Annotated in this window: 34 protein-coding genes (1 of these 34 running past the window's edge); 23 read left to right on the plus strand and 11 right to left on the minus strand. The window is 64.4% G+C overall.

The features are described 5' to 3' along the window. From LJ737_RS24195 to LJ737_RS24240, 10 genes are all read right to left on the minus strand, one after another. A partial coding sequence (locus tag LJ737_RS24195; protein WP_227769346.1) for an Arm DNA-binding domain-containing protein occupies window positions 1–263 on the minus strand: 263 nt, incomplete at its 3' end. A gap of 395 nt (window positions 264–658) precedes the next feature. Further along, window positions 659–3,157: a cation-translocating P-type ATPase gene (locus tag LJ737_RS24200; protein WP_227769347.1), complete on the minus strand. Its 2,499-nt coding sequence runs from the start codon at window positions 3,155–3,157 to the stop codon at window positions 659–661. A gap of 460 nt (window positions 3,158–3,617) precedes the next feature. Further along, on the minus strand, window positions 3,618–4,649 hold the full coding sequence (locus tag LJ737_RS24205; RefSeq protein WP_227769348.1) for a sulfite exporter TauE/SafE family protein: 1,032 nt from the start codon (window positions 4,647–4,649) through the stop codon (window positions 3,618–3,620). Window positions 4,650–4,833: 184 nt separating this feature from the next. Continuing rightward, window positions 4,834–5,301 carry a hypothetical protein gene (locus tag LJ737_RS24210; RefSeq protein ID WP_227769349.1) on the minus strand — a complete coding sequence of 156 codons (468 nt, stop codon included), beginning with the start codon at window positions 5,299–5,301 and terminating at the stop codon, window positions 4,834–4,836. Window positions 5,302–5,350: 49 nt separating this feature from the next. Next, window positions 5,351–6,040 (minus strand): VIT1/CCC1 transporter family protein, encoded by a 690-nt coding sequence (locus LJ737_RS24215; protein ID WP_227769350.1) that lies wholly within the window; start codon window positions 6,038–6,040, stop codon window positions 5,351–5,353. Between the two features lie 34 nt (window positions 6,041–6,074). After that, window positions 6,075–7,349, minus strand: coding sequence for a DUF3570 domain-containing protein (locus tag LJ737_RS24220; RefSeq protein WP_227769351.1), 1,275 nt, complete (start codon window positions 7,347–7,349; stop codon window positions 6,075–6,077). Window positions 7,350–7,371: 22 nt separating this feature from the next. Further along, a complete protein-coding gene (locus LJ737_RS24225) occupies window positions 7,372–7,611 on the minus strand; it encodes a DUF4266 domain-containing protein (RefSeq protein WP_227769352.1) in 240 nt (79 codons plus the stop codon). Between the two features lie 4 nt (window positions 7,612–7,615). Further along, window positions 7,616–8,695, minus strand: a complete 1,080-nt coding sequence (locus LJ737_RS24230; protein ID WP_227769353.1) for an FAD:protein FMN transferase — start codon at window positions 8,693–8,695, stop codon at window positions 7,616–7,618. 4 nt (window positions 8,696–8,699) lie between these two features. After that, the gene (locus LJ737_RS24235; protein WP_227769354.1) at window positions 8,700–9,158 is read right to left on the minus strand and encodes a thioredoxin family protein; all 459 of its coding nucleotides are present in this window, start codon (window positions 9,156–9,158) and stop codon (window positions 8,700–8,702) included. Between the two features lie 110 nt (window positions 9,159–9,268). Then, window positions 9,269–9,694, minus strand: a complete 426-nt coding sequence (locus tag LJ737_RS24240) for a QcrA and Rieske domain-containing protein (RefSeq protein ID WP_227769355.1) — start codon at window positions 9,692–9,694, stop codon at window positions 9,269–9,271. 395 nt (window positions 9,695–10,089) lie between these two features. Between LJ737_RS24240 and LJ737_RS24245 the strand changes: the two genes are divergently transcribed. The 9 genes from LJ737_RS24245 (at window position 10,090) to LJ737_RS24285 (ending at window position 28,786) form a co-directional block, all read left to right on the plus strand. Then, complete coding sequence (locus LJ737_RS24245) at window positions 10,090–10,761, plus strand: response regulator transcription factor (RefSeq protein WP_227769356.1); 672 nt, start codon at window positions 10,090–10,092, stop codon at window positions 10,759–10,761. 1 nt (window position 10,762) lies between these two features. Then, entirely contained in the window at window positions 10,763–12,142 is a 1,380-nt protein-coding gene (locus LJ737_RS24250) for a sensor histidine kinase (protein WP_227769357.1), read from the plus strand. Window positions 12,143–13,129: 987 nt separating this feature from the next. Continuing rightward, a complete protein-coding gene (locus tag LJ737_RS24255) occupies window positions 13,130–15,910 on the plus strand; it encodes an alpha-d-galacturonidase (protein WP_227769358.1) in 2,781 nt (926 codons plus the stop codon). A 106-nt stretch (window positions 15,911–16,016) separates the two neighbouring features. After that, window positions 16,017–17,576 carry an MGH1-like glycoside hydrolase domain-containing protein gene (locus tag LJ737_RS24260; RefSeq protein WP_227769359.1) on the plus strand — a complete coding sequence of 520 codons (1,560 nt, stop codon included), beginning with the start codon at window positions 16,017–16,019 and terminating at the stop codon, window positions 17,574–17,576. A gap of 236 nt (window positions 17,577–17,812) precedes the next feature. Beyond that, window positions 17,813–19,423 carry a glycoside hydrolase family 28 protein gene (locus tag LJ737_RS24265; RefSeq protein ID WP_227769360.1) on the plus strand — a complete coding sequence of 537 codons (1,611 nt, stop codon included), beginning with the start codon at window positions 17,813–17,815 and terminating at the stop codon, window positions 19,421–19,423. A gap of 44 nt (window positions 19,424–19,467) precedes the next feature. Then, complete coding sequence (locus LJ737_RS24270) at window positions 19,468–22,272, plus strand: glycoside hydrolase family 95 protein (protein WP_227769361.1); 2,805 nt, start codon at window positions 19,468–19,470, stop codon at window positions 22,270–22,272. Between the two features lie 30 nt (window positions 22,273–22,302). Next, window positions 22,303–25,866 (plus strand): malectin domain-containing carbohydrate-binding protein, encoded by a 3,564-nt coding sequence (locus tag LJ737_RS24275; protein ID WP_227769362.1) that lies wholly within the window; start codon window positions 22,303–22,305, stop codon window positions 25,864–25,866. 319 nt (window positions 25,867–26,185) lie between these two features. Further along, complete coding sequence (locus LJ737_RS24280) at window positions 26,186–27,781, plus strand: sodium:solute symporter family protein (protein WP_227769363.1); 1,596 nt, start codon at window positions 26,186–26,188, stop codon at window positions 27,779–27,781. A gap of 78 nt (window positions 27,782–27,859) precedes the next feature. Then, on the plus strand, window positions 27,860–28,786 hold the full coding sequence (locus LJ737_RS24285; protein ID WP_227769364.1) for a dihydrodipicolinate synthase family protein: 927 nt from the start codon (window positions 27,860–27,862) through the stop codon (window positions 28,784–28,786). 388 nt (window positions 28,787–29,174) lie between these two features. Here LJ737_RS24285 and LJ737_RS24290 read toward each other — a convergent pair whose 3' ends face one another. Further along, entirely contained in the window at window positions 29,175–30,068 is an 894-nt protein-coding gene (locus LJ737_RS24290; protein ID WP_227769365.1) for an AraC family transcriptional regulator, read from the minus strand. Window positions 30,069–30,731: 663 nt separating this feature from the next. Here LJ737_RS24290 and LJ737_RS24295 point away from each other — a divergent pair. The 14 genes from LJ737_RS24295 to LJ737_RS24360 all read left to right on the plus strand — a co-directional run. Continuing rightward, entirely contained in the window at window positions 30,732–32,402 is a 1,671-nt protein-coding gene (locus tag LJ737_RS24295; RefSeq protein ID WP_227769366.1) for a fucose isomerase, read from the plus strand. 67 nt (window positions 32,403–32,469) lie between these two features. Then, window positions 32,470–35,466: a SusC/RagA family TonB-linked outer membrane protein gene (locus LJ737_RS24300; RefSeq protein ID WP_227769367.1), complete on the plus strand. Its 2,997-nt coding sequence runs from the start codon at window positions 32,470–32,472 to the stop codon at window positions 35,464–35,466. Window positions 35,467–35,483: 17 nt separating this feature from the next. Further along, window positions 35,484–37,223, plus strand: a complete 1,740-nt coding sequence (locus tag LJ737_RS24305) for a RagB/SusD family nutrient uptake outer membrane protein (RefSeq protein WP_227769368.1) — start codon at window positions 35,484–35,486, stop codon at window positions 37,221–37,223. Window positions 37,224–37,420: 197 nt separating this feature from the next. After that, entirely contained in the window at window positions 37,421–39,085 is a 1,665-nt protein-coding gene (locus LJ737_RS24310) for a pectate lyase family protein (protein ID WP_227769369.1), read from the plus strand. Between the two features lie 175 nt (window positions 39,086–39,260). Then, a complete protein-coding gene (locus LJ737_RS24315) occupies window positions 39,261–42,422 on the plus strand; it encodes a DUF6298 domain-containing protein (protein ID WP_227769370.1) in 3,162 nt (1,053 codons plus the stop codon). A 14-nt stretch (window positions 42,423–42,436) separates the two neighbouring features. After that, window positions 42,437–43,843 (plus strand): glycoside hydrolase family 140 protein, encoded by a 1,407-nt coding sequence (locus tag LJ737_RS24320; RefSeq protein WP_227769371.1) that lies wholly within the window; start codon window positions 42,437–42,439, stop codon window positions 43,841–43,843. A gap of 144 nt (window positions 43,844–43,987) precedes the next feature. Next, complete coding sequence (locus LJ737_RS24325) at window positions 43,988–44,956, plus strand: glycoside hydrolase family 43 protein (protein WP_227769372.1); 969 nt, start codon at window positions 43,988–43,990, stop codon at window positions 44,954–44,956. Continuing rightward, entirely contained in the window at window positions 44,953–46,824 is a 1,872-nt protein-coding gene (locus LJ737_RS24330) for a sialidase/neuraminidase family protein (protein WP_227769373.1), read from the plus strand. Before LJ737_RS24325 ends, LJ737_RS24330 begins: the two co-directional genes overlap by 4 nt. A gap of 113 nt (window positions 46,825–46,937) precedes the next feature. Further along, window positions 46,938–47,345, plus strand: a complete 408-nt coding sequence (locus LJ737_RS24335; RefSeq protein WP_227769374.1) for an endonuclease domain-containing protein — start codon at window positions 46,938–46,940, stop codon at window positions 47,343–47,345. Between the two features lie 110 nt (window positions 47,346–47,455). After that, on the plus strand, window positions 47,456–50,269 hold the full coding sequence (locus tag LJ737_RS24340) for a glycoside hydrolase family 2 protein (protein WP_227769375.1): 2,814 nt from the start codon (window positions 47,456–47,458) through the stop codon (window positions 50,267–50,269). 151 nt (window positions 50,270–50,420) lie between these two features. Beyond that, a complete protein-coding gene (locus tag LJ737_RS24345) occupies window positions 50,421–52,151 on the plus strand; it encodes a hypothetical protein (RefSeq protein ID WP_227769376.1) in 1,731 nt (576 codons plus the stop codon). A 265-nt stretch (window positions 52,152–52,416) separates the two neighbouring features. Next, a complete protein-coding gene (locus LJ737_RS24350) occupies window positions 52,417–55,203 on the plus strand; it encodes an alpha-L-rhamnosidase (RefSeq protein WP_227769377.1) in 2,787 nt (928 codons plus the stop codon). A gap of 275 nt (window positions 55,204–55,478) precedes the next feature. After that, complete coding sequence (locus LJ737_RS24355; RefSeq protein ID WP_227769378.1) at window positions 55,479–56,633, plus strand: sialidase family protein; 1,155 nt, start codon at window positions 55,479–55,481, stop codon at window positions 56,631–56,633. Window positions 56,634–56,828: 195 nt separating this feature from the next. After that, window positions 56,829–57,671, plus strand: the 5' portion of a protein-coding gene (locus LJ737_RS24360; protein ID WP_227769379.1) for an alpha/beta hydrolase family protein. The gene runs 570 nt beyond the window's last position; the window shows 843 of its 1,413 coding nt (coding positions 1–843); it begins with the start codon at window positions 56,829–56,831; its stop codon lies beyond the right edge, outside the window.

Genomic DNA, 57,671 nt, shown 5'->3' on the forward strand with positions numbered 1-57,671 from the left:
AACGTGGGTTCTTCGCCGTTCAGGATGGCTTGCCGGACAATGCCGTCGATACGGGCCTTGGATTCCTGCAGCGACAGGTTCAGGGCTTTCACCTCTTTGGTAGAGCCCATGATGTGTTGCCCCACCGCATCCCACCGGTCAGGCTCGACACTGTACTTCGTGCTGAACTTCTTCTTGACGCTTTTATGCGTGTACTGGACGTAGATGGTGGTCTTGCCAAAGGTTTTCCGGTCGCTGCGGATGACCAGCTTGGTGGAGGCCATAAGTAGTAGGATAGCATGAGCCAGTTGGATTGCCGGCGCCATATCAAAAGTAGGTAAAGTTTTGAGTGGGTCCGTAAGTGGGACCGTAAATCCGTAAAAGAGCAAGTGAATTAGAGCTAATTCGATTTATAAAATTCCGTTTAAAGGCCATTTTGGAGGTATTTTAGATAAAGTGTAGTTAATAATCAGTGATTCCAGAGGAATCACTCAAACCCCTGCTTGCGGCTTGCAAGTAGGGGTTTTTCTTTGTTGCGGCGACTCGCACCGAAGGAACGGCGCCCCATCGATCCAGAAGCAGAAACCTGCTGCTGTTGACGCCGCGGCCCGGCTTGTGGAACGCTTATAGCTAGGACGTTTGCGGCTAAGTTTCGAAGTCGGGGGCGCTGCGCAATACGCTACTTTTTCGCCTTGGTACCCCGCCGCAAGGCCTTGTACGCTTCTATCCAACCGGCACCCAGCAACGCCGCCCCGGCGCACCAGCCCAAGGCGGCCACCGGCACCGGGGCAAAGCCAAACAGCCGCTGCGCGGCCGGCACCAGCAGCGTAGCCAGCAGCAGGCACAGAGTCAGGCCCAGCATCAGCCACAGAATGCGGTTAGGCACACCTAGGGTCTGCCAGACGGACTGCGTAAAGGAGCGGTTCACCAGCGTGAGTCCCAGGTTGCTGAGTACCAGCGTCGCGAAGGTGAGCGTGCGCACTTCCGGCAAAGGAGCGCCCTGTTGCATGAACCCGTAGTACACGCCTAGCACCGCCGCCGCAATGCCCACACCCTGCACCAAGCTGCGGCCCAACTCGGCCCGGCCCAGGAAGGTGGTGCTGAGCGGCCGCGGTGGCTCTTGCATCTGCCCGGCCTCGGCGGGCTCGTTTTCGAAGGCAATGGAGCACGTCGGCCCCATCACCAGCTCCAGAAAAATGATGTGCACGGGCGAAAACAGGTTGGCAAACTTCCAGCCCGCCAGCAGCGGCACGGCTACAGTCAGCACAATGGGAATGTGGATGGAGACAACGTAGAACACCGCCTTCTTGAAGTTCTGGTAGATGCGCCGGCCCTGGGCAATGGCCGTGACCATGCCCGCCAAATCGTCGTCGACGAGCACCAGCGACGCCGCCTGCCGGGCTACTTCCGTGCCGCGCCGGCCCATGGCCACCCCGATGTGGGCGGCCTTAAGGGCGGGGCCGTCGTTGACGCCGTCGCCGGTCATGGCTACCACTTCGCCGCGGGCCTTCAGCGCTTCCACCACCTTGAGCTTGGCCTCCGGAAACATGCGGGCAAACACAGCCGTGCCGGGCGCCTGCTGCTGGAGCGCGGCCGCCGGCAAGTCCATCACTTGCTGCCCGGTGAGCAGGGTATCGGCCCCGGGCAGGCCCACCTGCCGCGCAATGGCCTGAGCCGTTTCGGGAAAGTCACCCGTAATCATCTTCACCTGCATGCCGGCCGTGAGGAAGGCCTGAATTACGGCTGCCGCATTGGCTTTGGGCGGATTTTCCAAGGCTACCAATCCCAAAAACTCCCAGGCAAAATCGTCCTGCGCGGCTGGGAAGTCGGGCCCCGCCGGCCGGGCCCGCGCCACGCCCAGCACCCGGTAGCCCTGGCCCGACAGCTCCCGCGTCACACCCCGGACGTCATCGGCTTGTGTCGGCGCCAGACGGCAGATGGCCAGGATGTGCTCCACGGCGCCCTTGCCGGCCACCAGGGTTTCGTCCCCCACGCGGCGCACGTGCGTCATCATGGGCGGGGTGCCGGCCAGCGGGTACTCGTGCACCATGGGAGCGGGGACGGCAGCGAGGGTGGGGGCGGCTGCGGCAAAGGCGGCCACGATGGCCTTTTCCATGGCGTCGAAGGGCTCGGTTTCGCTGGCCCAACGGGCGTAGGCCAGCACGGTGACGGCGCTGGCGGGCAGCGGCCCCGGCACCGGCACAAGACGGGCGGCGGCCCCGTCGTAGAGCTGGCACACGGCCATGCCCTCCTGGGTAAGAGTGCCGGTTTTGTCGGTGCAGATGACCGTGGCCGAGCCCAGGCTTTCCACGGTCTGGGGTTGCTTGGTGAGCACGCCCAGGCGGCTCAGGCGGGCCGCGCCCAGGGCCATAAAGGAGCTGAAGGCCACCGGAATTTCTTCGGGCAAAATGGACATGGCCAGCGTCAGGCCGAAAAGCAGAGCCGTCACCCAGTTGCCGGAGTGGGCGTAATTCACGCCCCACACCAGCGCAAACGCGCCCACTCCCACCCAGGCCATGCGTAGCACAAACCGGCTCACCTGCAGCTGCAAGGGCGTTTTCTCGGTGGCAATGGCTTGCATGCTCTGCCCGATCAGCCCCAGTTTGGTGCTTGCGCCCACGGCCGTCACCGTCAGCCAGGCGCGGCCCGCCACGGCGCTGGTGCCGGCGAAGACCGGCTCGTCCGCCGCCTTGGCTACCGGCACCGATTCGCCGGTGAGGATGGCTTCGTCCACGGAAAAGTCGCTGGGCTCGGTCACGGTGCCGTCGGCGGGCAGGCGGCTGCCCTCTTCCACCAGCACGGCGTCGCCCACCACCAGGTCTTCCACCGGCACGGTGACGACGGCGCCGTTGCGGCGCACCCGGGCCCGGGGCTGGGTCAGCTCGCGCAAGGCGCTCAGGGCCCGGTCGCTGCGGAGCTGCTGGTACACCGAAATACCCGCCACCGCCAGCAGAGCCACGCCCAGGGTCAGGGCCTCGGCTATTTCTCCCAGGGCGATGTAAACCGCGCAGGCCGCCAGCAGCAGCAGAAACATGGGCTCGGTTGCCACTTCGCGCAGCGTCGCCAGCAGCCCGGAGCGCGAGGCCGCGGTGAGCACGTTGCGGCCGTGGGCGGCGCGGGAGGCCTCGACGGCGGCGTCGCTAAGACCAGACGGGGAAACGGCGGGAAGCTGAATCATGGGCAGGCACGGGGAAGCGGAAGAAGCCCTGCGAGAGGCCGGCGCGCGGCATCGGCCGTCGGGTGCGCGCTGAGCGTCAGCCAATCGGCGGGGCTCGGCTATGGGCCGGAGGATACAAAAGAATTGGGGCCTTGAGAAACAGTTTGGTACAAATGTTAGCCGAGCGGCACCGGTAGGACCGCCCAACGGCCGGCGAAAAGTGGTGCTGAATCGGCGCCCGTCTTTCAGCGCCGCGCAGAGGGCCACTGGGCGGGCGGCACTCTGACGTTTCGGCTGCCAAACATTGTCCGCGAGTCAACTGCCACATCGGGAGTGCCTCCTACCACGGCTACTTCTGCCTGGCCTGCTACCGGCGTTCGTTTTGACCACTGCCTCCTTGGCCTCAACAAGCACGGCCATTTTCTTGCCGGGCTTGCGCCCCAGCTGCGCAGGCGCCGGCGGCCGTTACGAGTTTGGCGGTTTATGGTACCACGTCCACCGACACGACGCGGCCCTGGTCGTTCAGGTACAACTCGTAGTAATGCTGGTTGAGCTGCCACACTTCCTCGATCTTGATGACGGGCCGTCCCTGCTGCAGGCGGCGCATCGTGGCTTGCACCGGCGCGGGCAGCCGCGCCAGCGCCACGGGCTGCTCGATGGCGGGGCTTTCGTCGAGTTCTAGCTCCAGCGTGAGGCTCCGGCTGCGCCACCAGCCGGTCACTTCCAGCTCGTCGCCGAGCAGGGCGGTGCTGGCGCGCAGGTTGTCGGTGGTGCGCAGCTCGGTGGCGGCCGCGGTGAGCATGAAGCCCCCGCTGAGCACCATGGCCGCGTAGCCCAGGCGCCGGAACGCGGCTTCGGGCAGGTAGTGAACGATGCGCTTGGTGGCGGCCGTCGCCGCCACGGCTGCCACGGCCACCACGGCTCCGGCCTGCCACGCCGGCCCGGTGAGCAGGCCCAGCGAGAGGTACAGCGCCAGTTTGATGAAGTGCAGGAGCAACTCGTTGGCCGCGCGGGTGGCAATGACTTGGTCGCGGCTCAGCCCGTAGTGAAAGTAAAACTTGTTGAACACCAGCCCCACCGCACCGGTCAGGCCCGACAGAAAGCCCGCCAAAAACCCAATGCCGCTCAGCTTCAGCCAGCTGGCGGGCGCGGGCTCAACCGCCGTCACCGGGGCCGAGCGGCGCAGCATGGTCAGGTTGGAGAGCAGAAACAGACCGATGAACACCTCCAGGTACAGCGGGTTGAGGTATTTCAGCAAGTAGGCGCCGAGCAGCACGCCCGGCACGGCCCCCGGCACGAAGCGCCGCGTGACGGCCCAGTTGACGTGGCGTCGGAATAGAGCCAGCTTCGAAACGGTGCTGGTGGCCGTGCCCACGGTGAGGGCCGCCGGCACCGCCGCAGTGGGCAGCACCCGCGTCAGCACCGGCAGCAGCAGCAGGCCCGCTCCGCCTCCGCTTACCGTGCTGAGGCCGAACGCCAGCACGGCCGCCACAAACACGAAAACCAATCCCATAACGCCTGTCAAGAGTGAGCCCGCAACGCGCTACAGCACCCCCGTAGCCCCGGCGGCGCAGCTCGGGTAGCTCGGCACAACCACGGCCGGCTCGCCGGGGCCTTGCAGCAGCTGCCGCTGCAGCGGGGAAGGCGCTTAGCAAGTTGCCGCCTGGGTAAGGGGCCGGCGGGAGCTGGCAACCGGGCTAGCGGCCCAGGGCGTTGGACACGGCGTCGCCGCGGGTTTCGGGGTGCATGATCCGGCCGCCCAGATTGCCGGCGCGGGCCATCAACCCAAAGCTGAGCAACGCGCCGACCAGCGTCAGCCGGGTGAGCAGCGCGGCGCGGGCGTGGCCGCGCGCCAGCAGCAACAGGCTGCCCACGGCCAGCAGGCCGGTGAGTTCCAGCGCCCACAGGGCCAGCTCGGCGGCCTCCTCGTGCTCGTGAATGAGGGTGCGCGTCACGCCGGGGTAGTGCTCCACCACTTCTTCCGCGCCCTCGCCGGTCATGTTGGTCGGAATGGCCAGAGCCGCAGCCACGAGCAGCACAATCAGGCCGGCCTTCACCAGCACGGGCTGGCGGCGCACCAGGGCCACGAGCAGAAGTACCAAGCCAAATAGGCTTCCCAGGATGGGGGTGTGGTTGAGCAGTAGGTGCAGATGGGCTCCGTTCATGGAAAGTAGGTTGGAAAAGGTGGAGGTAATAAGCAGCGGGGCCGGCGGGTCAGGGCGAAACATTGAAAAAAGCCCCCACGATGGCGGTTAGGGCCATGGCCAGCACGCCCCAGAAGGTGACGCGGGCAGCCGCCTTCAGCACGCCGGAGCCGCCCACGTAGGCGGCCAGCCCGCCCAGCGCCGCCAGAAACAGCAGGGAGGTGAGCGAAACGGTCCAGACCAGCCACCGTTCGGGCGACACCAGAATCACGAGCAGGGGCAGGGCCGCGCCCACGGTAAAGGTGCCCGCCGAGTCCAGGGCCGCCTGCACCGGGTTGGCCGACACCGTCTCGGAAATACCCAGCTCGTCGCGGGCGTGGGTGCCCAGCGCATCGTGGGCCGTCAGCTGCCGGGCTACTTCGTCGGCTAGGGCGGGCGCCAGGCCGCGCGCCACGTAAATGGCAGCCAGCTCGGCGTGCTCGGCCGCTGGCTGGGTGGCCAGCTCGGTCCGTTCCCGGGCCAGGTCGGCCTGCTCGGTATCGGCCTGGGAGCTGACCGAAACGTACTCGCCCGTCGCCATCGACATGGCTCCGGCCACCAACCCGGCCACGCCCGCCACCAGCACACTATCGCGGGAGGCGTGGGCCGCGGCCACGCCCACGACCAGGCTGGCCGTGGAGATGATGCCGTCGTTGGCCCCCAGCACGGCGGCGCGCAGCCAGCCGATGCGGTGGGTGCGGTGATTTTCGTCGTGTCGCATCAGTAGGCGGCGGGCGCGGAGAGAAGACCTCCGGTTAGGGCATGGTAAACGACAAGTCGGCGCTGACGAGGTTGGCCGTCAGACCGGTGCTCTGGCGGTAGTAGGCGTAGCGCAAATCCAGGGCCTTGAACTTGGCCACGCGCCCGCCGAAAGGCGTTTTGAAGCGGCTGAGGCCATATACTGGCGAGTAGCGCAGGCCCAGCCCGACCTTGTTGGCCGAGAAGTCGGCCAGGTCGTAGTCGGAGGTGTAGTATTCGTCCCGGATGCTGTGCTGCAGGTAGGGCGCGAAGTAGGTGGCGGCCGTCTGGGTGTGGTAGCGGTAGAAGGGGTAGAGCACGAAGAAGGGCGTCACCTTCACCGGCGTTTCCAGTTCCACGGTGTGGGCCGTGATGCCAAAATTATCGTTGTAGAAGCGGTAGTAGGCGCGCAGCTGCACCAAGTCGGTGGCGTAGTAGTTCAGGCGCAGGCCCACCGGGTACTTGTAGCGCTGCCGCGGCAGCAGCTCCGTTTGGGCGGTGCCCACGGCCCCGCCGGTTTCGCGGAAGTACACCCGGTGAAACGGCGTGCTCAGCAGCCCCCGCTGGGCCGCCAGCTCGGTGCTGACGGCGCCTTGCAGGCGTTGGGTGAGCACCTGCGAGTACACCAGGTTCAGGTTATAGCTCTGGCGCGTGTCGTAGCCCGAGCCGTGCTCCCCGCCGCCGCCCGCGCGCAGCTCCACCGGCAAAATCAGCGTGGCGCGGTCGAAAAAGGCCTGGGCGGCCACGCTGAGCTGGCGGTTGCCGTCGCGCGAGGTTTGGGCCCAGGAGCCGGTGACGTTGAAGGAGAGGTAGTCGTATTCCTTGGAGAAGCCCGCGCCGAGGCCCACGATGGTGCGCTGGTCGCGCAGCTGGCGCGAGTAGCCGAAGTCGGCGTGGTAGCGGGTGTCTTGGCTGGAAGGCGTCGACAGCACGTAGTCGATGCGGTCGGTGGAGGCGGAGGCGTACACGTCCATGCCCACGTTGGCCGAAAGGCGCGTCACCGAGTCCAGGGGCACGTTCAGAATGATGGTCGGCGTCAGGTCCGTCAGCTGCTGCGTGCCGATGCCGCCCTCCACGGCGCCGTGGTTGCCGTCCTGCTGGTAGTAGCTCATCAGAATGTTCAGCTCCGTCTCGCCGCTGTTGTGCGGGCTGGGCGGGCTCGGCGCGGCCGAGGGCGCGCCGTAGCCGTCCACGCGGTTGGGCGTAGGCGTGGCCTGCGCCCAGCTCAGCAGGGGGAGCAGGGCCAGCAGCCCGGCGGCGGCGCCCCGGCGCCAGAAAGTAGAGTAGCTCATGCGCGTAGTGCGTGTCCGGTCCTTAGTTGCAGCCGCAGCCGCCCCCGACTTTGCCGCCGTTGGCGCCGCCGGCGCCTTCGCGGTAGCTTTCGAAGTTGGTTTCGTAGGTTTCGATGCGCTTGTTGGCCAGCTGCATGTCCTCGTCGTTGAGGTACATTTTCTGGTAGGCCGCCACCGACACGCAGCTCGTCAGGCCGCTGCCGCCCAGCAGCAGCAGCGCGCCCAGCGCCAGGCGGGGCCAGGGGAGGAGGGAGAGGTTCATCGGGTCAGGGTTTGGCCGCGGTAGCCGGGGCCGGTTGGGTGGAGTAGTAGCGCACCTGCATGCCCTTGGACGTGAGCGTGCGGCCGTCGTCGGTAATGAGCGTGCAATCCACGCCCTTCAGGCCGTTGATAAAGGCCAGTCCGGCCTCGGCGCCCTTTACAAAGACGACTTCGTCGAGGCCGTCGGCCAGCTCCACGTCGGGGCAGATGATGGTGACGGACTGCAGCCCGGTGCTCGGCAGGCCGGTGTGCGGGTCGATGATGTGGCCGTAGACCTTGCCGCCCACGGTGAAGTACTGCTCGTAGTTGCCGGCCGTCACCACGGCCACGTCGGTCACGTCGAGCCAGCTGTTGATGCCGCCGTGCGGGTGCTTTGGGTCGCCGATGGCCACGCGCCACAAGGAGCCGTCGGCCTGCCGGCCCCAGCACGACACGTCGCCCGAGCCGTTGATGAGCCCGCCCCGGATGCCCATTTGCTTCATCAGCGCCTGGGCGCGGCGCACGCCGTAGCCCTGCAGGATGCCGGCCAGGTTCAGGCGCATGCCCTTGTCTTGGAGCATGACGGAATGCGTGGCCGGGTCGAGGATGACCTTGCGGTAGTCGATGCGGGCCACCGAGGCTTTGATTACGGCCGGCGCGGGCAGGGCGGCGTGCTCCTGCCGGTCGAACTTGTAAATCTTCTCCCCGCCGGCGAAGGTGATGTCGAAGGCCCCGCCGCTGAGGGCCGAGAGCTTCAGCGTGCGCTGAATCAGGTCGTACACCTCCTGGTCGACCACCACGGGCTTGAGGCCGGCGTGGCGGTTGATCTGGGTTATCTGCGAGGTGGAGTCCCAGTAGGAGAAGAGCCGGTCGATGCGCTGCGTTTCCCGAATGCCCGCCCGCACGGCCCGCCAGCCCAGCGAGTCGTCGGCGGCTACGGCCGTGAAAGTGAAGTGGGAGCCCATGAGGTGAGCCGCGCGCATATAGTTGCGCAAGGGCTTGGGCTGCGCCAGCGGTGCCTGCGCCCAAGCCCCCGAACGGGCGGCGCCGAGCAGCAGCACCGCCAGCACCGGGAGCCAGGCGCGGCCGCGGAAGATGGAACGCATGGGCTTAGCGTTTGGTCAGGAGCTGGCTGAGGTAGGCGTCGTAGGCGGCGGGGCCGCCGGGGCGGTAGCCGGTCTTGGCCAGCACCTTGCCCTCGGGCGAGAGCAGTACCACCAGCGGAAACGAGCCTTCCTGGTTGAGCTGGGCCGCTGCCTGCTCGTTGCGCTTGGTTTGGTCGGCGGGCAGCTTGTTTTTCTTGCTGCGCGGGAAGTCGAAGCGGGCCAGCACCAGTTTGTCCTGGGCGTAGCGCTGAAACTCGGGCTGGTCAAACACTTCTTGCTTGAGCATGATGCAGGGCTTGCACCAGTCGGAGCCCGAAAAGACGGCCAACACCGGCTTGTTGGTGGCTTTGGCCTGTTGCAGGGCCGTGGCCAGGTCGGAGTTCCAAGTGACGGCGGCCGGCGTCTGGGCCTGCACGCCCACGACTGCCAGGAGCAGCAGCAGGCAAAACGAGAGAATACGCATGGCGGGAAAAGCAGAGTTAGGTTAAAGCCCGGTTAAAGCCATAAACCGTGCTACCCTACGCAGCCGGTTCCGAAACGATGGACTCTTAAGCAACTTTTAAGAATCGTGGCTTAGCCGGTGATGCGCAGTGTGGAGCCGGTCTGCGTGACGGTGTACTGCTTGAGCGCCCGCGGCGCCGGGCCGCTGAGCACCGCGCCGTCGGCCCCGAACACGGCGTTGTGGCGGGGGCAGACGAAACGGGCCTGGTTCGGGCTGAAGGTGACCGTAACGCCTTCGTGGGGGCACGGAGCCTGAAACGCTACGTAGCGCCCGTCGGCCGTTTTGGCCACGATGACGGTCCGCTCGGCGTTGTAGAGGTACCCGACTGCGGCATTGTGGAGGTTGGCGCTGCTGGCCGCGGTCAGGTCCACGGTGAAGTCCACGTTGGCCGCGGCGGGCACCGGGTCACTGCTGTTGCCGCAGCTGCCCAGGCAGGCGGAGGCCAGCAAGCCGGCGGCGCCCAGGCCAAACAGGTGTAGAAATTCTTTGCGGTCCATGAAAGAGGAGCTTGCCGGGCAGGTAGAGGGTGAAACAAAAAGAGTCGAGCCCAGCGGCGGGGCCGGCGCGACCAGCCCGTAAGCTACGGCTGGCTGGAGCCGAAACCACGGCCAAAACGACCGTCGCCCACCGGACGTCGACTAGCTAGCCGCGTGGTCCGATTGATGTGCCGGTTGCGTCGGGCTATGTCATCGGGCCGCGTTGGGGCGCGCCGACCGGAACGAGGCGAATAACGCGGCTCCGCACGAAGGCGGGCAGTGCGTCCGCTTAAGATTTGCTTAAAATGCTGCCGCCCCGCCGCTGCGCAGCATCTTCGCGGGGCAAAGAGCGTTAGGTTCGAGCAAGGGCCGCCGCCCGGCGGCGCGTCCTGCCGTATTTCCTTCTCCCACCCGGTATGCACATTTTACTTATCGAGGACGAACCCGGCATTGCCCGGTTTCTCAAGCAGGGCCTGGAAGAAGAAGGCTACGCCGTGGACGTTGCCGACACGGGGCCGGCCGGCCTCGCCCAGGCCCAGGCCCGCCCCTACGACCTGCTGCTGGTGGACTGGATGCTGCCCGGCCTCACGGGGCTGGAGCTGTGCCGCCAACTGCGCGCCGCCCGCCACGCGGAGCCCCTGATTTTCCTGACGGCCAAAGACACCGTGCAGGACACCGTCGCCGGCCTGCAGGCCGGGGCCAACGACTACATCAAGAAGCCCTTCCACTTCGACGAGCTGCTGGAGCGCATCCGGGTGCAGCTGCGCCACGCCCCGGCCCCCGGGGCGGCGGAGCGGTTCACGGTGGGCCCCATCGTGCTGGACGTGGCCACGCACCAGGTGTTTCGCGACGGGCAGGAGGTGGCGCTGACGCAGAAGGAATTTGCCCTGCTGGAGTACCTGCTGCGCCACAAGGGCACGGTGTGCCGCCGGCAGAGCATCATCGAGCAGGTTTGGGACATTCACTTCGAGTACAACACCGGCGTCATCGACGTGTACATGAACGCGCTGCGCAAGAAGTTGCGCCTGAGCAAGGAAGACGAGTACCTGCACGCCATCCGCGGCGTCGGCTACGTCGCCCGCGACTAACATGGCCCTAACCTTCAAAAACCGCATTGCCCTGCACTACGTGCTGGTCACGGCCGCGCTGGTGGCTTTGGCCTACCTGGTGGTGTTCGGGGTGGTGCGCCAGCAGGTGTACGCCGACCTCGACCGGGGCCTGCGGCTGCAGGCCGCCAGGCACCTGACCGAGCTGTACGTGGCCGGCGACTCGCTGCGCTTTGCCCACAAGGGCGAGTGGGAGGAGCAGGAGCACCAGCAGGTGGACGTGGCCCCGGTGTTCGTGCAACTCAACGACGCGAAGGGCGGGCTGATGGACCGCTCGCCCAACCTCAAGGCCGACCAACTGCTGTTTCACCTCACCGACGGCCGCCAGCTGGTGGATGCGGCCCTGCGCGGCCGGGCCATTCGGCAGCTGCAGGCGCCCATCCGGCAGCGGGGGCAACTACGCGGGTACCTGCTCGTGGCCGTGCCCACCGAGCCGGCCCGGCACGTGCTCGACAGCTTGGGCTCAGTGCTGCTGCTCTCGTTTCCGGTGGTGCTGCTGGCCCTCTACGGCTCGGCTCAGTGGTTGGCGGGGCGCAGCATCGCGCCCGTCGTGCGCATCACCGCCACCACCAACCGCATCACCCGCGACAACCTCACCGCGCGCATCGGCCTGCCCCCGCGCCCCGACGAGCTGCACACGCTGGCCACGGCCATCAACGGGCTGCTGGGCCGCGTGGAGCAGGCCGTGGAGCGCGAAAAGCAGTTCACCACCGACGCCTCGCACGAGCTGCGCACGCCGCTGGCCGTGCTCAAGGGCACGCTGGAAGTGCTGGTGCGCAAGCCCCGCACCCCGGCCGAGTACGTGAGCAGCATTCAGCTCGGCATCCGGGAAATCGACCGCCTTACCCACCTGGTCGACCAGCTGCTGCTCATGGCCCGCTTCGAGAGCCACGCCAAGGGCCTGAACCGGCAGGAACTGTCGGTGCTCAGCTCCGTGCACGACGTGCTCTACCGCCACCGCGCCGACCTGGAGGCCAAGCGCATCCGCGTCGACGTGGAAGACGGAGCCGTCACGACCGTCGTGGCCGATCCGCACCTCGTCGATTTGATTCTGGATAATTTGCTCTCCAACGCCGTGAAGTATTCGCCCGCCGGCTCCACCATCACCGTGACCCTGGCCCTGGCGGCGGGCCGCTTGCGCTGCGCCATCCGCGACCAGGGCATCGGCATCCGGCCCGAAGACCAAGTCCGCATCTTCGACCCGCTCTACCGGTCCGATGCCCTGCAGCACAAGCACATCGGCGGCACGGGCCTGGGGCTGAGCATTGTGGCCAAGGCCTGCGCGCTGCTGGGCATCGAGCTGGCGGTGGAAAGTGCGCTGGGCCAAGGTACGACGTTCACGCTGCTGTTTCCGGCTGCCTAGGGCTACAAAAAGCCCCGTCTGGTGAGCTGGGGCACTGCGTACGCAGCGTAGCGGGCGGCCGATGACTACAAAATTCGCCTCAACGACAGGCGCAGCGCGGAGGCCAGCGACATAGCGTGCCGCCTGGTGCGGGCCGGGCGCGCGATACTCGTGCGCATGCCCCTGCGCGAGCTGGTTCGCCACCTGCCCGCCGAGCAGTTCGTGCAGATTTAGCCCAGCTACTTCGTCGACCTGGACTACCTCGAGCGGCTGGACCCGGGGCGCAACTTGGTGCAGGTGGGCGAACAGCTGTTGCCCGTGGGCGAAACCTACCACGCCGAGCTGCTGCGCTGCCCGCACACGCCCGGGTAGGGCGCCCGATTCGTTGATATTAGCACACGTGCCACGTCCGCTGTGCCGCCCGCCGCCCCGCCGCGGCACGGTACGAATAGGACGGCAGGAGTGGATAAAACGGGGAGGTTAGCCGCGGCAAGGACCCAGCCCAGCGCGGCTGCACCCGCCGCGCCCGGCAGCTGGGCCCAGCAAAAAGCCCGCAGAACGGCCGGATGAGGCCTAAGGAGCCGGGAAAGCCAATTTTGCCAGCCGCGCCGCTCGAAGACGGCAATGGTATTTAATACTTGTGCCGCTGGAAGAGGGAGGCACGGGCTGCGGCTGCGTGCCCGCTCCGGCCGGGGTTGGGGCTTGTGACAAGATCATATAAGGATTGGAGAACGGCGTATACATGCCCCGCCTGCCGCGGCTGTACTTTTGAATCACTCCCTTCGGCCACGAAGCGGTGACATTCGGCCAGGCTCCGCGGCACGCGCCCGGAGCTGGTAGGGGCGGCGCGCAAGAGTGGGAATCATCGCGCCGCCCCCTCGGCCGCTACCGTCGCCCGAAGCAAGCCCGCCCGCAATCCAACCACCCGATTGTCGGCCCGCGCCTGGAACCAGCGGCCCCGCGCCCGACCACCCCGGCCGCGCCGACCCTTACCCCAGCGCCGCCCTGATGCACCGGAGTTTCTGGAACACGTTTACTGCCGCTTACCTGCTCGTTGCCGGGCTGTTGCTGACCGCCCCGGTTTCGGCTGCCCCAACTCCGGCCGCCAAAGGCCCGACCCGCACCCTGATCCTGCCCAAAGGCGCCCACCCGCGCCTGCGCTACGGCGCCGAGCGGCTGCGCGCCGCCCTGCAACAAGCTGGCTACGCGGCCAGCATCAGCGAGCAGGCCCAGCTCAGCGGCAAGAAAGACCTGATTGTCGTCGGTCGCGCCACCGACGCGCTGCTGCAGCAAGCCGCCACCGCCTTCCACGCTTCGGCCGCTAAAGCCCCGGGCAAGGAAGGCTTTGTTATTTCCTCGGGCGACAAGAACACCCTGGTTATCAGCGGCGCCGACAACTCCGGCGCCCTTTACGGCTGCCTGGAGCTGGCCGAGCAGGTGCAGACGCAAGGCAAACTTGCCGACCGGATCAGCCTCGCCGATCAGCCCGAAATGGTGATGCGCGGGGCCTGCATCGGGGTGCAGAAGCCGACTTACTTGCCCGGGCGCAACGTGTACGAGTATCCCTACACGCCCGAGATATTTCCGTGGTTTTACGACAAGCAGCTCTGGGTGCGCTACCTCGACATGCTCGTCGACAACCGCATGAACTCGCTCTACCTCTGGAACGGGCACCCCTTCGCCTCGCTGGTGCGGCTGAAGGACTACCCCTACGCGCTGGAGGTGGACGAGGCAACTTTTAAGAAGAACGAGGAAATGTTCCGCTTCCTCACCGAGGAGGCCGACAAGCGCGGCATCTGGGTGATTCAGATGTTCTACAACATCATCGTCTCCAAGCCCTTTGCCGAGCACCACGGCATCAAAACCCAGGACCGCAACCGGCCCATCGTGCCGCTCATTGCCGACTATACGCGCAAGTCCATTGCCGCTTTCGTGGAGAAATACCCGCACGTGGGCCTGATGGTGGCCCTGGGCGAGGCCATGGAAGGCGTGGGCCAGGACGACGTGGACTGGTTTACGAAAACCATTATTCCTGGCGTGCAGGACGGCCTTAAGGCCCTGGGTCAGACCGAACAGCCGCCCATCGTGCTGCGCGCCCACGACACCGACGCGCCGCGCGTCATCAACGCCGCGCTGCCCTTGTACCAGAACCTCTACACCGAGGCCAAATTCAACGGCGAGGCGCTGACGACGTACACCCCGCGCGGCTCCTGGGCCGAGCTGCACCGCAAGCTGAGCAGCATGAACTCGGTGCACATTCAGAACGTGCACATCCTGGCCAACCTGGAGCCCTTCCGCTACGGCTCGGCCGATTTTATCCAGAAGTCGGTGCAGGCCATGCACAACATCTACGGCTCCAACGGCCTGCATCTGTACCCGGAGTCGTCGTACTGGGACTGGCCCTACACGGCCGACAAGGCCCCGCAACGCCTGCTGCAAATCGACCGGGACTGGCTCTGGTACAAGGAGTGGGCCCGCTACGCCTGGAAAGCCGACCGCCCGCGCCCGCAGGAAATCGAGTACTGGGGCCGGCAGCTGGGGCAGCAGTTTGGCGGGGGCGTGGCAACTGGCAAACAGGTGCTGGAAGCCTACGAGGCGGCCGGCGAAATCGAGCCCAAGCTGCTGCGCCGCTACGGCATCACCGACGGCAACCGGCAGACGCTCACGCTCGGCATGCTCATGACCCAGCTCATCAACCCGCGCCGCTACGGGCTGTTCACCCTGCTGTATGAGTCGGAAGCGCCAGAAGGCGAAATGATTATCGACTACGCCGAAAAGGAGGCGAAGGGCCTGCCGCACCTCGGCGAAACCCCGCCCCAGGTGGCCGACGAGGTGGTGGCCCACGGCAAAGCGGCCGTGGCGGCCATCGAGCGGGCCGCGCCGGGCGTGACGCAAAACCAGGCGGAGTTCGAGCGCGTGAAAAACGACATGTACTGCCAGGACGCCTTGGCCAATTTCTACGCCGACAAGGTGCGCGCCGCCCTGCAGGTGCTGCGCTACAAGTACACGCGCAACGTGGCCGACCTGGAAGCGGCTGTGCCCTTGCTGGCGCGCAGCGTGCAGCACTGGGAGCGGATGGTAGCCCTGACCCAGGGCTCTTACCTCTACGCCAACAGCATGCAGACGGCCCAGCGCAAAATCCCGATGCGCGGCGTCGACGGCACTTACAAAACCTGGGCGGAAATGCTGCCGGTGTACCAAAAGGAGCTGGCCAACCTGCGCCACAACCTCGACTCGCTCAAGCAGGTGCGCCTGCTGCCCGCCAGCCAGAAAACGGCCCGCCTGACGCCGGCGCCCTTCACGCTGCTGAGTACGGCTCGGACCTACACCGTGGGCGTGGGCAAGACCGTTTTCACCGACACCACCGCCCAGCTCACGGCTGTCGCGCCGGAGCTGATCGGCCTGCAGGGCATCCAGCTCAGCAAAGCGCGGATGCAGAGCCAGCGCACGGCCCTGGTCTTCAGCACCAAGCAGCCGGTGAAGCTGCTGGTGGGCTACTTTGGCAGCAAGAATCCGCGCTACCTGCCGGTGCCGACTTTGGAAATCGACGCTTCGGCCAACGACTACGGGCAGGCCGACATCAAAATCAGCAATGCCGCCACAGTGGCCGGCCTGCCGCCCGTGAACGTGCACACCTACTCCTTTAAGCCAGGTACCCACACGCTCAACCTGGGCAAGGGCGCGGCCCTGCTGCTGGGCTTCGTGCCCGCCGAGGAGCCCATCCGCACCTACAACGCCGGCCTTGGCGTGACGAACAAGGACGGGGAGCTGGACTGGCTGTTTGAGTAATCTTGGGGGACGAGTAACACGTGACAAGTTGTTGCCTCTGCGTCCGCTGCGGGCTCAAGTCGTTTGTCCGCACCGTCTGCCCGCTTCTGAATTCGAATCCACCCGCATGAGCTTCTCCACCCGCCCCGCCGCGCTTCTGCTTTCCCTCGGCCTGCTGACCGCCACTGTCGCCCAGGCGCAAACCGGCTTTGTGCTCAGCGACGCCACGCTGCGCGCCGACGTAGCCCGCTTCAACGAGCTGGATAAGGAAGACGTCATCAACCTGGTGCCCAACGCTCAAGCGGCCGACTGGCTCAGTCAGCAGGTGCCCCGCTTCGAGTGCCCCGATTCGGCGCTGCAGCACACGTATTACTACCGCTGGTGGTGCCTGCGCAAACACCTCAAGCAGACGCCCGACGGCTACGTGTTCACCGAGTTCATCACCCCGATGAAGCACGCGGGCACGCACAACACCATCAGCAGCGCCCTGGGCCACCACATCTACGAAGGCCGCTGGCTGCACAACCCGCAGTACATCGAGCAGTACACCAAGTTCTGGCTGTACGTGGACGCCAAGCGCACGGCCCCGCGGCTGCACGGCTTCAGCAGCTGGCTGCAGGATGCGGTGTGGAGCTTTTACCTGGTAACGCCCAACAAGCCGCTGGTGCAGGAACTGCTGCCCGCGCTGAATGCCGACTACCACCTCTGGGAAAAGGAGCGCATGCTGCCCAACCGGCTGTTCTGGCAGTACGACGTGAAGGACGCCATGGAGGAATCCATCAGCGGGGGGCGCAAGGTGAAAAACGTGCGCCCGACCATCAACAGCTACATGTACGGCAACGCCAAAGCCCTGACGGCAATGGCCAAGCTGACCGGCACCGACAGCCTGCAGCGCAAGTACGCCGCCAAAGCCAAGCAGCTGCGCGCCGACGTGCAGCGCGTGCTCTGGGACGATAAGGACGCGTTTTTTAAGGTGCAGTACGAGCAGGGCGGCCTCTGCGAGTGGCGCGAGGAGCTGGGCTACATTCCGTGGTACTTCTCGCTGCCCGCCGACAAGCCCAAGTACGCCCGGCAGTGGGCGCAGCTCACCGACGAAGGCGGCTTCAAAGCGCCCTGGGGCCTGACCACCGCCGAGCGCCGCGCCCCCGGCTTCCGCACCCACGGCTCGGGCCACGGCTGCGAGTGGGACGGGGCCGTGTGGCCCTTCGCCACTACCCAGACGCTCAAAGGGCTGGCCAACCTGCTCACCGAGTACAAGCACCAGGACGGCATGAGCCGGCGGGTGTACTACGACGAGCTGCGCAAATACGCCCTCTCGCACCAGAAGAACGGCCAGCCCTACCTCGGCGAGTACCAGGACGAGAAGAACGGCGAGTGGCTGAAAGGCGACAACCCGCGCAGCAGCTACTACAACCACTCCGGCTTCGCCGACCTCATCATCACCGGTCTGGTGGGCCTGAAACCGCGCGCCGACAACGTGGTGGAAATTGCTCCGCTGGTGCCCGAGGGCCAGTGGGACTACTTCTGCCTCGACGAGCTGCGCTACCACGGCCGCACGCTCACCGTCATTTGGGACCGGACCGGCCAGAAGTACGGCAAAGGCCAGGGCCTGCGCGTGTTTGCCGACGGCAAGGAAATCGGGCGGGCGGAAAAGCTACAGCGCCTGACGGCCAAGCTGCCGGGGTAGTACAGGACGGAAACCCAGAACGTCCTGTCGAGCTTGTCAAGACATCTCGCGTGCTTCGTTGCCCAACCGAAAAAAGAACGTCATGCGGAGCTTGCCGAAGCATCTCTACCGCTTCGTTGACTCGCCTTTCTGCCATCGTTCGGTAGAGATGCTTCGGCAAGCTCCGCATGACAATACTATCCAGCGAGATGCCTCGACAAGCTCGACATGACGGCCATTTTGCATTGACTTTCACCATGAATCTTACCTCTCGCGCCGCGCTTCGCCGCCTCTGCTGCTTGCTGCTTGTGCTCCTCGGCGCCTCGGCCGCCCAGGCCCAGCAGTACTATAACGTGCTCAAGTACGGCGCCCGCAACGACAGCACCAAGCTCAGCACCGAGGCCATCAAAAAGGCCATTGCGGCGGCCAGCAAGGCGGGCGGGGGCACCGTGTACTTCCCGGCGGGCAAGTACCGCACCGGTCCGATTCACCTCAAGAGCAACATCACCATCGACATTGACGCGGGGGCAGTGCTCTACTTCAGCGACAATTTCGACGACTACCTGCCCATGGTGCCCACGCGCTACGAGGGCATCGATATTACCAGCTTCTCGCCGCTGTTTTACGCCTACAAGGCCGAGAATATCACCATCAAGGGCCGGGGCATCATCGACGGGCAGGGCAAGAAGTGGTGGGATTTTGCGGAGGGCAAGTCGCGGGCCAGCCAGGACTCGAAGTGGCAGCAGGAATTTTTTCGGCTCAACAAGGACATCCTCAAGCCCGACCAGCCCGGCGTGATTGAGCGCGGCTTCATGCGCCCGCCCTTCATCCAGCCCATGTACTGCCGGAACGTGCGCATCGAGGGCATTACCATCCGCAACTCCCCGTTCTGGACCGTCAACCCCGAGTTCTGCGACAACGTGACGGTGACGGGCGTGACCATCAACAACCCCAAGTCGCCGAACACTGACGGCATCAACCCCGAGTCGTGCCGCAACGTGCACATCTCCGACTGCCACATCAGCGTCGGCGACGACTGCATCACCATCAAATCGGGCAAGGACCGGGCGGGGCGGCAGATGAACGTGCCGGCCGAAAACTACACCATCACCAACTGCACCATGCTCTCGGGGCACGGCGGGGTGGTTATCGGCTCGGAAATGTCGGGCGGGGTGAAGAAAATCACCATCAGCAATTGCGTGTTCGACGGCACCGACCGCGGCATCCGCATCAAAACGGCCCGGGGCCGCGGCGGCGTGGTGGAAGACATTCGCGTGGATAACGTGGTGATGAAAAACATCCGGGAGCAGATCATCGTGCTCGACATGCAGTACGCCAACTCCCAGCCCGAGCCCGTGACGGAGCGCACCCCGCGCTTCCGCAACATCCACTTCAGCAACATCACCGCCGAGGGCAACCAGGCCGGCCTGCTCAACGGCCTCTCGGAAATGCCCATCGAAAACGTCACCTTCTCCAACCTGAACCTCGACGCCAAGCAGGGCTTCACCGTGCGCGAAGCGCGTAACGTGGCCTTCCACAACGTGCAGGTCAACACGCAAATGGGGCCGGCCGTGCGCGCCGAAAACGCCCAGCAACTCCGTCTCGACGGCCTGCGCGGCGCGGTGCCGGCCGGCACCGCGCTGCTGGAGCTGGGCAACGTGGCCGAGGCCTTCGTGTACAACTGCTTCCCGGCCCTGGGTACCGATACCTTTCTCAAGCTCAAGGGCGCCGATACCCGCGGCATCGTGCTGCAAAACAACTACTTGAAAGCGGTGAAAACGCCCGTTGCCAAGGGCGAGGAAGTAAAGCAGCCGGTGGAAATTACCGCTGCCGAAGTGCCGGCGGCAACTCCTGCACAACGCCGTTAGAACGACCTTCGCGCCCGTTGCGGGCTAAAACCACCTGCTTCCGAATGCTTCGTCCGCTCGTCCTACTGCTCGCTTTATTCGCAGGTCTCACCGCCGCGGCCCAGCAGCCGCTGACGCTGTGGTACACCAAGCCCGCCGAAAAGTGGACCGACGCGCTGCCGCTCGGCAACGGCCGCTTGGGCGCCATGGTGTACGGCGGGGTGGGGCAGGAGCGGCTGCAGTTCAACGAAACCACCCTCTGGACCGGCCGCCCGCGCCCCTACGCCCGCCCCGGTGCCGCCCAGTACCTGCCGCAAATCCGCGCCTTGCTGGCCCAGGGCAAGCAGGCCGAGGCCGAAGCCCTGGCCGGGCAGCACTTCATGGGTCTGCGGGACCACGAAGACGGCTACGAGCCGCTAAAAGCCGCCTGGCTACAGAAGATAAAGGCCGTAAGCGCCCCGCAGGCCCTGGCCGCTACCGGCTGGCAGCCCGTCCGCATCCCCACGCCCAACGGCTGGGAAGCCGCCGGCCTCGAAGGCCTCGACGGCGCCGTGTGGTTTCGCACCAGCTTCGAGCTACCCGCCGCCTGGGCCGGCAAAGACCTCACGCTGAGCCTGGGCCGCATCCGCGACCAGGACCTGACCTACGTCAACGGCCAGCTGGTGGGCACCGACGAAGGCAGCACCAAGAAGCGCCGTTACCGCGTGCCGGCCGCCGCGCTGCGGGCCGGCCGCAACGAGGTGCTGATTCAGGTGCTGAACTACTACGACAAGGGCGGCCTGATCGGGGTAAAGGAGCAGCAGCCGGTGTTCGTGGCCTACCCCGAGGGCGCCGACCCGGCCACCGGCGTGGCACTCAACTCCGCCTGGCAGTACTGGGTGCAGGACCAGGAGCCGCCGCTGGCCCCGAGCTACCAGGCTTCGTACCAGCCCTTCGGTGACGTGCTGCTGGACTTTCCGGAGCACAAAAGCGTTACGAGCTACCTGCGGCGGCTGGATATCGGCCAGGCCAAGGCGCTGACGCAATACACGCGCGACGGCGTGCCGTTTATTCGCGAGTACTTCGCCAGCTACCCGCGAAATGCTATTGTCGGACGCATCCAGGCCGGGAAAGGCCGCCTGAGCTTTACCGCCCGCTTTGACAGCCCGCACCAGCAGCGCCGCAGCTACCGCGTGGATGACCACACGCTGGCCCTGGCCGTGCAGGTGCGCGACGGGGTGCTGCGCGGCGTGAGCTACTTGCGCGTGGCCGCCAAAAAGGGCCGCGTGACGGTAACCGACCAGCAGATTCGGGTGGAAGGCGCCGACGAGGTGACCTTGTACCTGACGGCCGCCACCAGCTTCGAGGACTACCTGCACGCCAACGCCGACCCCGACCGGCGCGCCGCCGAGGCCATGCGCGGCGTCAGCGGCCAGAGCTTTGACAAGCTGTTCAAGGAACACCTGCGCGACTACCAGCCGCTGTTCAACGCCTACCACATCGACCTGGGCCACATGCCGAACGAGCAGCTGCCCACCGACGAGCGGATTCTCAAGTTCAGCCCCGCCGCCGACCCCGCGCTGCTGGCCCTCTACCAGCAGTACGGGCGCTATCTGCTGATTGCTTCGTCGCGCCAAGGCGGGCAGCCGGCCAACCTGCAGGGGCTGTGGAACGAGGCCTTGACGCCCTCCTGGGGCAGCAAGTACACCACCAACATCAACCTGCAGATGAATTACTGGCCGGCGGAGCTGCTCGGCCTCTCGGCCTGCACGGCGCCGCTGTTCGGGCTCATCGACGAGGCCGCCGAAGCCGGCAAAGTCACCGCCCAGGCGCACTACAACGCCCGCGGCTGGGTCTTGCACCACAACACCGACCTGTGGCGCGGCACGGCCCCCATCAACGCCTCCAACCACGGCATCTGGGTGACGGGGGCGGCTTGGCTCACCCAGCCCATCTGGGAGCATTACCAGTTCACCCAAGACCAGGCCTTTCTGCGCCGGCAGTACCCGGTGCTCAAGCAAGCCAGCGAGTTTTTCCTTGACTTCCTGGTGAAAGACGAGCGCACCGGCTGGCTGATCAGCACGCCCTCCAACTCGCCCGAGCACGGCGGCCTGGTGGCCGGCCCGACCATGGACCACCAAATCATCCGGGAGCTGTTCAAGACCACCGGCGCCGCCGCCGAAGTACTGGGCGTGGACGCCGAGCTGCGCCAGCAACTCACGGACAAAGCCCGGCAGCTGGCTCCGAACCAAATCGGCCGGCACGGGCAGCTGCAGGAATGGCTGGAAGACAAGGACGACCCGGCCGACACCCACCGCCACGTCTCGCACCTGTGGGGCGTGTTTCCGGGCACCGACATCGTCTGGGCCGATCAGAAGCTCACCCAGGCAGCCCAAACCTCGCTGGGGCAGCGCGGCGACGAGGGCACCGGCTGGAGCCTGGCCTGGAAAGTCAACCTGTGGGCCCGCTTCCGCGACGGGGACCACGCCCTGCGCATCCTACAAACTCTGCTTTCCCCGGCCGAAAACGGCAGCGGCAGCGAGCGGGGTGGCGTCTACCGCAACCTCTTCGACGCCCACCCGCCCTTCCAGATCGACGGCAACTTCGGCGGTGCCGCGGGCATGGCCGAAATGCTGCTGCAAAGCCACGCCGGTACTCTCGACCTGCTGCCCGCCCTGCCCACGGCTTGGCCCGCGGGCGAGGTACGCGGCCTGCGCGCCCGCGGCGGCTTCGTGGTGAATGTGCGCTGGCAGGCCGGCAAGCTCACCGGGGTAGACATCAAATCGGAAGCCGGCCGCCCCTGCGAAGTGCGCTACGGTGAGCAAAAAATCAGTTTGGCCACCAAAGCCGGTACCACTTACAAACTCAACGGGGCGCTGCAGCCGCAGTAGCCCCGCCGCGGATAGATGCGAAGCGTAATTTTGAGTCGAATATTGCCACTGTTGGCGCTGGCCCTGGCTGTTGCAACGACGGCCCACGCGCAGTCGTCAGCGCTGCGCACCGAATTGCCGCTGCTCACCGGCTGGCGCAGCGTGGCCGACGACAAAAACCAGCAGGCGCACGCCGGCTTCGAGCGGCCCGACTTCAACGACCAAAGCTGGCAAGCCGTGGCCGTGCCCCACAACTGGGACGCCTACGAAGGCTACCGCCGCCAGCGCCACGGCAACCGCCACGGCTACGCCTGGTACCGCACTGCCTTCACCGCGCCCGCGCCCGGCAAGGAGCAGCGCAGCTTCCTGTTTTTCGAAGGCGTGGGCTCCTACGCCACCGTCTGGCTGAACGGCAGGCCGGTCGGCACCCACGCCGGGGGGCGCACCACCTTCACCCTGGACGTGACCGAAGCCCTGCGCCGCGACGGGCAGCCCAACGTGCTGGCCGTGCGCGCCGACCACCCCGCCGGCATTCAGGATCTGCCCTGGGTGTGCGGGGGCTGCTCCGAGGAGCGGGGCTTTTCGGAAGGTTCCCAGCCGCTGGGCATCTTCCGGCCCGTCACGCTCGTCACCACCCACGCCGTGCGCATTCAGCCCTTCGGCGTGCACGTCTGGGCCGACTCGACGCTGACAGCGCAGGCGGCCCGACTCCACGTGACGACCGAGCTGAAAAACTACGGCTCGAAAGCCCAGACGCTGACGTTGCGCCATCAGCTGCTGGACCGGCAGGGCAGGGTAGTGGCCGAGGTCAGCGGCAAGCAGAAGCTGGCGGCGGGCACCACGGCCGAACTGCGGCAGCAATTGCCGGTGCTCAGCCAGCCGCACCTGTGGTCAATAGCCGATCCGTACCTGTACCGCCTGGTTACCCGCGTTAGCGCCGGCAAAAAGGCGCTGGACGAGCAAATCACGCCCTACGGCATCCGCTGGATCAGCTGGCCGATTGGCAAGGCCGCGGCGGCCGGGCAAAAGCAGTTTCTACTCAACGGCCAGCCCGTATTCATCAACGGCATTGCCGAGTACGAGCACCTGCTGGGCCAGAGCCACGCGTTTACGCCCGAGCAGATTCGCACCCGCGTGGGACAGATGAAGGCGGCCGGCTTCAACGCCTTCCGCGACGCCCACCAGCCCCACAACCTGCGCTACCAAGCCAACTGGGATTCGCTGGGCTGGCTGTGGTGGCCGCAGCTGGCCGCCCACGTCTGGTACGATACGCCCGCGTTCCGCCAGAACTTTAAAACCCTGCTCGTCGACTGGGTCAAGGAGCGGCGCAACTCGCCTTCGGTGGTGCTCTGGGGCCTGGAAAACGAAAGCACCCTGCCCGCCGATTTCGCCCGGGAATGCACTGCCCTCATCCGCCAGCTCGACCCCACGGCCTCGCGCGAGCGAAAAGTGACGACCTGCAACGGCGGGCAAGGCACCGACTGGGACGTGCCCCAGAACTGGACCGGCACCTACGGCGGCGACCCGAACCAGTACGGGGCCGACGTGGCGCGGCAGGTGCTCATCGGCGAGTACGGCGCCTGGCGCACCCTCGATCTGCACCGCACGGGGCCGCCGGCCATCAACAGCGGGCCCTACAGCGAAGACCGGTTTGCCCAGCTCATGCAGCTGAAAGTGCGCCTGGCCGAAGCGGCCAAAGACCGCACCGCCGGCCACTTCTTCTGGCTGCTGACCTCGCACGATAACCCCGGCCGCGTGCAGGGCGGGGAAGGCCAGCGCGAGTTGGACCGCATTGGCCCGGTGAACTACAAAGGCCTGCTCACGCCCTGGGAGGAGCCCACCGACGCGTTTTACATGTTCCGCTCGCACTACGCGCCCAAGGACACCGAGCCGATGGTGTACCTGGCCTCGCACACCTGGCCCGACCGGTGGCTGCAGCCGGGCCGGCAGGACAGCCTCATCGTCTACTCCAACTGCGACGAAGTGGAGCTGTTCAACGACGTGGACGCGGTGTCCTTGGGCCGCAAGCCGCGCGGCGCCTTCGGCACGCATTTTCAGTGGGACGGCGTGGACGTGCGCTACAACGTGCTGCAGGCCGTGGGCTACGTGGCCGGCAAGCCGGTGACGCGGGACGTGATTGTGCTGCACCACTTGCCCCAGGCACCGCACTTCGACCAACTACTGGCGGAAACAACGCCGCTGACGGCCCCGCAAGCGGGCCAGAACTACCTCTACCGCGTCAACTGCGGCGGCCCCGAGTACGTGGACCAGCACGGCTCGCGCTGGGCGGCCGATCAGCCCCGCACCGGCCCCGGTACCTGGGGCTCGGAGTCGTGGACCAATGATTTTCCCGGCCTGGCGCCCTTCTTCGCCAGCCAGCGCCGCACCTTCGACCCCATCCGCGGCACCCGTGACTGGCCGCTGTTTCAGACGTTCCGCTACGGCCGCGACAAGCTGCGCTACCGCTTCCCGGTGCCCGACGGCGAGTACCAGGTAGAGCTGTACTTCACGGAGCCCTGGCTGGGCACCGGCGGCGGGCTCGACTGCGCCGGCTGGCGCCTCTTCGACGCAGCCCTCAACGGCAAAACCGTGCTCAAGGACCTCGATATCTGGCGCGAAGCCGGCCACGACGGCGCCCTGAAAAAGACCGTGAAAGCTCGCGTAACCGGCGGCGAACTGGTGCTGTCGTTTCCGCACGTAGCTTCCGGGCAAGCGCTGATTTCAGCCATTGCAATTGCCAGCACCGATGCCCGTCTCCAGCCCGCCCCGGCGGCGCCGGCCGTTATCGGCAAGGTATCGGCACCGGAGGCGGCGAAGACCGCGCAGTGGGCGGCCGAAACCTGGCTGGATACCGGCGTGCAGCCGTACGCTGACGCCCCGGCGACGCTCAGCGCCCTGCCTTCGGCCCTGTACGGCGCGGAGTGGCTGCGGCGGCCCCGGAATCCGGCGAAGGACCAGGCCGCGGTTTCCATGCAACTGACCACGGCCGCCGACGTGTACGTGGGCGTCGACGCCCGGCAAACCGCCCGGCCCGCCTGGCTCAAGGACTACGAGGACACCAAAACCACGCTCGACATCAACGAGCAGGGCGCCCGGCCGATGCGCGTGTACCGCCGCCGCTTCCCGGCCGGCAGCACCGTGGCCCTTGGCGCCGATGCGCCGGGCACGCTGCCCAGCGTGGTGGCCGCGGCCCGCACCAGCAACATCGAGCCGGCCTACGACCTGAAAGCAGTGGTTGGCTACAAGCCCGCCGCCGCCCGGCTCAGCGGCCCGGGCCTGGTGCGCGAAACGGTGAATACCAAGGAAAGCGTGACGTTCAAGGAAGCTGCCGGCGCCCTGGAGTGGACCATTCAGACCGGCGTGGCCGACGTGTACTCGCTTACCCTGCGCTACGCCAACCCGCTCCCGCGCCCGCTCACCGGCAAGCTCACGGTATCGGCCGCCGACGGCACCTTGCTGCGCGAGGAAGCGGTGGAACTCGTGCCCTCCAAGCCCGGCAAGTGGAACTACCTGGCCTCCTCCACCGGCACCATGATCAACGCCGGCAGCTACCGCATCAAGCTCACTACCACCGATGCGGCCGGCCTGAGCGTGTCCGGGCTAGATGTGCAGTAGGGACTTGCGGACCTGAAGCCATTTTGGCCCTGTCATCCTGAGCAGAGCGAAGGACCTTACCACGTCAGCACGAAAACCGTCACAACGGCTCGTGCAGGTGTAACGAGGGCCTGCGCTGCGCTCAGGATGACGGGCAATTTATTGCGGGCTGCTGGCCAGCATTGGTAGTAGGCGCGCAGCCCCAAAAAGCGCAGGGCAAGATGCTACAATACTCGGTGAACATCATACACGGCAGGGGCTCAGCGTGAAGCTAGATTTGTAGCTGTCACCAAGCCCCTCGCCAAGCGCCGATTCGCGGCATTTTGCCCAAACTTGTATTATGAGCAATCTGCGCGTCCTCGACCTCGTCATCATTGCCCTGTACCTGGTAGGTATGGTGGCCGTGGGAGTGTATTTTTCCCGCCGCAACGTCAATCCGGAGCAGTATTCCAGCGCTTCGGGCCTGATTCCGGGCTGGGCCATTGGCCTGTCCATCTACGCGACGTTCCTGAGCAGCAACACCTTTCTGGGCGTGCCCGGCAAGGCGTTTGGCACCAACTGGAACGCCTTTGTCTTCAGCCTGTCCATGCCGCTGGCGGCCTGGGTGGCGGCCCGCTACTTTGTACCATTTTACCGTAGCACCGGCGAAATATCGGCCTACACCCACCTGGAGCACCGCTTCGGCAGCTGGGCCCGCACCTACGCCGTTATCTGCTTTCTGCTCACGCAGTTGGCCCGCATCGGCTCCATATTTTTCGGCATTGCCCTCACGTTGCAGGCGCTGACGGGCTTTTCGATGGAGCTGATTATGCTCATCACCGGCATCTGCATCATCGTCTACACCGTGCTCGGCGGCATCGAGGCCGTTATCTGGACGGAGGTGGTGCAGGGCGTCATCAAGACCTTCGGCGCCGGCCTGATTCTATACCTGGTCGTCGATAACCTGCCCAACGGCGTGGCCGACGTGGTGCGCATCGGCGAGCAGCACGGCAAGTTCAGCCTGGGCGGCTTCGCGCCCGACTTCACGCAGTCGACTTTCTGGGTGGTGCTGCTCTACGGCTTCTTCATCAACCTGAACAACTTCGGCGTCGACCAAAACTACGTGCAGCGCTACCACACGGCGGCGTCGGCCCAGCAGGCCTCCAAGTCCATCTGGCTGTGCGTCTGGCTGTACGTGCCGGCCTCGCTGCTCTTCTTCGTCATCGGTTCGGCCCTGTTTGCCTACTACCAAGTGCACCCCGAACTAATCGAAGCGGTGAAGCTGAAAGTGGCCGCCGAAAAGCTGCCCCTGACCGCCACGGCCGCCCAGATCAGCCAAGCCGCCGCCCAGTTGGCCCCGGCCGACTACGGCGACAAAGTCATGCCGCACTTCATGGTGACCAAGATTCCGGCGGGCTTCGTCGGGCTGATTGTCTCGGCCATCCTGTCGGCGGCCATGAGCACCATCAGCTCGGGCATGAACGCCTCGGCCACCGTCTTCACCGCCGATATCTACCAGCGCTACTTCAAGCCCGACCTCGACGGCCGCGGCATGCTGCGCCTGCTCCACCTCGGCACCGTGGTGGTGGGCCTGGCCGGCATGGGCGTGGGCATTGCCATGATTGGCGTCAAGAGCGTGCTGGACGTGTGGTGGGAGCTGTCGGGCATCTTCGCCGCCGGCATGCTGGGTTTGTTCCTGCTCGGCGTCATCGGCCGGCAGACGCGCAACGCGGAGGCGCTGACGGCCACCATCATCGGCGTGCTGGTGATTCTGTGGATGACCTTTTCCGGCAAGCTGCCCGAGGAGCTGGCCGCGTTTCGCAACCCGTTGCACAAGAGCATGATTATCGTCGTGGGTACGCTCACGATTTTCCTGGTGGGCTTGCTGCTGAGCAGGCTGCGCCGCCATAAATATTCCCAAGAAACCCCGACGCCGGCCCGCCACTCGGTGGTCTAGCCGGCCAACCTCTACTGTAACCCCAACCCGGCCGGCTGCGCCATGCCGACCGACCCTCATAAGTCTGGACCCAAGGAGATGGAAAAATCGCGCAAGGGATTTATCCCGGTTATGCTCACGCCTTTTCAGAGCGACGGGCAAGTCGATTACCCGGCGCTTACGCGCCTGACGGAGTTGTACTTAAAGGCCGGCGCCGCCGGTTTGTTTGCCAACTGCCTCTCGAGCGAGATGTTCGAGCTCAGCGCCGAGGAGCGCCTGCAAACCATCCGCCACGTGGTCGACGTGGTCGACGGGGCGGTGCCCGTGGTGGCCACCGGCACCTTTGCCGGCTCGCTGGTGGAGCAGGCCGATTTCGTCAAGAAAGTGTACGAGGCCGGCACCGAGGCCGTCATTGCCATTACCGGTTTGCTGGCCACGCAGCAGGAATCCGACGCCGTGTTCAACGAGCGGGTGATGCGCCTGCTCGACTGGACCGCGGGCATTCCGATGGGCTTCTACGAATGCCCCGAGCCCTACAAGCGCCTGCTCTCGGCCGAGCAGCTGCGGCAGTTCGTGGGCACCGGCCGCGTCATCTACCACAAGGACACCTGCCTCGACATCAACCAGATTCGGGAAAAGCTGGCCGCCGTGGAAGGCCACAATTTCGGCCTCTACGACGCCTACATGGTGCACGCGGTGGAGTCCTTGAAAGCCGGGGCGGCCGGGCTGTCCTGCATTCAGGGCAACTTCTTCCCCGAGCTCATCGTGTGGCTCTGCAACAACTACGACAACCCTTACCTGACGACCGAAGTGGCCGAGGTGCAGCGGTTTTTCGTGCGCAACATGGGCGTGATGCACAACGTGTACCCCATCGTGGCCAAGTACTCCCTCAAGCAGCGCGGCATCGACATTTCCACCTTCACCCGCCGCAAAGTGGGCACCTTGTCCAGCAGCGTGCGCAAGGGCGTGGAAACCCTCTGCCTCGACTACAGCAACCTGCGCAAGGAGCTGGAGTGGGCAGCGTAGGGGCGCCGCTTCGCCTTGCCCCCCGGCCCCGTTTCCGAAAAAGCAGAGGGGGAGCCGGACGATTTTGGGCTACGGTGATACCCCGGCCGTCATTGCCAGAAGAACCAACGAATGGCACGGGTAGCACCCTGTTGTCATTGCGAGCGAAGCGCGGCAATCGTTCCTCTAGTAGCACCGCCGGCGCAACTGGCAGAAGCTGAAAACGGCACCGCCCGAAACCTGCAACTCGGGTCTCGGGCGGTGCCGTTTTCGGTCAGTGTCTAATTGCAGCGTCGTGCCGCGAGCGGAACGATTGCCGCGCTTCGCTCGCAATGACTGCGGGGTGAGCCGCTGCTGACCCCTCTCCATTTTCGGAGACGGGGCCGGGGGGCAAGGCGAAGCAGCGCCCTTACGCCGCCACCAGTTCCTTGTAGTTGCGCAGGTACTTGCGCTTGTACTCCAGGGGCGTCATCTTGGTGATTTTCTTGAAGTGCCGGTAGAAGTTCGACACGTTGTTGAAGCCGCAGTCGAAGCAGATGACCTCCGTGGGCAGCTTGTCTTCGATGAGCAAACGGCAGGCCTGGCTGATGCGGATTTCGATGAGGAAGTCGTAGTAGGTCTTCTTCGTAATCAGCTTGAAGTAGCGGCAGAACGAGGTGACACTCAGGTTGCTAATGGAGGCTACCTCTTCCAGCGTGATTTCGTTTTTGTAGTTCGAGAGCGTGTAGTTGCACACCTTGTTGATGCGCATCGTGTCCGACTCATTCGACTGCGTGAAGGCGTGGTGCTTGGAGGCAATGGTTTCGACCTCGTTGGTCTCCGAGAGAATCTTGAGAATGGAGAGGAAGATGATGATGCGGTCCAGGTCGGTGGCTTCCACGGCGCGGCGCATCAGGGGGGCCAGCTGCTCGCGGGCGGCGCCGGTAATGAGCAGGCCGCTCTTGGCCTTTTCGAACAGCTTGGGCACCAGGTAGGCCTCGGGCAGGCCGAGCAGGTAGCGGCCTAGGCACTCGGGCATGAACTGAATTACGATGGCCTCGACTTCCAGCTCCGGGTCGTTCTGGAAGTACTCCTCGCGGCAGCGCCAGGTGTGGGGCAGGTTTTGGCCCAGCAGCACGATTTCGCCGGCCGAGAAGTTGCTGATGTTGTCGCCGATCAGGCGCACGCCCTCGCCCTGAATCACGTAGTGCAGCTCCAGCTCGGGGTGGTAGTGCCAGATGGTGCCGAAGTTCGGCTTCACGTCGTGGCGGATGCTGAAGGAGTTCTGCGAGCTGATCGGAATTTTGTGAAAGTGGGCTTTCATGTGGGAAGGCGGGTGAGCGGTCTGGGTGAGCATTCGGCAGGCCGGGAGTGGGAAGCACCGGCCCTGGTCAGGTGGGAAACGGCGAGTGGGCGCCGCCAGAATGGGAACGTTCTAAGCAGGGAAGTTGGACTGCGGGAAGGCGCCGGCGGTTCCGGCGCCGCACTCTAGGATGTTATCCTGCCCCGTGAGCGGCTTGCCGCCGGGGCAAACGGGTGCTGCGGGTTAGTGCGTACTCACTAAAGTATTGGGTGCCGCGGGCCATACTCTCCTGTAGAGTACTGCCCGCTTAACTTTTTCTTCATGTGGGTTTGTTGCCCACGCAGCGCCTACGGGCCGATAATGCGCTGAGCGCAGCCAGTTTTGGGCGGTTTCCTAAATCGTTTTCGGGTTCCGGAATCCCGGGCAGTGGCGCTCGGGCCGCCGCCCGGTTTGGGTCGGCCGGGGCGGACTGTCCGGGATTCCGGAACCCGAAACGGGGCCGTGCTAACATCCTACACTAAGTAGATAATAACCGGGAGGGGGGCGGAACGGGCGGCCCGCATATTTGCCATTGAAGTCTGCCGCTGCCGCAGGCTCGCGGGCCCGCGTGGCCCGCGTCTCCGGTTTGGGCCGCCGCCGCCGCGGTTTGCTCGCCGGCATTTCCCCACCTCAAGCCCCTTCGACGTGGCCCCGAACTTTCCCCCGAACGAAGTCCTCCTGCTCGCCAGCGGCGACCTGCGCCTGGCCGCTAACCAAGACTGCTGGGCCGCCCAGCAAGCCATGGAAGAACAGCTGACCGCGGCCCTGGCCCGGCAGGGCTACGCGGTGCGCCGCGCCCACGCCTACGACCCCGAGAAGCGCCACGGCTTCCTCGACTCGCAGAAGATGGGCATGGAAGTGTTTCGCGGCCTCGACCCGCACCAGCCCCTCATCGTGGCCGAAAGCGTGTGGCAGTACTCGCACCACGTGCTGGCCGGCCTGACCACCCACCGCGGCCCCATCCTGACGGTGGCCAACTGGAGCGGGCAGTGGCCCGGGCTGGTGGGCATGCTCAACCTCAACGGCTGCCTCACCAAAGCCGGCGTGAAGTACAGCACGCTCTGGAGCGAGGATTTTACAGATGAATACTTCGAGCAGGGCCTGCGCCAGTGGCTCGCCACGGGCAGCACCGAGCACGACCGCAGCCACGTGCGCAGCCTGCGCGCCGTGCAGCTGCCCGCCGCCGAGGAGCAGCAGGGCCGCGCCTACGGCCGCAAGCTGCGCCAGGACAAAGCCATCATGGGCGTGTTCGACGAGGGTTGCATGGGCATGTACAACGCCATCGTGCCCGACGAGCTGCTGCACGCCACCGGCCTCTTTAAGGAGCGCCTGAGCCAGTCGACGCTCTACGCGGCCATGCGCACCGTCACCGACCAGGAAGCCCGCGCGGTGCTCGACTGGCTGCTGGCCAAGGGCATGACCTTTAACTGGGGCACCGACGAAGCCATCGAGCTGACCGAGGCCCAGACCCTGGAGCAGTGCAAGATGTACGTGGCCGCCGTGCGCCTGGCCGACGAGTTCGGCTGCGCCACCATCGGCATTCAGTACCAGCAGGGCCTCAAGGACCTGGTGCCCGCCAGCGACCTGGTGGAGGGGCTGCTTAACAACCAAGACCGCCCGCCGGTGTACGCGACGGACGGCCGCGAGCTGTATGCCGGCCAGGCGCTGCCGCACTTTAATGAAGTGGACGAGTGCGCCGGCCTCGACGCGCTGCTCACCTACGGGCTGTGGCAGGAGCTGGGCCTCTCGGGCGAAACCACCCTCCACGACTTGCGCTGGGGCCAGAACTTCAACACCGGTGCGGGCGAGGAGTTCGTGTGGGTGTTTCTGATTTCGGGGGCGGCCCCGCCGGCCCACTTCGAGGGCGGCTACCGGGGCGCCAGCTCCGAGCGGCAGCCGCCCATGTACTTCCGCCTCGGCGGGGGCAGCCTGAAGGGCGTGAGCCGGCCGGGCGCTATCGTCTGGAGCCGGGTGTACGTGCAGGACAATCAGCTGCACTGCGACCTGGGCGTGGGCCAGGCCGTGCAGCTGCCCGAAGCCGAAACCCAGCGCCGCTGGCAGGAAACCACCCCGCAGTGGCCCATCATGCACGCCACCCTGAAGGGCGTGACGCAGGCCCAGATGATGGGCCGCCACAAGGCCAACCACATCCAAGTAGTGTACTGCGACTCGGAAGCCCAGGCGCACGCCGCCTGCCGCATCAAAGCTGCTGCGCTGGCCGAAATGGGCCTGCAGGTGCACTTCTGCGGCGCCGTGGAAGGCCTCGCGCCCCGCGCCGTGCCCCAGGATATCGAGCTGGCCGAACTGACCAGCTAACCGGGCTGCCGCCCGCCGCTCCGCCACCACACCGTTCCCTCCCTCACCTATTCGCACTCCCCAGCCAATGAAACCATTTCCCTCGCTGGCAGCCGCTTCGCTGCTGCTCGTGTCGGTGGCCGCCCAGGCCCAGACACGCTCCGTTACCGGCCAGGTCGTCGGGGCCGACAAGGCCGAGGCGCTGCCGGGCGTGACCGTGCTCGTGAAGGGCACCACCAACGGCGCCACCACCGATGCCGACGGCAACTTCACGGTGCAGGTGCCCGACAAGCAGGACGTGACCTTGGTCATTTCCTACCTGGGCTACGCCAAGCAGGAAGTGACCGTGCGCCCCGACCAGCCGCGCGTTAAAATCAAGCTCGCCCCCGAAACGGCCTCGCTCAACGACGTGGTCGTCATCGGCTACGGCACGGTGAAAAAGCGCGACCTGACCGGCGCCGTGACGTCGGTGAAAGGGGAGGAGGTGACCAAGCTGCCGGTGACGACCATCACCGAGGCCCTGCAGGGCAAAATTCCGGGCGCCGACATCACCCGCGCCAACGGCTACGCGGGCCAGGGCGCCAGCATCCGCATCCGCGGCAACCGCTCGATTTCCAACCCGGGCTCCTCCAACAACGTGCTCTACATCGTCGACGGGGTGCAGAACGTCAACGCGGCCGACATCGACCCGAACGACGTGCAGAGCATCGAGGTGCTCAAGGACGCCTCCTCGACGGCCATCTACGGCTCGCGCGGGGCCAACGGGGTCATCATCATCACCACCAAGCGCGGGAGCACCGGCAAGCCCAAAATCACCTTCAACGCCTACTCGGGCGTGACCAAGGTGGCCGGCTACGGCGAGTTTATGAGCGGCCCGCAGTGGGTGGATTTCCGCCGCGAGGCCTTCCGCGCCGCCGGCACCTGGAACTCGCCCGCCGACGACGCGGTGGCCTTCAGCCCGGCCCAGCTGGACGCCATTCAGAACCAGCAGTACATCAACTGGCCCGACCAGCTGCTGCACCATGGCATGCAGCAAAACTACCAGGTGGGCCTCTCGGGCGGCTCGGAAAATACCAAGGTGTACTTCTCGCTGGGCTACTACGACGAGAAGGGCCTGATGAAACTGGACCGCTTCAAGCGCTACACCACCCGCGCCAACATCGACCAGACGGTGAACAAGTGGCTGAAAGTGGGCGTGCAGACGCAGCTGGCTTACATCAACAACGACATCCGCCGCGACCCGTTCAACCTCGCCTCGCAGGCCGTGCCCTTGGGCCGCGCCTACGACGACGAGGGCAAGCTCATCTTCCGCCTGCTGGGCAGCACCCAAATCAACCCGCTGGCCGACGAGCAGCCCGGCGTGTACGACCGCAACACCAAGACCAACCGCCTCACTGCCGCCGCCTACGTGGAGCTGACGCCGCTCGACGGGCTGAGCCTGCGCTCCACCTTCGCGGCCAACTACGCCACCTCGGAGGCCGGCAACTTCTTCGGGGTGAATACCATCGACGGGGCCGGCAACCGCTCCCAGGCCTCCATCACCAACAACCAGAACCGCAACCTGAGCTGGGAAAACGTGCTGACCTACAAAAAGGAAATCGGCGACCATTCCCTCACGCTCACCGGCGTGGCCAGCAACCTCTCGTTCGTCAACACCAGCAGCTTCGCGGGCGGCCAGAACCAGGTACTGCCCTCGCAGTCGTTCTACAACCTGGGGGCGGCCAACCAGAACCCGTTTTTCGGTTCGGGTTATGTGCGCAACGATCTGATTTCCTTTGCCGGGCGCGTGAACTACGCCTGGAAGGGCCGCTACCTGCTCACCGCCACCACCCGCGGCGACGCCTCTTCCAAGCTGGGACGGGACCATAAGTGGGACTATTTTCCCTCGGTGGGCCTGGGCTGGCGCATCGTCGACGAGTCGTTTATGCAGCGCTTCAAGTTCCTGACCGAGCTGAAGCTGCGCGGCAGCTACGGCGTGTCGGGCAACGACGCCATTAACGCCTATGGTACGCAGAACTCGCTGACCAACACGCCGTTTTCCTGGAACGAAACCACGGCCGCACCCACCTATACCGTGTCCGGTCTCATCGGCAACCAGGACTTGGGTTGGGAAAAAACCTACACCACCGACTTCGGGGTGGACTTCGGCGTACTCGATAACCGCATCACCGGCACCGTCGACTACTACGACGCGAAGACCAAGGACCTGATTTTTCCCCTGAACTTGGCCGCCTTCACGGGCGTGACGACGGTAAACCGCAACATCGGCCAGACCCGCAACCGCGGCTGGGAAGTGTCGGTGACCTCGCAAAACCTGCGCAACGAGAGCCTGTCGTGGTCGACCACGCTGACCTACGCCCGCAACCGCGAAACCATCGTGGAGCTGCCCAACGGCGACGTCATTGCCGACGACTACCGCAACTCGCTCATCGTGGGGCAGCCCTCGCAGGTGTACTACGACTACAAGAAAATCGGCATCTGGCAGCTTGGCGAGGAAGCCGAAGCCAACTCCTACGGCACGCCCGGGCAGTTTATTCCCGGCGACATCAAGGTGGCCGACCTCTCGGGCCCCGACGGCGTGCCCGACGGCAAAATCACCGCCGCCGACCGCACCATCATCGGCTCGCGGGTGCCCAAGTGGACGGGCGGCCTGAGCAACGACGTGCGCTACAAGGGCTTCGATTTGAACGTGCTGCTAGTGGCCCGCGTGGGCCAGTGGATCAGCTCCGACTACTACGCCAAGTACTCGCGCAGCGGCAGCTCCAACGGCGCCATCGTGGACTACTGGACGCCGGAAAACCCCACCAACGACTACCCGCGCCCGCACGCCACCCGCACGCTGAGCTACATCACCACCCTGACCGAGCGCGAGGCTTCCTGGGCCAAGGTGCGCAACGTGACCTTGGGCTACACCATTCCGAAAAGCGTGGTGGGCCGGGCCAAAATCGACAACGTGCGCGTGTACGTATCGGGCCGCAACCTCTATACCGTCAGCAACATCAAGGACTTCGACCCCGAGGGCGAGGGCGTGATTGACCGGCCGCTGAACCGCGCCTACGTGGTGGGCCTGAACGTGGGCTTCTAACCTCTGACCAGACCGTTATGCATAAGATCATCCGCCCCCTGACGTTTGCGCTGCTCGCTCTGGCCGCCACTGCCTGCAAGGACCAGCTCGACGAATACAACCCCAGCGGCGCCACCGCCGAAGCCGTGTTTACCACCCCCGAGGGCTTCGAAACGGCCATCAACGGCGCCTACACCTACAACCGCGTCATTTACGGCAAGGAATCGGGCTACGCCCTACTGGAAATGGGCACCGACATCTGGACGGCCGCCGCCTCCAACGACGGCACGGCCGCCAGCAATACCCGCCCGCAGCCCCCGCTGATGAACTACCAGGGCCTGCAGACCGACAACGTGTGGGTGAAAAACAACCTCTGGACGCCCTGCTACCAGGGCATCAACCAGGTCAATCAGGCGCTGAAGTACATCGACCAGGCCGGGCTGTCGGCCACGCGCCGGCCCTCGGCCGAAGCCGAGCTGCGCTTCATGCGCGCTTGGTACTACTACCACTTGGTGGAAAGCTACGGGCCGGTGCCGCTGCGCCTGGAGCCCACCGAGGGCGTGGTCAACACCGCCACCCGCGCCTCGGTGGCCGAGGTGTACGCCCAGATTTTCGCCGACCTGGAGTTTGCCGTGCGCAACCTGCCGGTGACGCTGGCCCAGTTTGCGGCCCCCGTGACGGCCAACGACTACGGCCGCATCACCCGGCCCGCGGCCGAGGCCTTTGCCGCCAAGGCGTATCTGTCGAACGGGCAGTACCAAAAGGCTGCTACCTACGCCCGCAAAGTGACGACGGCCTACACCGGGCAGGGCATTCGGCTCGTGACGAGCTACGCCAGCCTCTGGGACTTCAACAACCAGCGCAACTCCGAGGTGCTCTGGGCGGTGAACTACTCCACCAACCTGACCTTCAACGCGGGCAGCCACACCGGCCACCAGTGGTTTTTGATGAAGTACGACGACCAGCCGGGCATGGTACGTGACGTGGCCAACGGCCTGCCGGGCGTGCGCTACATGCCCACGCGCTTTTTGCTCGACCTCTACAACGAGCAGAACGACGCGCGCTACCTCGGCTCATTTAAGCAGGCCTGGATTGCCAACTCTGCAACCAACATTCCGCGCTGGTCGGCGGCCGAAGTAGCCCAGAACGCGGCCCTGGCGCCCTTCCTGAACCAGCCCAAGTTCGCCGTCGGCGACACGGCCGTGCTCACCAGCAAGCGTAGCATCGACGACTTCCAGCAGCGCTACACCCGCCGCTACCGCTACAAGGTCTACGACATCGACGACCTGTACAACGCCGACGGCTCCTTGAAAGGGGAGCGGCGCTACTACCCCTCGCTGCGCAAGTTTGACGACCCGACCCGCGCCACCGCCACCGTGACGGAAAGCGCCCGCGACGCGTTCATGCTCCGCCTGGGCGACATCGTGCTCATCGGGGCCGAAGCCCAGGTGCGCCTCGGCCGCGCCGACTCGGCGGCTTACTACGTGAACCAGGTGCGCACCCGCGCCGCCCTGCCCGGCCGCACCGCCGCCATGCAAGTGACGGCCAGCCAGATGACGCTGGACTTCATCCTCGACGAGCGGGCCCGCGAGTTGGCCGGCGAGCAAGTGCGCTGGTTGGACCTGAAACGCACCGGCAAGCTGGTGGAGCGCGTGCGCGCCTTCAACCCGGACGCCCGCGCCAGCATCCAGGATTTCCACGTGGTGCGCCCCATTCCGCAGAGCGACATCGACGCCGTTGGGGGCCGCGGCGACTTCCGCCAGAACCCGGGCTACTAGAACAAGAAAAAAGAACGTCATGTCGAGCGAAGTCGAGACATCTCGCCGGATAGTAACTCCAATCGTTGAGGTTACCATCCAACATCAGCCCGCGAGATGTCTCGACAAGCTCGACATGACGACCTAACGGAAACACGGTCTTTCAACCACCTCGTACTCCGCTCGCTAATTCCCGCCTTCCACGCCTCTTCTGTCCCATGAACAACCGCCTGCTCTTCCTTGCCCTGGCCGCCGCGGCCACCGGCGCCGCCCGCCCGGCCTGGGCGCAGTACCCCACCATTCCGGCCGACGTGAAGGCGCAGGCGGAGGCCTACCTGGCCGCGGCCGAAAAGCACGCCGACGAAGCCTGGCAAAAGGCCCTGCCCATCGTGGAAAAGGAGGCCAAGCAAGGCAAGCCTTACGTGCCGTGGGCGGCCAAGCCGGAGGATCTGCCCCAGGCCAAGCTGCTGGCGTTTCCGGGCGCCGAGGGCGGCGGCGCGCACAGCTTCGGCGGGCGCGGGGGCAAGGTGTACGTGGTGACCAGCCTGGAAGACAGCGGCCCAGGCACCTTGCGCGAGGCCTGCGAGCAGGGCGGGGCCCGCACCGTGGTGTTCAATGTGGCCGGCATCATCCGGCTCAAAACGCCTATTGATATCCGCGCGCCCTACATCACCATTGCCGGCCAGACCGCCCCGGGCGACGGGGTCTGCATTGCGGGCGAGTCGCTCTGGATTGATACCCACGACGTGGTGATTCGCTACCTGCGCTTCCGCCGCGGCGCCACCGACGTGGGCCGCCGCGACGACGCGCTGGGCGGCAACGGCGTGGGCAACATCATCATCGACCACGTGTCGGCCTCCTGGGGCCTGGACGAAAACATGTCGATGTACCGGCACGTGTACCACGACCCCAAGACCGGCAAGGCCGAGAAACTGCCGACGGTGAACGTGACCATTCAGAACTCGATTTTTGCCGAGGGGCTGGACACCTACAACCACGCCTTTGGCAGCACCATCGGGGGGCTGAACAGCACGTTTGTGCGCAACCTCTGGGCCAACAACATCAGCCGCAACCCCTCGGTGGGCATGTACGGCGACTTCAACTTCGCCAACAACGTGGTGTTCAACTGGTGGAACCGCTCGGCCGACGGCGGCGACAACCGCTCGGAGTACAACTTCGTGAACAACTACTACAAGCCCGGCCCCATCACCCCGCTCGACAAGCCCATCAGCTTCCGCATCCTCAAGGCCGAAGCCAGCCGCGACAAGGCCCTGGGCAACGTGTTTGGCAAGGCCTATGTGGCCGGCAACGTCATTGAGGGCAACGAGAAGGTAACCAAAGACAACTGGGCCGGCGGCGTGCAGCTCGAAGATGTGCCCGAGCCGGAGAAAGTGCTGGCCGGCATCCGCACCGACAAGCCCTTTGCCATGCCCGGCGTGGGCCCGCTGCTCTCGGCCCAGGACGCCTACCAGTATGTGCTGGCCAACGTGGGCGCCACCCTGCCCCGGCGCGACGCCGTCGACGCCCGCATCGTGGAGGACGTGCGCACCGGCAAAATCACCTACGCCAAGGACGCCAAGCCCACCGAAACCAGCCCCTACATCAAGCGCCGCCTGCCGGCCGATTCCTACAAGCAGGGCATCATCACCGACCCGCAGCAGGTGGGCGGCTACCCCGAGTACAAGGGCAAGCCCTACACCGATACCGACAAGGACGGCATGCCCGACGACTGGGAAAAGAAGCACGGCCTCAACCCCAAAGACGCCTCGGACGCGGCCAAGGACCGCGACAACGACGGCTACACCAACATCGAGGAGTACCTCAACAGCGTGGTGGACCAGCAGAAAGTGAAGCCCGCCGCCCCCGGCACCCGCAAGTCGTGAACCTGAAGCGCTGACGGAGAGTCGGCGCGGAACGCGGCAACGCGGATCCGTGTCGTTGGTTTGACCCGACGACGCAAGGCCGCCTCGGCGCGTGCCGCGCCGGCGCTGAGTGGCCCTCGGCGCTACCTTTCAAAAGCAGTAAAGTACCCCCGCTTTGACCCCACCCCCCACCACTTTGGTTTTCCGCTTTCACCCGCGCCTGCTTGGGCTGGCCCTGGGCCTGGCGTTGGGCGTCGCGCCCTGGCCGGTGGCCGTGTACGCCCAGAAACCCAAGGTAGAGCGGCCCCTGCCGCCCTTGTCGGAGGGCAAGGACCACCAGCTGGTGTACGCGGCCGACGCGCAGGGCAACCGCGTGCCGGACTTTTCCACCTGCGGCTACGCGGCCAGCGAAAAAGCCATTCCCACCGCGCCGGTGCGCGTGGTGGTGCCCGTGAAAGCCGGCGACGCCACCGCCCGCATTCAAGCCGCGCTGGACTACGTGGCCGCCCTGCCCGCCGATAAAACCACCGGCCTGCGCGGGGCCGTACTGCTCGAAAAAGGCACCTACGACGTAGCCGGCGGCCTGCTCATCCGGGCATCCGGCGTGGTGCTGCGCGGCAGCGGCATGAACGAAGGCGGCACCGTGCTGCTCGGCAGCGGCCTGGACCGGCAGACGCTCATCCGCGTGGCCGGCCGCGACGACCGGCAGCTCGACAAAACTGTGGCCGTCACGGACGCCTACGTGCCCGTGAATGCCACCCAGCTTAAGCTGGCCGGGCACGCGCTGAAAGTCGGCGACATGGTGCTGGTGCGCCGGCCCTCGACCCAGGAGTGGATCAAGGCCTTGGGCGCCGAAACCTTCGGCGGCGGCATTTCGGCCCTGGGCTGGAAGCCGGGCCAGCGCGACCTGTACTGGGACCGGCAGGTGGTAAGCGTGCAAGGCGACGTAGTCACGCTCGACGCCCCGCTGACCACCGCACTGGATGCGCAGTACGGCGGCGGCACGGTGCAGCCCTACCGCTGGGCCGGCCGCATCAGCCAGGTGGGCGTCGAAAACCTGCGCTGCCGCTCCGCCTTCGACGAAAAGAACCCCAAGGACGAGGCGCACCGCTGGATGGGCGTGACCCTGGAAAACGTGGCCGACGCCTGGGTGCGGCAGGTCACGTTTGAGCACTTCGCCGGTTCCGCCGTGGCTGCGTTCGAGTCGGCCAAGCGCGTGACGGTGGAGGACTGCCTGAGCCTCGCCCCGGTGTCGGAAGTGGGCGGGCAGCGGCGCAACGCGTTCTTCACCGCCGGGCAGCAGACCCTGTTTCAGCGCCTGTACTCCGAGCAGGGCTACCACGACTTCGCCACCGGCTTCTGCGCCGCCGGGCCCAACGCCTTCGTGCAGTGCCAGAGCCGGGAGTCGCTGGGCTTCAGCGGGGCCACCGACAGCTGGGCCTCGGGTCTGCTGTTCGACATCGTCAACATCGACGGCAACGCCCTGAGCCTGGCTAACCGCGGGCAGGACGGGCAGGGCGCGGGTTGGACGGCCGCCAACAGCGTGGTGTATCAGAGCACCGCCGCCCGCATCGATTTGCCCAAGCCGCCCACGGCCCAAAACTGGGGCTTCGGCAACTGGGCGCAGTTTCAGGGCGACGGGTACTGGGGCGAGTCCAACAACGCCATCAACCCGCGCAGCCTCTACTACGCCCAGCTGGAGGAGCGCCTGGGCAAGAAAATGGCCATGCAGCCGCAGCTGCTGGCCCTGCCCACCGAAGCCTCCAGCAGCCCCAGCGTCGCGGTGGCGCAGCAGCTCACCGCCGAGGCCAAGCAGCCCGCCCCGCAGCTTATCGACTGGATCCGGCAGGCCCCGCAGCGCCAGGCCATTTCGACTTCCGCAGCCGGTGCCAAGAACTTCGACCAGCTGAAACTCAAGCAGCCCGCCGCGGCGCCGGCCGCCGCGCCCCTGCGCGTGCAAAACGGCGTGCTGGTGCGCGGCAACACGGTGCTGACCGGCAGCCGCGGCTCGGTGCCGTGGTGGAACGGCTCTTCGCGGCCCTACGGCATAGCCCAGGCCAAGCCGGCCATTACCCGCTACGTGCCCGGTCGCACCGGCCGCGGCTACACCGACGACCTCGTGGCCCTCACCGATTCCATGCAGGCCCGCCACCAGGTTGGGATGGAGCAGAACTACGCCCTCTGGTACGAGCGCCGCCGCGACGACCATGAGCGCATCCGCCGCATGGACGGCGACGTGTGGCCGCCCTTCTACGAGCTGCCCTTCGCCCGCAGCGGGCAGGGCGCGGGCTACGACGGGCTGAGCAAATACGACCTGACGAAGTACAACCCTTGGTACTGGGGCCGTCTGCGCGAGTTTGCCCAGCTGGCCGACCAGAAAGGTCTGGTGCTGGTGCACCAGAACTACTTCCAGCACAACATCATCGAGGCCGGCGCGCACTACGCCGACTTCCCCTGGCGCCCGGCCAACAACGTGAACGACACGGGCTTCCCGGAGCCGCCCAACTACGCCGGCGACAAGCGCATCTTCATGGCCGAGCAATTCTACGACGTGACGCACCCCGTGCGCCGCGCCCTGCACCGCGCCTACATCCGCCAGTGCCTCAATAACTTCACCGAGCAGAGCGGCGTCATCCAGCTGATCGGGGAGGAGTTTACCGGCCCGCTGCCCTTCGTGCAGTTCTGGCTCGACACCATCAAGGAGTGGGAGCAGGAAACCGGCAAGCACGCGCTGGTGGGCCTGGCTACCACCAAGGACGTGCAGGATGCCATCCTCGCGGACCCCGCCCGCGCCGCCGTCGTCGACATCATTGATATCCGTTACTGGCACTACCAGGCCAACGGCGAGGCGTACGCGCCCCAGGGCGGGCAGAACCTGGCCCCGCGCCAGCACGCCCGCCTCTTGAAGCCCAAGGCCTCGTCCTTCGAGCAGGTGTACCGGGCCGTGCGCGAGTACCGCCAGCAGTTTCCCGCCAAAGCCGTGCTCTACTCCGGCGACGGGGCCGACAAGTTCGGCTGGGCCGTGCTGCTGGCCGGCGGCTCCCTGCCCGACGTGCCCGCGGTACCCAGCCAGGAATTCCTGGCCGCCGTGGCCAAGATGAAGCCCGACGCGCAGGCCGCCGCCGTGGCCAAGCAGTGGCAGCTGGTGAATCCCGGCCAGGGCTACATCCGCTACTGCGAGCCGACCGCCGCCACCCAGCTCGACCTGAGCAAGGAGCAGGGCACCTTCCAGGTGCAGTGGCTCGACGCCCGCAACGGGCAGCTGCTCGGTAAGGCTCAGAAAGTGAAGGGCGGGCAGGTGCTCGACCTTAAAAACCCGCAAGCCGCCCCCGCCATTCTGTGGGTGGACAAAGGCTGATTGATTCCTGATTGATGGTCCGATTTCCCTCCATACCCTCGCGCCTGACGGCCGCCTCGGCTCTGCTGCTGTCGTTGGCCGCGGCTGCGCCCACGGAGCCGCTGGGCAAGCTCAAAGTCGCCAGCAACGGCCGCTACCTGCAGACCGAAGCCGGCAAGCCCTTCTTCTGGCTGGGCGACACCGGCTGGCTCTTGTTCAACAAGCTCAAGCGCGAAGAAGCCGAAACCTACCTCGAAGACCGCCGCAAGAAGGGCTTCAACGTCATCCAGGTGATGGTGCTGCACCAAGTGCCCGCCGTGAACGTGTACGGCGACTCGGCCCTGGTGCGCGGCAACGTGGCCACCCCGCTCGTCACCAAAGGCAGCGCGCCCACCGATCCGACGCAGTACGACTTCTGGGACCACGTCGACTACATCGTGGATTTGGCGGCCAAAAAGGGCCTGTACATGGGCCTGGTGCCGGTGTGGGGCACCAACGTGAAGGCCGGCAAAGTCAATCAGCAGCAGGCCAAAGCCTACGCGACCTTCCTGGCGGAGCGCTACAAAAACCGTCCGAACATCATCTGGCTCAACGGCGGCGACATTGCCGGCTCGGATTCGCTGAAGGTGTGGAACACCATCGGCAGCACCCTGAAGGCCGTCGACCCGAACCATCTGGTGACTTATCACCCGCGGGGCCGCACGCAGTCCTCGGACTGGTTTCACAACGCTTCGTGGCTGGACTTCAACATGTACCAGTCGGGGCACCGGCGCTATGCCCAAGACACCTCGCGCAACGAAAAGAAGCACTACGGCGAGGACAACTGGCGCTATCAGCTCGTCGACAACCAGCTGAAACCTGCCAAGCCCAGCATCGACGGGGAACCCTCGTACGAGGGCATTCCGCAGGGCCTGCACGACATCACCCAGCCCCGCTGGACCGACGCCGACGTGCGTCGCTACGGCTACTGGTCGGTGTTTGCGGGCGCGTTCGGTTACACCTACGGGCAGAACTCGGTGATGCAGATGCACAGCGCCTTCGACAAAGGCAGCGCCTACGGCTCCTCGGAGCTGTGGTCCTCGGCCATCAACGCGCCCGGCGCCGCGCAGATGCAGTACCTGAAGCAGCTCATGTTGTCGCGGCCCTTCTTCGAGCGGGTGCCGGATCAGTCTTTGATTGCGGGCGAAGTAGGGGAGAAGTACGAGCGGCTGTTTGGCACCCGGGGCAAGAACTACGCCTTTGTGTACACTTACACCGGCCGCACCTTCCAGGTGAACCTGGGCAAAATCAGCGGCAGCAAAGTCAAGGCTTCCTGGTTCAGCCCGCGCGACGGGAAGACCACCGCCATCGGCACCTTCCCGAACAAGGGCACGCAGGGATTCAACGCGCCCGGCGAGCCGAAAGCCGGCAACGACTGGGTGCTGATTCTGGACGCGGTGTAGAGACGATAATACAAACTGGCAGTCAAAAAGGGCGGTCATGCTGAGCGCAGTCGAAGCATCTCTACCGCTTCGTCCGGGCTCGTTCAACGAAGCGGCAGAGATGCTTCGACTGCGCTCAGCATGACGTTCTAGAGTAACCAGGTAATGCTTAAACCCCAAATCGTCCGCTTCCTCGCCCCGCTGCTCGGCGCCGCCCTGCTCACGGCTTGCTCGCGTGACGTGTACATGTTCACGTCCTTCCACGAGCCGGCCAACGAGGGGTTGCGCCTGCTCTACAGCTACGATGGCTATAAGTGGCAGGATTTGAACCGCATCTTCCTCACCCCGCAGGTGGGGCCGAGCAAAATCATGCGTGACCCGAGCATTGCCCGCGGCCCCGACGGCACCTACCACCTCGTGTGGACCTGCGGCTGGAAGGGCGACAAGGGCTTCGGCTACGCTTCGTCGAAAGACCTGGTACACTGGTCGGAGCAGCGCTTCATCGACGTGATGGGCCACGAGCCGACGACCGTGAACGTGTGGGCCCCGGAAATCTTCTACGACGCGCCCACGCAGCAATACCTCATCGTGTGGGCCAGCACCATCCCGTTCCGCTTCCCGAAAGGCGTCGAGGACGAGGACAACAACCACCGGCTCTACTACACTACCACCAAGGACTTCCAGACGTTTGCGCCCACGAAGCTGTTTCTGGACCCCGGATGGAGCGCCATTGATGCGGTAGTGGTGCCGCGCGGGCCGCAGGATTACGTGCTGGTGGTGAAGGACAACACCCGCCCCATGCGCAACATCAAGGTGGCGTTTGGGCCCTCGGCAATAGGACCGTTTCCAAATGTGTCGGAGCCCTTTACCGGCAACTTTACCGAAGGACCGAGCGTGCTGGCCTTGCCGAATAAGCAGTGGCTGATTTACTACGACGCCTACCGCGAAAAGCGCTTCGGTGTGATGAAAACGGCCGATTTCAAGACGTTTACCGACGTGTCGAACCAGACCAGTGTGCCGCAGGGGCACAAGCACGGCACCGTGTTCATGGCGCCGCGCAAGACCTTGAAGAACCTGTTGCGCAGCGCCCCGGCGGCGCCGGCAGCAACGACCACCACGAGCGGAAATCAATGAGCAAGCAGACAGGAATTTGGGCAGCGGTAGCGGCAACGCTGGGCAGTGTCTCGGCCCAGGCTCAGACGACGCCGGAAACCATCCGCTACACCGGCACCACGCTCAGCAACGTGGATTACCACCACGGCCAGCTGCGCCCGGCCATCGGCACGCACGCCCGGCAGGTGCTGCGCGCCAACCGCGAGCAGCCCAGCGCCGCCAACGGGGAGGGGTGGACCTACAACCACGCGCCCATGTTGGCGTACTGGCAGGGGCAGTTCTACTACCAGTACCTGAGCAACCCCGCGGGCGAGCATATTCCGCCCGGGCGCACCCTGCTGCTGACCTCGAAGGACGGCTATACCTGGACTAATCCGACGGTCATTTTTCCGCCCTACAAGGTGCCCGACGGCTTCACCAAGCCCGACCAGCCCGGCAAAGTGGCCAAAAATCTGGAGGCCGTGATGCACCAGCGCATCGGCTTCTACACCTCGAAAAAGAACCGCCTGCTGACCCTGGGCTACTACGGCGTGGCCCTCGACGCCAAGGACGACCCCAACGACGGGCAGGGCATCGGCCGGGTGGTGCGCGAGGTGCTGCCCGGCGGCAAATTCGGGCCCATCTACTTCCTGCGCCACAACAAGACCTGGGACCAGTCGAAATCCGCCTACCCCTTCTACACCAAGAGCAAGGACAAGGGCTTCGTGGCCGCCTGCGAGGAAATCCTCAGCAATCCGCTGATGATGCAGCAGATGGTAGAGGAGCAGGACAAGGACGACCCGCTCATTCCCATCCACAAGGACTATAAGGCCTTTAGCTACTACCACCTGCCCGACGGCCGCGTGGTGGGCCTCTGGAAGCACGCGCTGACCACCATCAGCCCCGATGGCGGCAAAACCTGGCCCAACCCGGTTATTCGCGCCCCGCACTTCGTCAACAGCAACGCCAAAATCTGGGGCCAGCGCACCTCCGACGGCCGGTACGCCACGGTGTACAACCCCTCGGAGTTCCGCTGGCCGCTGGCCGTGTCCACCTCGCAGAACGGCCTCGACTACACCGACCTCTGGCTGGTGCACGGCGAAATCACGCCCATGCGCTACGGCGGCAACTACAAAAGCTACGGCCCGCAGTACGTGCGCGGCATTCAGGAAGGCGACGGGGTGCCGCCCGACAAGAAAATGTGGGTGAGCTACAGCGTGAACAAGGAGGACCTCTGGATTGCCTCGGTGTCGGTGCCCATCCGCGCCACGGCCACGAGCCACGCCAACGACGTTTTCGCGCAACTGCCTGCCGGCCAGGAACTGGACCAATGGAATACCTACAGTCTGGTGCAGGCCCCAGTAGAAATCGGTCCGCTGCCTGATGGGAGCAAGGGTCTCGTGTTCAAGGATTCGGACCGCTTCGACTACGGCAAGGCCGAGCGCATCATCCCCGAAAGCAAGCAGCTGACGGCCGAGCTGTCGGTGGTGCCGGGGCAGAACGACCACGGCCTGCTGCAAATCGAATTTCAGGACGCCAAGGGCCAGCCCGCCGTGCAGCTGAGCTTCGACTCCACCGGCACGCTCAGCTATAAGGCCGGGGCGCGCTTCAAGGGCGTGACCAAGTACCAGGCCGGCCAGCAGCTGGACCTGAAAGTGACCCTGGACGCGCCCAACCGCACCTGCACGGTGTCGGTGAACGGGGGCAAGACCAGCACCTTCATCTTCTTCGCCCCGGTGGCCTCGTTCGAGCGGGTGATGCTGCGCACCGGCCCCGCCCGCCACTTCCCCACGCCCGACACGCCCGCCGACCAAGCCTACGATTTGCCCAAAGCGGGGGAGTCAGAGAAGTTGGCGGTATTTTATGTGAAGTCGCTGAAGACGTCGGCGGCGGAGGTGAAAACGCCCTAGAGGCGCCTGGTGTGCGCCTCACCCCCCGGCCCCCTCTCCGAAAAAGGAGAGGGGGAGCCACGGCGGAGCTGGTGGTTTTGTAGCTTGTTGGTTTTCTGATTCTATCCGATTCTATGGAATCCAACGAGCCTTACCTACCGCAGGACAAAATCTTTACCGCCGACCGGAAGCAGTACGGCAAGCTTGATCTGAAAGGCCGCTCACGCGGGATGCGCCACGAGCCGACGCCGGCCGAGGAACTGCTCTGGCAGCGGCTACGCGGCAATCAGCTTGGAGTGAAGTTCCGCCGCCAGCACAGCATCGATAGGTTCATTGCCGACTTCGTCTGTCTCCCGCACAAGCTGATAGTCGAGCTAGACGGCGCCGGCCACCTTGAACCCGACCAGGCTGAATATGACAAAGGCCGCTCCGAAATCCTGGCCGAGCTAGGCTACCGCGTCCTCCGCTTTTCCAACGACCAAGCCCTCCACGAAACCGAGCAAGTACTCCAGGCCATCAAGGCCAACTTACCACAAGCATAAGCCTCAGCACCCACACCACCCCAAGCCATCAAGAACTCGTCAGGCTCCCCCTCTCCTTTTCGGAGAGGGGGCCGGGGGGTGAGGCGCACGTGAGGCACCTCCAGCCCGATATGCCCAAACGTTTCCTCCCATACCTCCTCGCCCTGCTGCCCCTGGCCGCCCACGCCCAGCAGACGCAAATTCAGCTGCTCTCCGGCCCCGACAAAGACCACACGGTGAAGTGGAAGTTCCACTGCTCGACCGGCCGCAACGCCGGCAAGTGGACCACCATCCCGGTGCCTTCCAACTGGGAGCTGCAGGGCTTCGGCAAGTACAACTACGGCCACGCCAAGGACACCGCCCGCGGCAAGGAAGTGGGCCAGTACAAGTACGAGTTCAAGGTGCCCAAAAACTGGGACGGCAAGACGGTGAACATCGTCTTCGACGGCGCCATGACCGACACCGAGGTACGCATCAACGGCCAGTCCGCGGGCCCGATGCACCAGGGCTCCTACTACCGCTTCAAGTACGACATTACCAAGCTGCTCAAGCTCGGCAAAACCAACCTGCTCGAAGCCACCGTCAGCAAGCACTCGGCCAACGAGTCGGTGAATGATGCCGAACGGCGCGGGGACTTCTGGCTGTTCGGCGGCATCTTCCGCCCGGTGTTCCTGGAGGCCCTGCCCGCCACCCACATCAGCCGAGTGGCAGTGGACGCCAAGGCCGACGGTAGCCTGCGCGCCGACGTGTACACCCAGGGCAGCGGGGCCGATGAAGTCGTGGGCCAGCTCTACACCCTCGACGGGCAGAAAGCCGGCGCCGAGTTTAAAGCGGCCGTAGCCGGTGGCGCCGCCACCACCCGCCTGCAAACCGCGCTCAATCAGGCCCGGCTCTGGACGCCCGAAACGCCCAACCTCTACCGCGTGGCCTTCACCCTGCGCAAGGGCGGGCAGCCGGTGCACGTCGTCGACAAGCGCATCGGCTTCCGCACCATGGAAGTGCGTGAGCGGGACGGCATGTACCTCAACGGCGTCAAAGTCAAGTTCAAGGGCGTCAACCGCCACTCGTTCTGGCCCACCTCGGGCCGCGTCACCAGCAAGGCCCTGAGCATTCAGGACGTGAACCTGATGCGCGAGATGAACATGAACGCGGTCCGGATGTCGCACTACCCGCCCGATGACCACTTCCTGGCCGCCTGCGACTCGCTGGGCCTCATGGTGCTCGACGAAATAGCCGGCTGGCACGGCAACTACGACACGCCCACCGGCACCAAGCTCACCGAGGAAATGGTGCGCAAGGACGAGAACCACCCCAGCATCGTGGTGTGGGTGAACGGCAACGAGGGCGGCCACAACTTCGACCTCGACCCGGTGCTCGACCGCATGGACTTGCAAAAGCGCCCTGTCATCCACGCCTGGCAGGTGTTCCGCGGCACCGATACCCAGCACTACATCAACTACGACTACGGCAACGGCACGCACTTGCAGGGCCACAACGTGGTGTTTCCCACCGAGTTCCTGCACGGCCTCTACGACGGCGGCCACGGCGCCGGCCTCGAAGACTACTGGGAGCAAATGTGGGCTCACCCCCGCTCGGCCGGAGGCTTCCTCTGGGACTTCTCCGACGCCGGCGTGGTGCGCACCGACAAGGGCGGCATCCTCGACACCGACGGCAACCACGGCGCCGACGGCATCCTCGGGCCCTACCGCGAAAAGGAGGGCAGCTTCTTCACCATCAAGGAAGTCTGGAGCCCCGTGTTCTTCGAGCGCCGCGAAATTACCCCGGCCTTTGACGGCACCTTCCGCGTGCAAAACCGCTTCCACTTCACCGACCTCGCCCAGTGTAAGTTCACCTGGAAGCTGGCCCAACTGCCCGGCCCCGGCAGCAAGGCCGCGCCCGTCACCAAAACCGGCGCCCTCACCGCGCCCAGCGTAGCCCCCGGCGGCACCTACGGCACCCTCAAGCTGGCCCTGCCCGCCGACTGGCAGCAGCACGACGTGCTCTACATCACCGCCAACTACCCCGACGGCCGCGAAATCTACACCTGGAGCTGGCCCATTGCCCGCCCCAGCGCCGTGGCCCAGCGCCTTATCCGCACCGAAGGCCCCACGGCCGCCAAGCTCACCGAAACCGACTCGCTCTACAACGTCTCCGCCAACGGCGTGGAGCTGAGCTTCAGCCGCCGCTCGGGCCTGCTGCGCGCCGTGCGCAACGCCAAGGGCATCATCCCGCTCACCAACGGCCCCGTGCTGGCCGAGGGCGAAACCGCCTTTGAGGGCCTGAGCCAGCGCCAGGACGGCCAGAACGTGGTCATCGAAGCCAAGTTCGCCAAGCAGAGCCGCTACCAGTCCTTGCAGTGGACGGTGTACCCCTCGGGCTGGGTGCGCCTCACGGCCAAGTACTTCCCCAAAGACTACGACTTCGCCCTGGCTGGCCTGAGCTTCAGCTACCCCGAGAAGGAGGTAAAAGGCGCCCAGTGGCGCGGCGACGGGCCCTACCGCGTGTGGAAGGACCGCCTGAAGGGCACCAACCTAGGTGTGTGGACCAAAGGCTACAACGACACCAGCACCGGCGAAATGGAAGGCACCCGCGGCCCCGAGTACCCCGAGTTCAAGGGCTACTACTCCAACTTCTACTGGCTCACCCTGCAGACCACCGGCCAGCCCTTCACCGTAGTCTGCGACCAGGAAGACGTGTACCTGCGCCTGTTCACGCCGCGCTTCTCGGCCACGCCCTACAACACGGCCCCGGCCTTCCCCAGCGGCCAGCTCTCCTTCATGCACGGCATCACGCCCATCGGCACCAAGTCGCAGAAAGCCGAGAACATGGGCCCGATGGGCAAAACCAACATGTACTACGACTACGGCAAAGACCCCTCGTACGCCAAGGAAATGACCCTGTACTTCGATTTCTCCGGCCAGCAGGCGGTGGTAGGTCAGCGGTAGAAGGTAGAGGTTTTGATATATTAGATAACTTATTGCTTTGTAAGCAGGAGATTAGAATATTTTTCTGCGCGCAAGCTAATAGCCAGAACCAGTATAAGAAGGAATTCTTATACTGGTTCTTTGTTTCACCCTTTTACTAGTTCACCAGATTATGGATTTCCATCTGAGCGTTTCTCTGACTTACAAAGAGGTTTTTGATGATTATGAAGCCTTTGATCTAGCTGATGCCGTATCTCGGATACCATCTAGAGCTGCCCTAGAAGTGCTGGGATATGTTATGGCCCAACTGCATACCAAGGAGAGGAGCAGCAAAACGCAGCTAGAAATACTAAGAATGTGGTTGTCGAGAATTCCTGATTCAACAAAAGCAAGGGTAGAATATGTTATCAATAAAATTAATAAGGAAGCTTCTGGAAGTAAAACTCATTCAGGTGATTTTAATTTTGTCAATAATGTTTCTACATTAAAACTTATTCAAGAGGTTTTTAATAACTTTAATAACAATGAAGATGAGGACTTGACACCAGAACAAGAATTGCTTCTCTTTAAATCATATTTGTATGTTTCCCAGAAGTGGACGGATGAGCAAGCTGATTCTGTCAAAGGTATGAAAGCTGGCAATAAGGAGGAATTTGCTAAATTCTTCCTTAATTTTCATATGCCTTATATTGAGCATTTTGAGTTCAAGGATTTTCGTATGCAGATTATTAAAGCTATTTACTTCTTTAGATTTTGCGAATCAAATCCTCAGTTTAAAACTTATTTAGAAATATTTATTTTAGACAGAGGCTTGAATAGTTGGCAGGAATACTTGGTAAATATATTGAAGGTGTATGTTCGTAAATTTGAACCCCTCAAAACTCCTTCGATTATAACTTTTAAAGATGCTGAGGTTGGTATAGTTCCTTGGTTGAAGGAGCTGTCTATTAATGAAAGTGAGTACAGGTCAAATCAGGATTTCCGGGAGCTAAGGGAAAAGCCAGTTTTTGAGGTTAGGGATAATGAGTTTGTGTTCCTTAATTTAAATTTTCTTATAGACAAAATATATCAAGGGATTCAGTTTGATTTTGCTGCTTCATTAGTCAAGCACAAAGCGAAATATAATGGTAAGCGGATAAAGGATTATCCTCAATTTAAAAGTATATATGGCGAAGAGTTTTCAGAAAAGCATATGTTTTATGCTGTAATGAAGTATTGTTTTAGAGATAAAAAGCTTATCAAATTCAGTGGCGAAGAACTTAGGCATCAAATTGATGGTGAGCCTGATTTTTATATTAGAGATAAGGCTAAGATATATGTATTTGAGTGCAAGGATGTGACAATTGCTGCAAATGCGAAACAATCTCCTGACGTCAATGTTAAGATTGATGAAGTATTCAAAAAACTTGTAAAAAACGAAAAGGGAGCAGATAAAGGTGTTACTCAGTTGGTTAATACTATCAAGAAGATTAGATCAGGTGAGTTTCTCAAAATTGACGCCGGTGCTCTGAAAAATTCTATCATATATCCTATTATTGTTCATATTGATTTTTCGTTACAAGTTCCTGGTATTAATGTAGTTTTGAACTCTGAATTCAGAAGGCAAATAGCTGCTGCTGGACTGTCTATGGATGCAGGCATTAAGAATGTGTCACTCCTGCATCTAGATACGCTTATTAAGTTTCAGGATTTGTTTAACAGTGGTCAGCTGAAGATAAATAATTGTCTCAATAGTTATTATGAGCTTTCTGTTAACAGAAATCCTTTGTATTCAATAGCTTCGTTAGATAATCACCTGCATGATAAGGCTGCCGAAATGAACTATGACTCTCCAAAAATTATGATGGAAGAGCTTGAAAAGGTATTGTCTGAGGTCGGTATCGATGAAGTAGGTGAGCAATAAAGAAAACGCCCTCAAACACTGTTTAAGATGTTTGGGGGCGTTTTATCCAAATTGTTGAAGTTGCCGGCAGCACATTGAGTATTCCGCCCCACCATGCCCAAATCCTAAAGCTTTATGCTAAGATCGTAGAATGTTGGTGCGGGAAAAATGGTGAACTAGTGGACGCCAAAAGTGCCTAGCACAGCCCCGTGGCGCCGGCCCGTCCATCGGCCGGCTTCCCCGCTGCTTTCGTAGCGGGGGCCGCGGGGTGCGGCTGCCCGTCCCGATGAACCTGCGCATTATACTTTCTTCGCTTCTCACCGCCCTGCTGCTGACGGCCTTCCGCGCCGACAAGCCCGCCCCCGTGCAGCTGCTGCGCCTGCGCTGCGAGCTGCTCACCAACCCCGAAGGCATCGACGCCACCGCCCCGCGCCTGAGCTGGGAGCTGAGCGGCCCCGCCCGCGGCCTGGAGCAAACCGCCTACCAGGTGCTGGTGGCCTCCACCCCCGAAAAGCTAGCCGCCGACGAGGGCGACCTGTGGAACTCCGGCCAGGTCACCTCGGCCCAATCGGTGCACGTAGCCTACGCCGGCGCCCCGCTGCGCAGCCGCACCCACTGCTACTGGAAGGTGCGCACCTGGACCAGCCAGGGCCCCACGGCCTGGAGCCAGCCCGCCCGCTGGAGCATGGGCCTGCTCAACTACCTCGACTGGAAAGGCCGCTGGATCGGCTTCGACCGCGCCTTTCCCTGGGACGATGAAACCACCCACGCCCGCCTCTCGGCCCGCTACTTCCGCAAGACATTCAAGGCCGACAAGCCCATCCGCCAGGCCACGGCCTACATCATCGGGCTGGGCCTGTACGAGCTGCACCTGAACGGGCAGCGGGTAGGGGAGCAGGTGCTGGCCCCCGGCCCCACCGACTACACCCAGGGCGTGAAGTACAACGCCTACGACGTGACCGGCCTGCTGAAGTCGGGCGCTAACGCCGTGGGCGCCGTGCTCGGCAACGGCCGCTTCTACGCCATGCGCCAGCACTACAAACCCTACAAGATCAAGACCTTCGGCTACCCCAAGCTGCTCATGCAGGTGGAAGTGACTTACGCCGACGGCTCGCGCGACGTCATCAAGACCGATGAGAGCTGGCAGGGCACCGCCGACGGCCCCATCCGCACCAACAACGAGTACGACGGCGAGGAGTACGACGCCACCAAGGAAATGCCCGGCTGGGCCTCGGCCGGCTTCGACGCGAAGAAGTGGCTGCCGGCCGAGCTGGTGCAGGAGCCCGGCGGCGCCTACGAGGCGCAGATGAACGAGAACATGAAGGTGATGGAAACGCTCCGGCCCGTGGCCATCAAGCCCCTGGCCGGCGGCAAGTACATCCTCGACATGGGCCAGAACCTGGCCGGCTGGCTGCGCCTGCGCGTGCAGGGCAAAGCCGGCGACAAGGTGACGCTGCGCTTCGCCGAAACCCTGCAGCCCGGCGGCGAGCTGTACGTGCGCAACCTGCGCGACGCCCGCGTCACCGACGTGTACACCTTAAAAGGCGGCGCCCGCGAAACCTGGGAGCCCACCTTCGTCTACCACGGCTTCCGCTACGTGGAAATCAGCGGCTGGCCCGCCGGCGCGGCGCCCACCCTGGCCGATTTCGACGGCCGCGTGGTGTACGACGACATGGCCACCACCGGCGCGCTGACCACCTCCGACGCCACCATCAACCAGGTGTACCGCAACGCCTACTGGGGCATCCGCAGCAACTACAAGGGCATGCCCATCGACTGCCCGCAGCGCAACGAGCGGCAGCCCTGGCTCGGCGACCGGACCACCGGGGCCTACGGCGAGAGTTTCCTCTTCGACAACTCCCGCCTCTACGCCAAGTGGCTGCGCGACATCGAGCAGGCCCAGAAAGCCGACGGTAGCATCCCCGACGTGGCCCCCGCCTTCTGGCGCTACTACGGCGACAACGTGACCTGGCCCGGCACCTACCTCACCGTGGCCGACATGCTCTACCGCCAGTACGGCGACCAGCAGGTGCTGGCCCGCCACTACGATTCCATGCGCCGCTGGCTGCTCTACATGGGCCAGAACTACTCCGAAAACGGCCTTGTCACCAAGGACAAGTACGGCGACTGGTGCGTGCCGCCGGAGTCGAAAGAGCTGATTCACTCCAAAGACCCCGCCCGCAATACCGACGGCGCGCTCATTGCCAGCAGCACCTATTATCATATGCTGGACCTCATGCGCGGTTTCGCCGGCACCCTGGGGAAGACCAAGGACGCCGACGAGTACACCCAGCAGATGGCCGCGCTGAAAACGGCCTTCAACCAGAAGTTCCTGAACCGGGAAAGCTGCCAGTACTCCAACAACACCGTCACGGCCAACCTGCTGCCCTTGTCCTACGGCATGGTGCCCGCCGAGGCCGAGGCCAAGGTGTTCCAGAACATCGTCGACAAAATCATGGTCGAAAACCAGGGCCACATCAGCACCGGCGTCATCGGCACGCAGTGGCTGATGCGCGGCCTCACCCAGCGCGGCCGTCCCGACGTGGCCCTGCGCCTGGCCGCCAACCGTGACTACCCCAGCTGGGGCTACATGGCCGCCAACGGGGCCACCACCATCTGGGAGCTGTGGAACGGCAACACCGCCGACCCGGCCATGAACTCCCAGAACCACGTGATGCTGCTCGGCGACCTGCTCATCTGGCAGTACGAAAACCTGGCCGGCATCAAATCCGCCCCCGACGCGCCGGGCTTCCAGCGCCTGGAAATGAAGCCCACGCCCACCGCCGGCCTGACTTCGGTTTCGGCCTCCTACCAATCGGTGCGCGGCCTGATCAAGAGCAGCTGGAAGCAGGATGCCAAGCGCTTCACCTGGAACCTGACGGTGCCGGGCAATACCAAGGCCCTGGTCTACCTCCCGGCCAAGGACGCGGAGCGGGTGCAGGAAGGCGGCAAGAAAGCCGCCTCCGCGCCGGGCGTGAAGTTTTTGCGCATGGAAGGCGACCGGGCCGTGTTTGAAGTCGGCTCGGGGGAGTATGCTTTCGTGGTGAAGCAGAACCTAAACGACCAGAAATAGAACGCGTCATGCTGAGCTTGTCGAAGCATCTCTACCGCTTCGCGTGAGCAGCCTATAAAAAAGAACGTTCTGTCGAGCTTGCCGAGACATCTCGCGTGCTGACTTCCGAGAGTAACCTCAACGAAAAGAATAGTCCCTGACGTCAGCACGCGAGATTGGCTAGCGCCTTCTTTCAGTTCCTCGACTTCGCTCGGAATGACGACCGAGAGGGGCAGGCGAAGCGGTAGAGATGCTTCGACTGCGCTCAGCATGACGTTCAGGATTGCAAAATGAACATGAACAAAGCCTTTCCAATACTGCTCTTTGGCCTGCTGACCGCGGGCTGCTCCGTCGCCCAAAATCCGGCGAAAACTGCCCAGAAGAACCCCTGGCAGCGCGCCGTCATTGTCGACGAGTTTATCCAGGAAAAAATGCCCTTCCCGGAAAGCCACGCGGCGACCATTGCCGAAACCCCGGCGGGGTTAGTAGCCTCGTGGTTTGGCGGCACGAAGGAGCGCAACCCCGACGTGGGCATCTGGGTGAGCCGGCAGGAAAACGGCCAGTGGACCGCGCCGGTGGAAGTAGCCAACGGCGTGCAGAGCGAAACCCTGCGCTACCCGACCTGGAACCCGGTGCTCTACCAGGTGCCCGGCGGCGAGCTGCTGCTGTTCTACAAGATCGGGCCCAAGCCCTCGGACTGGAAAGGCTTTATGCGCACCTCCAAGGACAACGGCCGGACCTGGTCGGAAGCCCGGGCGCTGCCAGAGGGCTACATCGGGCCGGTGAAAAACAAGCCGGTGCTGCTCTCGAACGGCACGCTGCTCAGCCCCACCAGCACCGAGGGCAGCGGCGGCTGGCGCGTGCACTTGGAAGCTTCGAAGGACAACGGCCAGACTTGGACGATGATCGGGCCGATTGACAACGGCTCGACCCAGGGCGCCATTCAGCCCAGCATCCTCAAGCACCAGGACGGCCGCCTGCAGCTGCTCTGCCGCAGCCGCGACCGGGCCATCCTGGAGTCGTGGTCCTCGGACCAGGGCCAGACCTGGACGCCGCTCGCGAAGACGAATCTGCCCAACAACAACTCCGGCACCGACGCGGTGACCTTGCAGGACGGGCGCCAATTGCTGGTGTACAACCACGTATTGCCGCCCGGCACCCTGGCCAAGGGCCCGCGCACCCCGCTGAATGTAGCCGTGTCCAAGGACGGGAAGGAGTGGTACGCGGCGGCTATTCTGGAAGACTCGCCCATCAGTCAGTACTCGTACCCTTCGGTGATTCAGACCAAGGACGGCAAGGTGCATTTCGTGTACACCTGGCGCCGCAAGAGCATCAAGCACGCCGTTATCGACCTCAAGAAACTCAAGCTGGTCAAGATTGAGAACGGTCAGTGGCCGGCCTTGAAAGGCTACACCGCGCCTACTGGCACGGCGGAAATCACCAAGGACTAACGGCCTTTCGGGCGCCTCGTTCGCCTCACCCCCTAGCCTCCTCTCCGAAAAGGAGAGGGGGAACTAACCTTAGCTTCTCTAGTTCTAGCTCTCTTTTCGTCCGACGCCTGCCAAGCATCTCGCTCTAGAACACTAGAGGCTAGTTCCTCCTCTCCTTTTCGGAGAGGGGACTTGGGGGTGAGGCGCCCATCCGCCATGTTCAAGAAACTACGCCTTCTCACCGTCGGCCTGCTGCTGACGGCCGCCGGCGCCCAAGCGCAAACTGCCGACGAGCAGTATCGTGAGCCGCTGCAGCAGGTGCTGGACGAGATTCAGCAGCGCTACGGGGTGAAAATCCGGCCCGACGCGGCCATGGTGAAGGACAAGTACGTGACCTACGCCCAATGGCGCTTCCGCCCCGATGTGGACGAAACGCTGCGCAACGTGCTGGGCCCGCTCGATTACCAGGCGGCCAAAACGGGCGAGAAGACCTACAAGCTCAAAACCTACCAGTACCACCTCAAGACGCCCGACGAAGGCGCCGCGCAACTCAAGGAACTGGCCGCCCGCTACCACGACCAGGCCAGCTGGGAGCAGCGCAAAGCGGAGCTGCGCAGCTGCATGTGGTCGGCGCTGCGGCTGGCGCCGATGCCCGCCAAGCCCGCCAGCAAGCCCATCATCACCAACAAGCGGGAGTACGATGGCTACTCCGTAGAAAACGTGGCGCTGGAAACTCTGCCCGGCGTGTACGTCACCGGCTCCCTGTACCGCCCGCTCAAGCCCAAAGGCAAAATCCCAGTCATCATCAGCCCCGACGGCCACTTCGGCGACGGCCGCTACCGCCCTGACGCCCAGAAGCGCTGCGCCACGCTGGCGCGCATGGGGGCTATGGTCTACAGCTACGACTTGTTTGCCTGGGGCGAATCGACCTTGCAGTTTAAGAGCGAGGACCACCGCCGTAGCCTGGCTATGACGGTGCAAGCCCTGAACGGCCTGCGGGCCCTGGACTTTCTGCTCGCCCAGAAAAACGCCGACAAGGACCGCGTGGCCATTACCGGC

The organism is Hymenobacter sp. 15J16-1T3B (assembly GCF_020711235.1).
Classification (GTDB): domain Bacteria; phylum Bacteroidota; class Bacteroidia; order Cytophagales; family Hymenobacteraceae; genus Solirubrum.

Bases quoted from the DNA above. Each gene is read 5' to 3' on its own strand.
- LJ737_RS24200 (WP_227769347.1), bottom strand. From the start codon at position 3,157: ATGATTCAGCTTCCCGCCGTTTCCCCGTCTGGTCTTAGCGACGCCGCC.
- LJ737_RS24205 (WP_227769348.1), bottom strand. From the start codon at position 4,649: ATGGGATTGGTTTTCGTGTTTGTGGCGGCCGTGCTGGCGTTCGGCCTC.
- LJ737_RS24210 (WP_227769349.1), bottom strand. From the start codon at position 5,301: ATGAACGGAGCCCATCTGCACCTACTGCTCAACCACACCCCCATCCTG.
- LJ737_RS24215 (WP_227769350.1), bottom strand. From the start codon at position 6,040: ATGCGACACGACGAAAATCACCGCACCCACCGCATCGGCTGGCTGCGC.
- LJ737_RS24220 (WP_227769351.1), bottom strand. From the start codon at position 7,349: ATGAGCTACTCTACTTTCTGGCGCCGGGGCGCCGCCGCCGGGCTGCTG.
- LJ737_RS24225 (WP_227769352.1), bottom strand. From the start codon at position 7,611: ATGAACCTCTCCCTCCTCCCCTGGCCCCGCCTGGCGCTGGGCGCGCTG.
- LJ737_RS24230 (WP_227769353.1), bottom strand. From the start codon at position 8,695: ATGCGTTCCATCTTCCGCGGCCGCGCCTGGCTCCCGGTGCTGGCGGTG.
- LJ737_RS24235 (WP_227769354.1), bottom strand. From the start codon at position 9,158: ATGCGTATTCTCTCGTTTTGCCTGCTGCTGCTCCTGGCAGTCGTGGGC.
- LJ737_RS24240 (WP_227769355.1), bottom strand. From the start codon at position 9,694: ATGGACCGCAAAGAATTTCTACACCTGTTTGGCCTGGGCGCCGCCGGC.
- LJ737_RS24245 (WP_227769356.1), top strand. From the start codon at position 10,090: ATGCACATTTTACTTATCGAGGACGAACCCGGCATTGCCCGGTTTCTC.
- LJ737_RS24250 (WP_227769357.1), top strand. From the start codon at position 10,763: ATGGCCCTAACCTTCAAAAACCGCATTGCCCTGCACTACGTGCTGGTC.
- LJ737_RS24255 (WP_227769358.1), top strand. From the start codon at position 13,130: ATGCACCGGAGTTTCTGGAACACGTTTACTGCCGCTTACCTGCTCGTT.
- LJ737_RS24260 (WP_227769359.1), top strand. From the start codon at position 16,017: ATGAGCTTCTCCACCCGCCCCGCCGCGCTTCTGCTTTCCCTCGGCCTG.
- LJ737_RS24265 (WP_227769360.1), top strand. From the start codon at position 17,813: ATGAATCTTACCTCTCGCGCCGCGCTTCGCCGCCTCTGCTGCTTGCTG.
- LJ737_RS24270 (WP_227769361.1), top strand. From the start codon at position 19,468: ATGCTTCGTCCGCTCGTCCTACTGCTCGCTTTATTCGCAGGTCTCACC.
- LJ737_RS24280 (WP_227769363.1), top strand. From the start codon at position 26,186: ATGAGCAATCTGCGCGTCCTCGACCTCGTCATCATTGCCCTGTACCTG.
- LJ737_RS24285 (WP_227769364.1), top strand. From the start codon at position 27,860: ATGGAAAAATCGCGCAAGGGATTTATCCCGGTTATGCTCACGCCTTTT.
- LJ737_RS24290 (WP_227769365.1), bottom strand. From the start codon at position 30,068: ATGAAAGCCCACTTTCACAAAATTCCGATCAGCTCGCAGAACTCCTTC.
- LJ737_RS24300 (WP_227769367.1), top strand. From the start codon at position 32,470: ATGAAACCATTTCCCTCGCTGGCAGCCGCTTCGCTGCTGCTCGTGTCG.
- LJ737_RS24305 (WP_227769368.1), top strand. From the start codon at position 35,484: ATGCATAAGATCATCCGCCCCCTGACGTTTGCGCTGCTCGCTCTGGCC.
- LJ737_RS24310 (WP_227769369.1), top strand. From the start codon at position 37,421: ATGAACAACCGCCTGCTCTTCCTTGCCCTGGCCGCCGCGGCCACCGGC.
- LJ737_RS24320 (WP_227769371.1), top strand. From the start codon at position 42,437: ATGGTCCGATTTCCCTCCATACCCTCGCGCCTGACGGCCGCCTCGGCT.
- LJ737_RS24325 (WP_227769372.1), top strand. From the start codon at position 43,988: ATGCTTAAACCCCAAATCGTCCGCTTCCTCGCCCCGCTGCTCGGCGCC.
- LJ737_RS24330 (WP_227769373.1), top strand. From the start codon at position 44,953: ATGAGCAAGCAGACAGGAATTTGGGCAGCGGTAGCGGCAACGCTGGGC.
- LJ737_RS24335 (WP_227769374.1), top strand. From the start codon at position 46,938: ATGGAATCCAACGAGCCTTACCTACCGCAGGACAAAATCTTTACCGCC.
- LJ737_RS24340 (WP_227769375.1), top strand. From the start codon at position 47,456: ATGCCCAAACGTTTCCTCCCATACCTCCTCGCCCTGCTGCCCCTGGCC.
- LJ737_RS24345 (WP_227769376.1), top strand. From the start codon at position 50,421: ATGGATTTCCATCTGAGCGTTTCTCTGACTTACAAAGAGGTTTTTGAT.
- LJ737_RS24350 (WP_227769377.1), top strand. From the start codon at position 52,417: ATGAACCTGCGCATTATACTTTCTTCGCTTCTCACCGCCCTGCTGCTG.
- LJ737_RS24355 (WP_227769378.1), top strand. From the start codon at position 55,479: ATGAACAAAGCCTTTCCAATACTGCTCTTTGGCCTGCTGACCGCGGGC.